Here is a 55,220-nt window from a genome sequence, read left to right on the forward strand (position 1 = left end):
TTTCCCCATGTGAGAGTAGGTCATCGTCAAGATTCAATTCCGAAACCCCTATCTGCGCAAGCAGGTAGGGGTTTTGTCTTTTTAGCGTTTCAAATCAGTGTCCGCCATCGCTATCATTGCGCCCTACCGAGACGCCGAGTTCGCTATGTCACCATTGCTGGATCTACTTAAAGACGGTCATTTTCACTCGGGCGAAGCGCTGGGCGAGGCTCTGGGGGTCAGCCGCAGTGCTGTGTGGAAGCAGCTGCAGCAGCTGCAAGCCGAACTGGGCATCGATGTGCACAAAGTGCGCGGCAAAGGCTATCGCCTTGCCGATCCTGTTTCTGCGCTCTCCAGCGAGACACTTGCGGCAAGCGCTCCAGCGGGCTGGGAGCTGCGTGTCATGCATAGCGTCGACTCCACCAATGCCGAAGCATTGCGTGCCGTCGCTGACGGGAGCCAGATGCCGCTCTTGATCGTTGCAGAGCAGCAGACAGCGGGACGGGGCCGGCGGGGTAGGCCTTGGGTAAGTCCCTATGCGCAAAATCTCTACTACAGCCTGGCGCTGCGTATCGAAGGGGGTATGGCTCGCCTGGAAGGATTGAGCCTAGTGGTAGGGCTTGCCGTGGTCCGAGCGCTGCATGCGCAAGGTGTAGGCGAGGCAAGGCTTAAGTGGCCTAACGATATTCTGGTTGGAGAAAAGAAGCTCGCAGGAATACTGCTGGAGCTGGTTGGCGATCCCAGTGATGTATGTCATGTCGTCATCGGTATTGGTATCAATGTGAATATGAGGCAGAACACGGCGGTGGATCGGCCTTGGACTTCCGTACGCCTGCAGCGGATGAGCCTGGTCGATCGCAATGACTTGGTTGCTGAACTCAACGTGCAGCTTCAGAGTCACCTGGAGCGTCACGCACTGTCCGGGTTCGAGCAGTTGCGGGAGGAGTGGGAGGGGCTGCATGCTTGGCAGGGCAGGGCTGTCGTCCTCAGTGCCGGGTTGAAGGCCATTGAAGGCCGGGTGTTGGGAATAGATGGCCAAGGTGGCCTGCGGCTTTCTGTAGGTGGCATGGAACAGGTGTTCAGTGGCGGAGAACTCAGTCTGCGCCTTGTAGGAGACAGCGGGCCTTCCGCAGTTTCCGATCCGAGGGGGGAGTGACGATGCGTTGGCTTGTACTACTGCTGTTGGTCCTCAACGTGTTCTATGCCGGGTGGCACCACCAGGAGCTTCCCGTGCGGCCCAAAGAGTTGGCGCCCCTGTCTACCTACAAGGGTGAGAGGCACCACATCCAGCTGCTGAACGAAAAGACTGAAACCCAGCGCTGAGCATTCTCATGGGACGCGCTCGGCACGCTTGTCCCGCCAGTGCGGTGAGCGATCCTCCCCGAGTGAGTGGGTGTATGTTCGGCCCCAATGAATTCAATGACTTAAAACATAAAATAATCTGATCTGGGGTATTGCCAGGCCCTGATGGTTTGCATAGAATGGCGCCCGCTTCACAGCGATGGTGCGAAAGCCCAGCGCTGTGAAACAGCTGTCGATGTAGCTAACCTCAAGATTTTAATGAGAAAAAGCTTGACAGTGAGGTGGCATAGCGTAAAATGCCGCCACGTTAAGGAGGGGTTCCCGAGCGGCCAAAGGGATCAGACTGTAAATCTGACGTCTACGACTTCGAAGGTTCGAATCCTTCTCCCTCCACCATTTTTAGCGTGAGCTGCAAGCTCCGCGGGTATAGTTTAGTGGTAGAACCTCAGCCTTCCAAGCTGATGATGCGGGTTCGATTCCCGCTACCCGCTCCAAGTTTGCTGTTTGTGCATGGTTTCAAGCTCTTGTAGCTCAGTTGGTAGAGCACACCCTTGGTAAGGGTGAGGTCAGCGGTTCAAATCCGCTCAAGAGCTCCATTTTTGCAAGGCAGATATGAAAATATCTGCCTTTGTTTTAATGGTAGGTGTGTGTCGCTCCTGTGGGTGTTGCGCATCTCTGCTGTTGGCATCTTGGGTTGTGAGGTCTGTGCCAGGGGTGATTGATGTCTCCTTGCGCAACATGGCAGTCCAATCAGGTGTTGAAATAGCTTTCCCGGGTCGGCATAATGTTCGGCCTGATTTGTTTTAGGTCAGTAGCTCAATTGGCAGAGCGACGGTCTCCAAAACCGTAGGTTGGGGGTTCGATTCCCTCCTGACCTGCCAGATTCACTCGGTGTGTCTGGCTTTCTTTTCACAGGATCCTCCTAGATGACTCCCAAGGCTGAAGCCCCAGAATCTCGTTTCGATCTGCTGAAGTGGCTCGTTGTTATCGCTTTGGTTGTGGTTGGCGTGGTTGGTAATCAGTACTACTCTTCGTCGCCGATCCTGTACCGGGTGCTTGCGCTTCTCGCTATTGCCGCTGTGGCCGCCTATGTGGCGCTGCAGACTGCCAAAGGCAAGTCGTTCTTCATCCTGGCTAAGGAAGCGCGCACCGAAATACGTAAAGTCGTTTGGCCGACTCGCCAAGAGACCACACAGACCACGCTGATCGTAGTCGCGGTCGTTCTGGTCATGGCGTTGCTGTTGTGGGGGCTCGATTCCCTGCTCGGCTGGCTTGTTTCCTTGATTGTTGGCTAAGGGTGTCCCGTGGCTAAGCGTTGGTACGTTGTGCATGCTTACTCGGGTTACGAGAAGCATGTTATGCGCTCTTTGATCGAGCGTGTAAAGCTGGCTGGTATGGAAGACGGTTTTGGCGAAATTCTCGTCCCCACTGAAGAAGTGGTCGAGATGCGAAATGGCCAAAAGCGTAAAAGCGAACGCAAGTTCTTTCCAGGCTATGTGCTGGTTCAGATGGACATGAACGAAGGTACTTGGCACTTGGTCAAGGACACGCCTCGGGTCATGGGTTTCATCGGCGGCACGGCAGACAAGCCTGCTCCGATTACCGACAAGGAAGCTGAAGCTATCCTGCGTCGCGTCGCTGACGGTAGCGACAAGCCCAAGCCAAAGACGCTGTTCGAGCCGGGCGAAGTCGTTCGTGTGACCGATGGTCCTTTCGCGGATTTCAACGGCACCGTCGAAGAAGTCAATTACGAAAAGAGCCGGATCCAGGTCGCGGTGCTCATTTTCGGTCGCTCTACTCCGGTAGAGCTCGAGTTCAGTCAGGTCGAAAAAGTCTGATTGGAAACGGATCCCATACCCCGCAGGCGTAAGCTGCGGGGTTTTGTCGTCACTGGGATAAAACGCAAGCAACTGGGGAGCCGAAAGGCGCTCGTACCCAATAGTGGAGTAGCTCATGGCTAAGAAAATCACGGCTTACATCAAGCTGCAAGTAAAGGCCGGCCAGGCCAACCCTAGCCCGCCCGTCGGCCCGGCTCTGGGCCAGCATGGCGTGAACATCATGGAATTCTGCAAGGCCTTCAACGCCCGTACCCAGGGTCAAGAAGCCGGCTTGCCGACTCCTGTAATCATCACTGTCTACAGTGACCGCAGCTTCACCTTCGAGACCAAAAGCACCCCTGCTTCGGTACTGCTGAAGAAAGCAGCCGGCCTGACCAGCGGCTCGGCTCGTCCGAACACCGTCAAAGTCGGTACCGTGACTCGCGCTCAGCTCGAAGACATCGCAAAAGCCAAGAATGCGGACCTGACTGCCGCTGACATGGAAGCAGCCGTGCGTACCATCGCCGGTTCTGCTCGCTCCATGGGCCTCAACGTGGAGGGTGTGTAATGGCTAAGCTGACCAAGCGCCAAAAAGCTATTGCTTCCAAGATCGAAGCAGGCAAGTTGTACAACTTCGAAGACGCAGCTGCGCTGCTGACCGAACTGTCCACCGTCAAGTTCAGCGAGTCCGTTGACGTGGCCGTGAACCTGGGCGTTGACCCACGTAAATCCGACCAGGTCGTACGTAGCGCTACTGTGCTGCCGCACGGCACTGGCAAGACCGTACGGGTTGCCGTGTTCACCCAGGGTCCAGCTGCCGAAGCGGCTCTGGCTGCCGGCGCAGACCGCGTAGGCATGGACGACCTGGCTGCCGAAATGAAAGGCGGCGATCTGAACTATGACGTCGTCATCGCATCCCCGGATGCCATGCGCGTTGTTGGTCAATTGGGTCAGATCCTCGGTCCACGTGGCCTGATGCCTAACCCGAAAGTCGGTACCGTGACGCCAGACGTCGCCAACGCCGTCAAGAATGCCAAGGCTGGTCAGGTTCGCTACCGCACCGACAAGAACGGCATCATCCACACTTCCGTTGGCAAGGTCGGTTTCGACGCCGTCAAGCTGAAGGAAAACGTTGAAGCCCTGATCGCTGATCTGAAGCGCATCAAGCCGGCTTCCTCGAAAGGCATCTACGTCAAGCGCGTCACCCTGAGCACCACCATGGGCCCAGGTCTGGTCATCGACCAAGGCTCGCTGGACGCGTAAGACTTTGCCGGTGGCACGGGTGACCGTGCCATTGGCTGAAAAATTGGGGTCCCTGCCTGGCGGGGGCTATCCAAGACCGTAGGCGGCGCAAGCCTTAAACCTCAAGCCTACGCAGATGGTGCTCCCGGTTCCTTACCGAATCAGACACCAAAACGACATCCGGCTTCGGCCAGATGAAACGGTAACAAGCAGGAGTTAAACCCGTGGCAATTAATCTCGAAGACAAGAAGGCCATCGTCGCTGAAGTCAACGAGGCTGCCAAAGCTGCTCTGTCCGCTGTCGTGGCTGATGCCCGTGGTGTGACAGTAGGCGCTATGACCGGACTCCGTAAAGAGGCTCGTGAAGCTGGCGTATACGTACGTGTCGTACGTAACACCCTGCTCAAGCGCGCTGTTGCCGACACTGAATACAGTGTCCTCAACGACGTGTTCACCGGCCCGACCCTGATCGCATTCTCTACCGAACACCCGGGTGCTGCTGCCCGCTTGTTCAAGGAATTCGCCAAGGGTCAGGACAAGTTCGAGATCAAGGCAGCTGCGTTCGAGGGCAAGTTCCTCGCAGCTAACCAAATCGACGTACTGGCAACACTGCCGACCCGTAACGAAGCCATTTCGCAGCTGATGAGCGTGATTCAAGGCGCTACCAGCAAGCTGGCTCGTACTCTGGCCGCAGTTCGCGAGCAAAAAGAAGCTGCTGCAGCCTGAGGCTGAGCATTTTCTCTCGCGCTTTTTTGTTTATTTCGATGGCCGTGTAGGCCGTCCCCCAATTCAGGAAATACAGCAATGTCTATCTCCCAAGACGATATCCTCAACGCCGTAGCTGAAATGTCGGTTCTGCAGGTTGTTGAGCTGATCAAAGCTTTCGAAGAAAAATTCGGCGTTTCCGCTGCCGCTGCTTCTGCTGGCCCAGCTGCTGCTGCAGTTGTTGCTGAAGAGCAAACCGAATTCAACGTCATGCTGCTGGAAGCTGGCGAGAAGAAAGTAAACGTGATCAAGGCAGTTCGTGAACTGACCGGTCTGGGCCTGAAAGAAGCCAAGGCTGTAGTTGACGGCGCTCCTGCCATGGTTCTGGAAGCTGTTGCCAAAGACGCAGCCGACAAAGCCAAAGCAACGCTGGAAGAAGCAGGCGCCAAAGTCGAGCTGAAGTAAGCATCGACCTTGCGTCTCCAGCCCGAGCGTCAAGCGAAAGGCTGATGGCTGGTGGCTCATGCCACCGGCCTTTTTCCGTTACTGGCAGTCGATCAGGTCGACGCCGGCAACGCGCTGTAACCACCCAAGGGTGGCGCAAACCACGGGGTTTGCACGATTTTCTGGCTGCTCCCGTCGGGAGAAGCCACAAGCAGGTGACCAAGCTGGGGAACGCTGATGGCTTACTCATATACTGAGAAAAAACGTATCCGCAAGGACTTTAGCAAGTTGCCGGACGTCATGGACGTACCGTACCTCTTGGCTATCCAGCTGGATTCGTATCGCGAATTCTTGCAGGCGGGCGCGACCAAGGACCAGTTCCGTGATGTCGGTCTGCATGCGGCCTTCAAATCCGTTTTCCCGATCATCAGCTACTCCGGCAACGCTGCTCTGGAGTACGTTGGTTATCGTCTGGGCGAACCGGCCTTTGACGTCAAAGAGTGCGTACTGCGTGGCGTGACCTACGCTGTGCCGCTGCGCGTGAAAGTGCGCCTGATCATTTTCGACAAAGAATCGTCGAACAAAGCGATCAAGGACATCAAGGAGCAGGAAGTCTACATGGGGGAAATCCCCCTGATGACCGAGAACGGTACCTTCGTAATCAACGGTACCGAGCGCGTCATCGTTTCCCAGCTGCACCGTTCGCCGGGTGTGTTCTTCGACCACGACCGTGGCAAGACGCACAGCTCGGGCAAGCTGCTCTATTCGGCCCGTATCATTCCTTACCGTGGCTCCTGGCTGGACTTCGAGTTCGATCCGAAAGACTGTGTATTCGTCCGGATCGACCGTCGTCGCAAGCTGCCTGCCTCGGTATTGCTGCGCGCTCTGGGCTACAGCACCGAGCAAGTCCTCGATGCGTTCTACACCACCAACGTATTCCACGTGCAGGGCGAAGTGCTCAGCCTGGAACTGGTGCCCCAGCGCCTGCGTGGTGAAATTGCCGTTCTCGATATCCTCGATGAGAAAGGCAAGGTGATTGTCGAGCAAGGCCGCCGCATCACGGCTCGACACATCAACCAGATCGAAAAAGCCAACATCAAGCAGTTGGAAGTGCCGCTGGACTACGTTCTGGGTCGCACCACGGCCAAGGCCATCGTGCACCCGGCGACTGGCGAAATCCTGTGCGAGTGCAACACCGAACTGACCACCGACCTGCTGCTCAAGATCGCCAAGGCGCAGGTCGTTCGCATCGAGACGTTGTATACCAACGATATCGACTGTGGCCCGTTCATCTCCGACACCTTGAAGATCGACTCCACCGGCAATCAGCTTGAAGCGCTGGTGGAAATCTACCGCATGATGCGTCCAGGCGAGCCTCCAACCAAGGATGCCGCCGAGACCCTGTTCAACAACCTGTTCTTCAGCCCCGAGCGCTACGACCTGTCTGCGGTCGGCCGGATGAAGTTCAACCGTCGTATCGGTCGTACCGAGATCGAAGGTTCGGGTGTTCTGAGCAAGGAAGACATCGTTGCCGTATTGAAGACCCTGGTCGACATCCGCAACGGCAAGGGCATCGTCGACGACATCGACCACCTGGGTAACCGTCGTGTTCGCTGCGTCGGCGAGATGGCCGAGAACCAGTTCCGTGTAGGCCTGGTACGCGTCGAGCGTGCGGTCAAGGAACGCCTGTCGATGGCCGAAAGCGAAGGCTTGATGCCGCAGGACCTGATCAACGCCAAGCCTGTTGCTGCCGCGGTGAAAGAGTTCTTCGGTTCCAGCCAGCTGTCGCAGTTCATGGACCAGAACAACCCGCTGTCCGAGATCACCCATAAGCGTCGTGTCTCCGCACTCGGCCCTGGTGGTTTGACTCGCGAGCGTGCCGGCTTCGAAGTGCGCGACGTTCACCCGACGCACTACGGTCGCGTGTGCCCGATCGAAACGCCGGAAGGTCCGAACATCGGCTTGATCAACTCCCTGGCGGCCTATGCGCGCACCAACCAGTACGGCTTCCTGGAAAGCCCGTACCGTGTGGTGAAGGACGCTCTGGTCACCGACGAGATCGTGTTCCTGTCAGCCATCGAAGAAGCCGATCACGTGATCGCTCAGGCTTCGGCCACGATGAACGACAAGAAGGTTCTGATCGACGAGCTGGTGGCCGTACGTCACTTGAACGAATTCACCGTCAAGGCGCCGGAAGACGTCACCTTGATGGACGTTTCGCCCAAGCAGGTCGTCTCGGTTGCCGCATCGCTGATTCCGTTCCTCGAGCACGATGACGCCAACCGTGCGTTGATGGGCTCGAACATGCAGCGTCAGGCTGTACCGACCCTGCGTGCCGACAAGCCGCTGGTAGGTACCGGCATGGAGCGCAACGTTGCCCGTGACTCCGGCGTCTGCGTCGTGGCTCGTCGTGGTGGCGTGATCGACTCCGTCGATGCCAGCCGTATCGTGGTCCGGGTTGCGGATGACGAAGTCGAGACTGGCGAAGCCGGTGTCGACATCTACAACCTGACCAAGTACACCCGCTCGAACCAGAACACCTGCATCAACCAGCGTCCGCTGGTGAACAAGGGTGACGTGGTTCAGCGCAGCGACATCATGGCCGACGGTCCGTCCACCGACATGGGTGAACTGGCGCTGGGTCAGAACATGCGCATCGCGTTCATGGCGTGGAACGGCTTCAACTTCGAAGACTCCATCTGCCTGTCCGAGCGTGTGGTTCAGGAAGATCGCTTCACCACGATCCACATCCAGGAACTGACCTGTGTGGCCCGTGACACCAAGCTTGGCCCAGAGGAAATCACTGCCGACATCCCGAACGTGGGTGAAGCGGCGCTGAACAAGCTGGACGAAGCCGGTATCGTTTACGTAGGTGCCGAAGTCGGCGCCGGCGACATCCTGGTCGGCAAGGTCACTCCGAAAGGCGAGACCCAACTGACTCCGGAAGAAAAACTGCTGCGTGCGATCTTCGGCGAGAAGGCCAGCGACGTTAAGGACACCTCCCTGCGCGTGCCTACCGGCACCAAGGGTACAGTCATCGACGTACAGGTCTTCACCCGTGACGGCGTCGAGCGTGATGCTCGTGCACTGTCGATCGAGAAGAGCCAGCTGGACGAAATCCGCAAGGACCTGAACGAAGAGTTCCGCATCGTCGAAGGCGCGACCTTCGAACGTCTGCGCTCGGCCCTGATGGGGCAGATGGTCGAAGGCGGCGCTGGCCTGAAGAAAGGCACCGAGGTCACCCACGAGGTCCTCGACGGCCTGGAACACGGTCAGTGGTTCAAGCTGCGCATGGCCGAAGACGCGCTCAACGAGCAGCTCGAGAAGGCTCAGGCCTATATCGTCGATCGCCGCCGTCTGCTGGACGACAAGTTCGAAGACAAGAAGCGCAAGCTGCAGCAAGGCGATGACCTGGCTCCAGGCGTGCTGAAGATCGTCAAGGTCTACCTGGCCATCCGCCGTCGCATCCAGCCGGGTGACAAGATGGCCGGTCGTCACGGTAACAAAGGTGTGGTCTCGGTGATCATGCCTGTCGAGGACATGCCGCACGACGCCAACGGTACGCCGGTGGACGTGGTACTCAACCCTCTGGGTGTACCATCGCGCATGAACGTTGGTCAGATTCTCGAAACCCACCTGGGCCTCGCGGCCAAGGGCCTGGGCGAGAAGATCAACACCATGCTCGAAGAGCAGCGTAAGGTAGCTGATCTGCGCAAGTTCCTGACCGAGATCTACAACGAGATCGGTGGCCGTCAAGAGCAGCTGGAAACCTTCTCCGACCAGGAAATCCTGGACCTGGCGAAGAACCTCAAGGGCGGCGTTCCAATGGCCACCCCGGTGTTCGACGGCGCCAAGGAAAGCGAAATCAAGGCCATGCTGAAACTGGCCGACATGCCGGAAAGCGGCCAGATGCAGCTGTTCGATGGTCGTACCGGCAACAAGTTCGAGCGTCCGGTCACCGTTGGCTACATGTACATGCTGAAGCTGAACCACTTGGTGGACGACAAGATGCACGCGCGTTCCACTGGTTCCTACAGCCTGGTTACCCAGCAGCCGCTGGGTGGCAAGGCGCAGTTCGGTGGTCAGCGTTTCGGGGAGATGGAAGTGTGGGCGCTGGAAGCATACGGCGCGGCATACACCCTGCAAGAAATGCTCACAGTGAAGTCGGACGATGTGAACGGCCGTACCAAGATGTACAAGAACATCGTGGACGGCGATCACCGTATGGAGCCGGGCATGCCCGAGTCCTTCAACGTGCTGATCAAAGAGATTCGTTCTCTGGGTATCGACATCGATCTGGAAACCGAATAACACGTGACGCGAATCGGGAGTGGGCGGCTACCGTCCACTCCCTGCTCCGCCAGGAGGAAAGGCCTTGAAAGACCTACTGAATTTGCTGAAAAACCAGGGTCAAGTCGAAGAGTTCGATGCGATCCGTATCGGCCTCGCGTCGCCTGAAATGATCCGTTCGTGGTCCTTCGGTGAAGTTAAAAAGCCGGAAACCATCAACTACCGTACGTTCAAGCCCGAGCGTGACGGCTTGTTCTGCGCCAAGATCTTTGGCCCGGTCAAGGACTACGAGTGCCTGTGCGGCAAGTACAAGCGCTTGAAGCACCGTGGCGTGATCTGCGAGAAGTGCGGCGTCGAAGTCGCACTGGCCAAGGTTCGCCGCGAGCGCATGGCTCACATCGAACTGGCTTCGCCAGTCGCCCACATCTGGTTCCTGAAGTCGCTGCCGTCCCGTATCGGCCTGCTGATGGACATGACCCTGCGTGATATCGAACGCGTTCTCTACTTCGAGAGCTATGTCGTTATCGACCCGGGCATGACCACCCTTGAAAAGGGCCAGCTGCTGAACGACGAGCAGTACTTCGAAGCACTCGAAGAGTTCGGCGACGATTTCGATGCCCGCATGGGTGCCGAAGCCGTTCGTGAACTGCTGCACGCCATTGACCTGGAACACGAGATTGGCCGCCTGCGCGAAGAGATTCCGCAGACCAACTCGGAAACCAAGATCAAGAAGCTGTCCAAGCGCCTGAAGTTGATGGAGGCCTTCCAGGGCTCCGGCAACCTGCCTGAGTGGATGGTGTTGACCGTTCTGCCGGTTCTGCCGCCAGACCTGCGTCCACTGGTTCCGCTGGATGGCGGTCGCTTTGCGACTTCCGACCTCAACGATCTGTATCGTCGAGTGATCAACCGCAACAACCGTTTGAAGCGCCTGCTGGATCTGTCGGCTCCCGACATCATCGTGCGCAACGAAAAGCGCATGCTGCAGGAAGCTGTGGATGCACTGCTCGACAACGGTCGCCGCGGTCGTGCCATTACCGGTTCGAACAAGCGTCCCCTGAAGTCCCTGGCTGACATGATCAAGGGTAAGCAGGGTCGTTTCCGTCAGAACTTGCTCGGCAAGCGCGTCGACTACTCGGGTCGTTCGGTTATTACCGTGGGCCCGACCCTGCGCCTGCACCAGTGTGGTCTTCCGAAGAAGATGGCTCTGGAACTGTTCAAGCCGTTCATTTTCGGCAAGCTGGAAATGCGTGGTCTGGCGACCACCATCAAGGCCGCCAAGAAGATGGTCGAGCGCGAGCTGCCGGAAGTATGGGACGTTCTTGCCGAAGTGATTCGCGAACACCCCGTGCTGCTCAACCGTGCACCGACCCTTCACCGTCTGGGTATCCAGGCGTTTGAACCGGTACTGATCGAAGGCAAGGCTATCCAGCTGCACCCTCTGGTCTGTGCTGCGTACAACGCCGACTTCGACGGCGACCAGATGGCGGTCCACGTACCGTTGACCCTGGAAGCCCAGCTCGAAGCCCGTGCGCTGATGATGTCGACCAACAACATCCTGTCGCCAGCCAACGGTGAGCCAATCATCGTTCCGTCGCAGGACGTTGTATTGGGTCTGTACTACATGACGCGTGAAGCGATCAACGCCAAAGGCGAAGGTCGTGTGTTCGCGGATCTGCAGGAAGTTGACCGTGTGTTCCGTGCCGGCGAAGCCGCACTGCACGCCAAGGTCAAAGTGCGTATCCACGAAACCGTCAACGACCGTGACGGCGGCAGCGTGAGCAACGTTCGTATTGTCGACACCACTGTCGGCCGTGCCTTGTTGTACCAGGTTGTGCCAAAAGGTCTGTCGTACGATGTCGTCAACCTGCCGATGAAGAAGAAGGCGATCTCCAAGCTGATCAACCAGTGCTACCGCGTGGTTGGTTTGAAAGAGACCGTGATTTTCGCTGACCAGTTGATGTACACCGGTTTTGCCTACTCGACCATTTCCGGCGTTTCCATCGGTGTTAACGACTTCGTTATCCCGGATGAGAAAGCTCGCATCATCGGTACCGCGACCGACGAAGTGAAAGAGATCGAGAGCCAGTATGCTTCCGGCCTGGTAACCCAGGGCGAGAAGTACAACAAGGTGATCGACCTTTGGTCCAAGGCCAACGACGAAGTGTCCAAGGCAATGATGTCGAACCTCTCGAAAGAGAAGGTCATCGATCGTCATGGCAACGAAGTGGACCAGGAATCGTTCAACTCGATGTACATGATGGCTGACTCCGGTGCACGGGGTTCGGCTGCTCAGATTCGCCAGCTGGCCGGTATGCGTGGCCTGATGGCCAAGCCGGACGGCTCGATCATCGAGACGCCGATCACCGCGAACTTCCGTGAAGGCTTGAGCGTACTTCAGTACTTCATCTCGACTCACGGTGCTCGTAAGGGTCTGGCGGATACCGCGTTGAAGACAGCTAACTCCGGTTATCTGACTCGCCGTCTGGTTGACGTTGCACAGGATCTGGTCGTTACCGAAGTCGACTGCGGTACCGAGCACGGTCTGCTGATGACGCCGCACATCGAAGGCGGTGACGTCGTCGAGCCGCTGGGCGAGCGCGTTCTGGGTCGAGTGATCGCCCGCGACGTGTTCAAGCCTGGCACCGACGAGGTGATCGTTCCGGGCGGTACGCTGGTGGACGAAAAGTGGGTTGAATTCATCGAGCTCAACAGCATCGACGAAGTCATCGTGCGTTCGCCGATCAGCTGCGAAACCCGTTACGGTATCTGCGCCAAGTGCTACGGCCGTGATCTGGCTCGCGGTCACCAGGTGAACATCGGTGAAGCGGTCGGCGTTATCGCCGCCCAGTCCATCGGTGAGCCGGGTACCCAGCTGACCATGCGTACGTTCCACATCGGTGGTGCGGCAAGCCGGACCTCGGCTGCCGACAGCGTCCAGGTGAAGAACGGCGGTACTGTCCGCCTGCATAACCTGAAGCACGTCGAGCGTCTGGACGGCAACCTGGTTGCAGTATCGCGTTCGGGTGAGTTGGCGATTGCCGACGAGTTCGGTCGTGAGCGCGAACGTTACAAGCTGCCATACGGTGCAGTGATTTCGGTGAAGGAAGGCGACAAGGTCGACGCTGGCGCTATCGTGGCCAAGTGGGACCCGCACACTCACCCAATCGTCACCGAGATGAAAGGTACCGTGACCTACGTGGGCATGGAAGAAGGCATCACGATCAAGCGTCAAACAGACGAATTGACCGGCCTGACCAACATCGAAGTGCTCGATGCCAAGGACCGTCCAGCTGCGGGCAAGGAAATTCGTCCGGCAGTGAAGATGGTTGGCGTCGATGGCAAGGATCTGCTGTTGCCAGGTACCGACGTACCGGCCCAGTACTTCCTGCCAGCCAATGCCCTAGTCGGCGTGGCGGATGGTGCGCAAGTGGGTGTGGGTGACGTTATCGCCCGTATTCCACAGGAAACTTCGAAGACTCGCGACATCACCGGTGGTCTGCCGCGTGTTGCCGACTTGTTCGAAGCGCGTCGTCCGAAGGAAGCTTCGATCCTGGCGGAAGTCAGCGGCACCATCGCTTTCGGCAAGGAAACCAAAGGCAAGCGCCGCTTGGTTATCACGCCGAACGACGGCACCGATCCGTATGAAGAGCTGATTCCGAAGTGGCGTCACCTGAACGTCTTCGAAGGCGAACAAGTGAACCGCGGCGAAGTTATCTCGGACGGTCCGAGTGACCCGCATGACATCCTGCGCTTGCTGGGTGTGAGTGCGCTGGCCAAGTACATCGTCAACGAGATTCAGGACGTGTACCGTCTGCAGGGCGTGAAGATCAACGACAAGCACATCGAGACGATTCTGCGTCAGATGCTGCGCAAGGTCGAAATCTCCGAGTCCGGCGACAGCAGCTTCATCAAGGGCGACCAGATGGAACTGACCCACGTACTGGGTGAAAACGAGCGTCTGAGTGCGGACGAGAAATTCGTTTCGAAATTCACTCGCGTGCTGCTGGGTATTACCAAGGCGTCGCTGTCCACCGAATCGTTCATCTCGGCGGCTTCCTTCCAGGAAACCACTCGAGTACTGACCGAAGCGGCAGTCACCGGCAAGCGCGATTACCTGCGCGGCCTGAAAGAGAACGTGGTCGTGGGTCGTCTGATCCCGGCTGGTACCGGTCTGGCGTATCACAGCGAGCGCAAGCGTCGCCGTGAACTCGACAAACCGACTCGCGTCAGCGCCAGTGAAGTGGAAGCTGCGTTGACCGAAGCGCTGAACTCAAGCGGTAATTGAGACCAGCGGTAGTGATGACGGGGCCCTGGTAGCCCCTGCCAACTCCGCAACGACACAAAATGTCGCAGCGGAGTTGGCAGGGGAGGCCGGGGCCTTGTCTTGACTGGGGACGAGATCCTCTTTAGACTCTTGTACCCCTAAATTTGGCGGGATTGATTCCTGCCATTTTTGCTTTTCTTGCAAGACAATAGCGTCGCAAGACAACAGTGGAGCTAGTAGATGGCAACTATCAACCAGCTGGTACGTCAGCCGCGCAAGCGTATCGTCGAGAAATCCGACGTACCTGCGCTGCAGAACTGCCCGCAACGTCGTGGTGTGTGCACCCGTGTGTACACCACCACGCCGAAAAAACCTAACTCGGCACTGCGTAAAGTATGCCGTGTGCGCCTGACCAACGGTTTCGAGGTTTCCTCGTACATCGGCGGTGAAGGCCACAACCTGCAAGAGCACAGCGTGGTACTGATCCGCGGCGGTCGTGTAAAAGACTTGCCAGGTGTTCGTTACCACACCGTTCGCGGCTCCCTGGATACCTCCGGCGTCAAAGGTCGTAACCAAGGTCGTTCGAAGTACGGTACCAAGCGTCCGAAGTAATCGGCGTTTGCACACTGCAGTTATCAATTTTTCTGAGTCGATAAGAGTAAGGTCGGGCCTGTCCCGAGCTAACCTGAAGACCGTTTGAGGGCTTATCCATGCCAAGAAGACGCGTAGCAGCCAAGCGCGAAGTGCTTGACGATCCAAAATACGGCAGCCAGATCCTGGCCAAGTTCATGAACCACGTGATGGAAAGCGGCAAGAAAGCCGTTGCCGAGCGTATCGTTTATGGCGCGCTGGACAAGGTTAAAGAACGCAAGAACAGCGACCCCCTGGAAATCTTCGAGAAAGCTCTCGACGCCATCGCTCCGCTGGTCGAAGTGAAGTCGCGCCGTGTAGGCGGTGCTACTTACCAGGTTCCGGTCGAAGTTCGTCCGTCCCGTCGTAACGCCCTGGCAATGCGCTGGCTGGTAGACTTCGCGCGCAAGCGCGGTGAAAAGTCGATGGCTCTGCGCTTGGCCGGCGAACTGCTGGACGCTGCCGAAGGCAAAGGTGCTGCAGTTAAGAAGCGTGAAGACGTTCACCGTATGGCTGAAGCCAACAAAGCGTTCTCGCACTACCGCTTCTAAATTCAGCGTCACTAATTTTGCGAGGGCTTTATGGCTCGTACTACACCGATTAACCGCTACCGTAACATTGGTATCGTTGCTCACGTGGACGCTGGTAAAACCACGACCACCGAGCGCGTCCTTTTTTACACCGGCAAAAGCCACAAAATGGGCGAGGTGCATGACGGCGCCGCGACCACAGACTGGATGGTTCAGGAGCAGGAGCGTGGTATTACCATCACTTCTGCTGCTATCACCGCCTTCTGGAAGGGCTCCGAGAAGCAGTACAAGGACGAGCATCGCTTCAACGTCATCGATACCCCGGGCCACGTAGACTTCACCATTGAAGTTGAGCGTTCCCTGCGCGTACTCGACGGCGCTGTCGTTGTGTTCTGTGGTACCTCGGGTGTAGAGCCTCAGTCGGAAACCGTATGGCGTCAAGCCAACAAGTACGGCGTTCCTCGTCTTGTTTACGTAAACAAGATGGACCGTGCTGGCGCGAACTTCCTGCGCGTGATCGGTCAGATCAAGCAGCGTTTGGGCCACACTCCGGTGCCTATCCAGCTGGCTATCGGTTCCGAAGACAATTTCCAGGGCCAGATCGATCTGTTGGCCATGGAAGCTGTGTACTGGAACGATGCTGACAAAGGCATGGTTCCTGTTCGCAAGCCTATCCCTGCCGAGCTGCAGGAGCTGGCTGACGAATGGCGCAACAACATGGTCGAAGCTGCGGCTGAAGCCAACGAAGAGCTGATGAACAAGTACCTCGAAGGTGAAGAACTCACCAACGACGAAATCAAGGCTGCTCTGCGTCAGCGTACCATCGCTGGCGAGATCGTCTTGGCTGTTTGCGGTTCCTCGTTCAAGAACAAGGGCGTTCCCCTGGTTCTCGATGCTGTGATCGACTACCTGCCGGCTCCGGTCGATATTCCTGCCATCAAGGGTACTGACCCGGATGACGAGACCATCGAGCTGGAGCGTCATGCAGACGACGCAGAACCGTTTTCCGCTCTGGCATTCAAAATTGCCACTGACCCATTCGTGGGTACCCTGACCTTCGTCCGTGTTTACTCGGGCGTGTTGAACTCCGGCGACGGCGTGATCAACTCGGTCAAGGGCAAGAAAGAGCGCGTGGGTCGTATGGTGCAGATGCACGCCAACGCCCGCGAAGAGATCAAGGAAGTACGCGCTGGCGACATCGCGGCCTTGATCGGCATGAAGGACGTCACCACTGGTGAAACCTTGTGCAACGGTGACAAGCCGATCATCCTCGTTCGCATGGACTTCCCGGAGCCGGTTATTTCGGTTGCCGTAGAGCCCAAGACCAAGGATGACCAGGAAAAAATGGGTATCGCTCTGGGCAAGCTTGCTCAGGAAGATCCATCTTTCCGCGTTAAAACCGATGAAGAGACTGGTCAGACGATCATCTCCGGCATGGGCGAGCTGCACCTGGACATCCTGGTTGACCGGATGCGCCGTGAGTTCAACGTCGAAGCCAACATCGGTAAGCCTCAGGTTTCCTATCGTGAGCGCATCACGAAGAACTGTGAAATCGAAGGCAAGTTCGTTCGTCAGTCCGGCGGTCGTGGTCAGTTTGGTCACTGCTGGATCCGTTTTGCCCCTGCTGACGAAGGTCAGGAAGGTCTGCAATTCGTGAACGAAGTCGTCGGTGGTGTGGTTCCCAAGGAATACATCCCGGCGATTCAGAAGGGTATCGAAGAGCAGATGAAGAACGGTGTTGTTGCCGGCTATCCGCTGATCGGCCTGAAAGCGACCGTTTTCGACGGTTCCTACCACGACGTCGACTCCAACGAGATGGCGTTCAAGGTCGCTGCCTCCATGGCAACCAAGCAACTGGCCCAGAAGGGCGGTGGTGAGTTGCTTGAGCCGATCATGGCGGTAGAAGTTGTTACACCTGAAGACTACATGGGTGATGTCATGGGCGACCTTAACCGTCGTCGCGGCATGATCTTGGGTATGGAAGATACGGTTTCCGGCAAAGTGATTCGCGCCGAGGTTCCGTTGGGTGAGATGTTCGGTTATGCGACCGACGTTCGCTCCATGTCCCAGGGTCGCGCAAGCTACTCTATGGAATTCAAAAAATACAACACAGCTCCGGCGCACATCGCTGAAACTGTATCCAAAAAACAAGGCTGATTCAGTCCTTTAGGCAAGGAGTTAATTGTCGTGGCTAAAGAAAAATTTGATCGTTCCCTACCGCACGTCAACGTTGGCACCATTGGTCACGTTGACCACGGTAAAACCACTCTGACTGCTGCTCTGACTCGCGTTTGCTCCGAAGTTTTCGGTTCCGCAATCGTCGACTTCGACAAGATCGACAGCGCTCCAGAAGAAAAAGCTCGTGGTATCACCATCAACACCGCGCACGTTGAATACAACTCGCTGATCCGTCACTACGCTCACGTTGACTGCCCAGGTCACGCTGACTATGTGAAGAACATGATCACCGGTGCTGCCCAGATGGACGGCGCGATTCTGGTTTGCTCGGCCGCTGATGGTCCGATGCCACAAACCCGTGAGCACATCCTGCTGTCCCGCCAGGTTGGCGTTCCGTACATCGTGGTTTACCTGAACAAGGCCGACCTGGTAGACGACGCCGAGCTGCTGGAACTGGTAGAGATGGAAGTTCGTGACCTGCTGTCGACCTACGACTTCCCAGGCGACGACACTCCGATCATCATCGGTTCGGCTCGTATGGCGCTGGAAGGCAAAGACGACAACGAAATGGGCACCAGCTCCGTTCGTAAACTGGTTGAGACTCTGGACAGCTACATCCCAGATCCAGTCCGTGTCATCGACAAGCCATTCCTGATGCCAATCGAAGACGTGTTCTCGATCTCCGGTCGCGGTACCGTTGTTACCGGTCGTATCGAGCGCGGCATCGTCAAGGTTCAGGATTCGCTGGAAATCGTAGGTCTGCGTGACACCACCGTCACCACCTGCACCGGCGTTGAAATGTTCCGCAAGCTGCTGGACGAAGGTCGTGCTGGCGAGAACTGCGGCGTGCTGCTGCGCGGCACCAAGCGTGACGACGTCGAGCGTGGCCAGGTTCTGGTCAAGCCGGGTTCGGTCAAGCCGCACACCAAGTTCGAAGCTGAAGTCTACGTGCTGAGCAAGGAAGAAGGCGGTCGTCACACTCCGTTCTTCAAAGGCTACCGTCCACAGTTCTACTTCCGGACCACTGACGTGACCGGTAACTGCGAACTGCCGGAAGGCGTTGAAATGGTAATGCCAGGCGACAACATCAAAATGGTTGTCACCCTGATCAAGACCATCGCAATGGAAGACGGCCTGCGTTTCGCTATCCGTGAAGGCGGTCGTACCGTCGGCGCTGGCGTCGTAGCCAAAATCATCGAGTAATTGTTGATCGTTTGAAAAGGCCCCCGCTTAGCGGGGGCTTTTTTATTGGGTTGACACTCGATGGGCGCGTCTATAGAATTGCGCCTCCTTTTAACGGGTGCATTGCGCCCGGTGGGAACAGCAGCCGGAGTCTGAAATCCAATGCAAAATCAGCAAATCCGTATCAGGTTGAAGGCTTTTGACCATCGCCTGATCGACCAATCCACCCAGGAAATCGTGGAAACCGCGAAACGTACTGGTGCTCAGGTGCGTGGTCCAATTCCACTTCCTACCCGTAAAGAGCGGTTCACCGTTCTGGTTTCCCCGCACGTCAACAAAGACGCGCGCGACCAGTACGAGATCCGTACTCATAAGCGTGTTCTGGACATCGTCCAGCCAACGGACAAAACCGTTGACGCGCTGATGAAGCTTGATCTTGCGGCAGGTGTGGAAGTGCAGATCAGCCTCGGCTAAGACTTGGGTCTTAGTCGTGTAACGCTCTGAAATGGGCGGCCATAGCGGGTGAAAGCCCCGTACACTCATGAGGTTTACAACATGACTATTGGTGTAGTCGGTCGTAAATGCGGTATGACCCGTATTTTCACCGAAGAAGGTGTCTCCATTCCGGTCACGGTCATTGAGATCGAGCCGAATCGCGTCACCCAGTTTAAAACTGAAGAAACTGATGGCTATCGTGCAGTGCAAGTCACTGTCGGCGAGCGTCGTGCTTCGCGTGTGACTGCTGCTCAAGCAGGTCACTTCGCCAAGGCGAACGTTGCTGCCGGTCGTGGCGTCTGGGAATTCCGCCTTGCAGAAGGCGAATACCAGGCTGGCGACTTGATCAACGCTGAACTCTTCGCAGCGGGCCAACTGGTAGATGTTACCGGTCAGTCCAAAGGTAAAGGCTTTGCCGGTACCATCAAGCGTTGGAACTTCCGCGGTCAAGACAACACACACGGTAACTCCGTTTCCCACCGCGTCCCTGGCTCCATCGGCCAGTGCCAGACTCCTGGCCGTGTATTCAAGGGCAAAAAAATGTCCGGTCATATGGGCGCTGAGCGCGTGACCGTGCAGTCCCTGGAAGTTGTGCGCGTCGACGCTGAACGCAATCTGCTGCTCGTCAAGGGTGCTGTTCCTGGCGCAACCGGCGGCAACCTGGTTGTGCGTCCGGCAGCCAAGGCTCGCGGTTAAGGGGAAGCGAAAATGCAATTAAATGTAAATGACGCTCAGGCGATCGAAGTTTCCGAACTGACCTTCGGCGGCGAGTTCAACGAGACGCTGGTGCACCAGGCAGTCGTGGCCTACATGGCTGGCGGTCGTCAGGGCAGCAAGCAGCAAAAGACCCGTTCCGACGTTCGTGGTGGCGGTAAGCGCCCTTGGCGTCAGAAAGGTACTGGCCGTGCTCGTGCCGGTACTATCCGTAGCCCTATCTGGCGTGGCGGTGGTACCACTTTCGCAGCTCGTCCTCAGGATCACACCCAGAAGCTGAACAAGAAGATGTATCGCGCAGCACTGCGCTCCATCCTTGCTGAGCTGGTGCGTACCGACCGTCTGGTCGTGGTTCAGGACTTCGCTGTCGAAGCACCGAAAACCAAAGACCTGCTGGGCAAGCTGAATGGCATGGGCCTTACCGACGTTCTGATCGTATCGGACTCCGTCGACGAGAACCTGTACCTGGCTGCTCGTAACCTGCCGCACGTCGATGTACGTGACGTCCAAGGTTCCGACCCAGTTAGTCTGATCGCATACGACAAGGTGTTGATCACCGTGTCGGCCGTGAAGAAATTCGAGGAGCTGCTGGGATGAACCAGGAACGCGTATTTAAAGTTCTGCTTGGCCCGCACGTTTCCGAGAAGGCTACGGTTCTGGCAGACAAGAAAGGTCAGTTCGTTTTCAAGGTTGCTACCGACGCAACCAAGCTGGAAATCAAGAAGGCCGTCGAAAGCCTGTTCAGCGTGAAAGTAGAGCGTGTTACTACCCTGAACGTACTGGGTAAAAGCAAGCGCACTGCTCGCGGTCTGGGCAAGCGTAATGACTGGAAGAAGGCAGTTATCTCCCTTCAGCCAGGCCAAGATCTCGATTTCAGCAGCAGTGCTGAGTAAGGAAGGGGTGCATCATGGCAATCGTTAAATGCAAACCGACTTCCCCTGGCCGCCGTTTCGTGGTCAAGGTGGTCAACCAGGAGCTGCATAAAGGCGCTCCTCACGCACCGCTGCTCGAGAAAAAATCGAAGACTGGTGGTCGTAACAACAATGGCCGCATTACCACCCGTCACATCGGTGGTGGTCACAAGCAGCATTACCGCATGATCGACTTCCGTCGCAACGACAAGGATGGCATCACTGCCACCGTCGAGCGCATTGAATACGATCCTAACCGTACTGCTCACATTGCTCTGGTTCTGTACGCAGACGGCGAGCGTCGCTACATCCTCGCACCGAAAGGCGTGAGCGCTGGCGACCAGCTGATTGCAGGTGCTCTGGCACCGATCAAGCCAGGCAACTCGCTGCAGCTGCGCAACATCCCGGTCGGTAGCACCATCCACGGCATCGAATTGAAGCCTGGCAAAGGTGCTCAGATCGCTCGCTCCGCTGGTGCTTCGGCTCAGCTGATCGCTCGTGAAGGTGTCTACGTGACCCTGCGCCTGCGTTCGGGCGAAATGCGCAAAGTGCTGTCCGAGTGCCGCGCAACGCTGGGCGAAGTCTCGAACTCCGAGCACAGCCTGCGTTCGCTGGGTAAAGCCGGTGCCAAACGCTGGCGTGGCGTTCGCCCAACCGTTCGTGGTGTTGCCATGAACCCGGTTGACCACCCACATGGTGGTGGTGAAGGTCGTACCTCCGGTGGTCGTCATCCGGTATCGCCATGGGGCTTCCCGACTAAGGGCGCGAAGACTCGTGGTAATAAGCGTACCGACAAAATGATCGTCCGTCGTCGCAAGTAAATAGAGGGATACGACAGTGCCACGTTCTCTGAAAAAAGGTCCTTTTATTGATCTTCACCTACTGAAGAAGATCGAAGTGGCGGCGGAAAAGAACGATCGCAAACCAGTTAAGACCTGGTCGCGTCGTTCGATGATCCTGCCACAAATGGTCGGTCTGACCATCGCAGTACACAACGGTCGCCAACACGTCCCCGTTCTCGTGAACGAAGACATGGTCGGCCACAAACTGGGCGAGTTCGCCGGTACCCGCACATATCGTGGGCACGTGGCTGACAAGAAAGCCAAGCGTTAAGGGGTAAGGAAATGGAAGTAGCCGCTAAGTTGTCGGGCGCTCGAATCTCCGCCCAGAAAGCCCGCTTGGTCGCCGACCAGATCCGCGGGAAGAAGGTGGGCGAAGCGCTCAACCTGCTGGCTTTTAGCAGTAAAAAAGCCGCGGAAATCATGAAGAAAGTGCTGGAGTCGGCCGTAGCCAACGCCGAGCACAACGAAGGCGCAGACGTTGATGACCTGAAGGTCAGCACCGTTTTCGTCAACGAAGGGCGTTCGCTGAAGCGCATCATGCCTCGTGCCAAAGGCCGGGCTGATCGCATCGTCAAGCGGTCTTGCCATATCACTGTCAAGGTTGCTGACAAGTAACGGAGTCGATCAGATGGGTCAGAAAGTACATCCCATTGGCATTCGCCTGGGAATCGTCAAGGAGCACACCTCCGTCTGGTACGCAGACGGTCGGACTTATGCGGACTACTTGTTCGCAGATCTGAAGGTGCGTGAGTATCTCCAAGACAAACTAAAAAGCGCGTCCGTAAGCCGTATCGATATCCATCGTCCGGCCCAAACTGCACGTATCACCATCCACACCGCTCGTCCTGGTATCGTTATCGGGAAGAAAGGTGAAGATGTTGAGAAACTGCGCCAGGACCTGACCAAGCAAATGGGTGTGCCTGTGCACATCAATATCGAAGAGATCCGCAAGCCGGAGCTCGACGGTATGCTGGTTGCGCAGAGCGTAGCTCAGCAGCTGGAGCGTCGTGTGATGTTCCGTCGCGCCATGAAGCGCGCCGTACAGAACGCCATGCGCATTGGTGCCAAAGGCATCAAGATCCAAGTGAGCGGTCGTCTCGGCGGTGCTGAAATCGCACGTACTGAATGGTATCGCGAAGGTCGTGTGCCCTTGCACACCCTGCGTGCCGACATCGACTATGCCAACTACGAAGCTCACACCACTTACGGTGTGATCGGTGTGAAGGTTTGGATTTTCAAAGGCGAAGTAATTGGTGGTCGCCAAGAAGAACTGAAACCACAAGCACCTGCGCCTCGTAAAAAAGCTGCTAAGTAAGGGGTACGCCAAATGTTGCAACCTAAGCGTACGAAGTTCCGCAAGCAGATGACTGGCCACAACCGTGGTCTGGCTCAGCGCGGTAGCAAAGTCAGCTTCGGCGAGTATGCGCTGAAGTCTGTAGCTCGTGGTCGTCTCACCGCTCGTCAGATCGAGTCAGCGCGTCGTGCCCTGACCCGTCACGTTAAACGTGGCGGCAAGATCTGGATCCGTGTATTCCCGGACAAGCCTATCTCCAAAAAGCCCCTCGAAGTTCGTATGGGTAAAGGTAAGGGTAACGTGGAATATTGGGTTGCCCAGATTCAGCCAGGCAAAGTCCTGTATGAAATCGAGGGTGTTTCCGAAGAGCTGGCGCGTGAGGCTTTCGCCTTGGCGGCTGCAAAGCTGCCTCTCGCCACCTCCTTTGTTAAGCGGACGGTGATGTGATGAAAGCGAATGAACTTCGTGAAAAATCAGCACAGCAACTGAACGAGCAACTGCTCGGCTTGCTGCGCGACCAGTTCAATCTGCGCATGCAGAAAGCAACTGGCCAGTTGGGGCAGTCTCACCTGCTCTCGCAAGTGAAGCGCGACATCGCTCGCGTGAAAACTGTGCTCAACCAGCAGGCAGGTAAGTGATCATGGCTGAAGCCGAAAAAACCGTCCGTACGCTGACTGGCCGTGTGGTCAGCGACAAGATGGACAAAACCATCACCGTATTGATCGAGCGTCGCGTAAAGCACCCGATCTACGGTAAATACGTTAAGCGTTCGACTAAGCTGCACGCTCACGACGAAACCAATCAGTGCAAGATCGGCGACAAGGTCACTATTCGTGAAACCCGTCCGCTGGCCAAGACCAAGTCCTGGGCACTGGTTGACGTTCTCGAACGCGCTGTTGAAGTCTAAGGGCTAGGGGTCGGAGAAATTCTATGATTCAGACTCAATCCATGCTCGATGTGGCCGATAACAGCGGCGCTCGTCGCGTCATGTGCATCAAGGTACTGGGCGGCTCGCACCGCCGGTACGCTGGCATCGGCGACATCATCAAGGTGACCGTGAAGGAAGCAATTCCTCGTGGCAAGGTGAAGAAAGGTCAAGTGATGACTGCTGTTGTAGTCCGCACTCGTCACGGCGTTCGTCGTGCTGACGGCTCCATCATCCGCTTCGATGGCAACGCTGCTGTTCTGTTGAACAACAAGCAAGAGCCAATCGGCACCCGTATCTTTGGGCCAGTGACCCGTGAGCTTCGTTCCGAGAAGTTCATGAAGATCGTCTCGCTCGCCCCAGAAGTGCTGTAAGGAGATCCGACATGCAAAAGATTCGTCGTGACGACGAGATCATCGTGATCGCCGGCAAAGACAAAGGCAAGCGCGGTAAGGTGCTCAAGGTTCTCGCTGACGACCGTCTGGTCGTTGGTGGGGTCAACCTGGTGAAGCGTCATACCAAGCCTAACCCGATGTCGGGCGTACAAGGCGGTATCGTCGAGAAAGAAGCGCCTCTGCACGCTTCCAACGTCGCCATCTTCAATGGCGAAACCAACAAGGCTGACCGCGTTGGTTTCAAAGTAGAAGAAGGCAAAAAAATTCGTGTCTTCAAGTCGACCCAAAAAGCGGTTGATGCTTGAACACTGCTAGGTAGAAGACCATGGCACGACTGAAAGAGATTTACCGGAAGGAAATCGCTCCCAAGCTTAAGGAAGAACTCAAGCTTGCGAACGTGATGGAAGTTCCGCGCGTTACCAAGATCACCCTGAACATGGGTCTGGGCGAAGCGATCGGCGACAAGAAAGTCATCGAGCACGCTGTAGCCGACATCGAGAAGATCTGCGGCCAGAAAGCCGTTGTGACCTTCGCACGCAAATCCATCGCGGGCTTCAAAGTCCGTGAGGGTTGGCCGATCGGTGTCAAGGTGACCTTGCGTCGCGACAAGATGTACGAATTCTTGGACCGCCTGCTGGCGATCTCCCTGCCTCGGGTACGCGACTTCCGCGGCCTGAATGCCAAGTCCTTCGACGGTCGTGGCAACTACAGCATGGGCGTGAAAGAGCAGATCATTTTCCCGGAAATCGATTACGACAAGATCGATGCTCTGCGCGGTCTGGACATTACCCTGACCACCACTGCTCGTTCGGATGAAGAAGGTCGCGCCTTGCTGCGTGCCTTCAACTTCCCGTTCCGCAACTGATTGGAGTAGGAAAATGGCCAAGAAGAGCATGAAGAACCGTGAGCTGAAGCGTCAGCTGACGGTAGCTAAATACGCCAAGAAGCGTGCTGAGCTCAAAGCAATCATCGTCAATCTGAACGCAAGTGAAGAAGAGCGCTGGAATGCTTCCGTAGCCCTGCAGAAGCAGCCACGTGATGCGAGCGCTGCTCGCATGCGTAACCGCTGCCGCCTGACTGGTCGTCCACATGGCGTGTACCGCAAGTTCGGCCTCGGCCGTAACATGCTGCGCCAGGCCGCCATGCGCGGTGACGTACCAGGTCTGGTCAAGGCCAGCTGGTAAGTCGGACCGACGAGATGCCTGCGCTCGATTGAGCAATCAACCGACCGCCGGTGTCACGGCGACTGAATCAAGCCCCTCATGGGGCTTGATTCATTTCTGCCGTACGTCTAGAATTGCCGGCTCGCCTGAGCCCGGGTTTTTGGACCGGATCAAACGCTCGGCGACGTTGTAGCCGCAAGGCTAATTATTTTTGTATCAGGAGCGTCTAGCCCATGAGTATGCAGGACCCGTTAGCGGACATGCTAACTCGAATCCGTAATGCCCAGATGGCTGAAAAGCCCGTCGTAAGCATGCCATCTTCCACGTTGAAGGTAGCTGTGGCCAAAGTTCTGAAGGACGAAGGTTACATCGCGGGTTTTCAGGTAAGCAGCGAAGCAAAACCGTCGCTTTCCATCGAGCTGAAATACTTCGAAGGCCGTCCGGTCATCGAGGAAGTCAAGCGCGTAAGTCGTCCAGGCCTGCGTCAGTACAAATCCGTTGATGACCTGCCAAAAGTTCGTGGCGGTCTCGGCGTATCCATCGTCTCCACCAATAAAGGTGTGATGACGGATCGTGCTGCGCGCGCTGCCGGTGTCGGCGGCGAAGTACTCTGCACAGTGTTCTAAGGGGGGATAAGCATGTCTCGCGTCGCTAAGAACCCCGTTAAGCTGCCAGCTGGTGTCGAAGTAAAATTCGCCGGCCAACAGCTTTCGGTGAAGGGTGCCAAGGGCACTCTGGAACTGAACGTTCACTCGTCGGTTGAAGTCGTTGAAGAGGCTGGCGAACTGCGTTTCGCTGCCAAGAACGGCGATCAGCAGACCCGTGCAATGGCCGGTACCACTCGCGCTTTGGTCAACAACATGGTCCAGGGCGTAAGCCAAGGCTTCGAGCGCAAGCTCCAGCTGGTCGGTGTTGGCTATAAAGCACAAGCAAAAGGCACAGTGCTGAACCTGTCGCTGGGCTTCTCTCATCCGGTGGATTACGAGTTGCCGCAAGGCATCACCGCTGAGACTCCTAGCCAGACCGATATCCTGATCAAGGGCATCGACAAGCAGCTGGTGGGTCAAGTGGCCGCTGAAATCCGCGATTTCCGTCCGCCAGAGCCTTACAAAGGCAAAGGTGTACGTTACGCAGACGAAGTCGTCCGCCGTAAAGAAGCCAAGAAGAAGTAGGGCATAGCAAATGACCGACAAAAAAGTTACTCGACTGCGTCGCGCTCGCAAGGCACGCCTGAAAATGCACGAACTCGAAGTCGTGCGTCTCTGCGTGTTCCGCTCTTCGCAGCACATCTATGCCCAGGTCATCTCGGCCGACGGCAGCAAGGTCTTGGCAAGTGCCTCGACTTTGGACAAAGAATTGCGTGATGGTGCCACTGGCAACATTGACGCGGCCACTAAGGTTGGCCAGCTGGTCGCTTCGCGTGCTAAGGCCGCTGGCGTCTCGCAGGTGGCTTTCGACCGCTCTGGCTTCAAGTACCACGGTCGCGTCAAAGCGCTGGCCGATGGCGCTCGTGAAGCTGGGCTGGAGTTCTAAGTTATGTCAAATAACGACCAAAAGCGCGACGAAGGCTACATCGAGAAGCTGGTTCAAGTTAACCGCGTTGCCAAGACCGTCAAAGGCGGCCGTATCTTCACCTTCACCGCGTTGACCGTGGTAGGTGATGGCAAGGGCCGTGTTGGCTTCGGCCGTGGCAAGTCTCGTGAAGTGCCTGCTGCCATCCAGAAAGCTATGGAAGCAGCTCGTCGCAACATGATTCAAGTGGACCTGAACGGGACCACCTTGCAGTACGCCATGAAGTCCGCTCACGGCGCTTCGAAGGTGTACATGCAGCCTGCTTCGGAAGGTACCGGTATCATCGCTGGCGGCGCAATGCGTGCCGTTCTCGAAGTGGCTGGTGTTCAGAACGTTCTGGCCAAGTGCTACGGCTCGACCAACCCCGTCAACGTGGTTCACGCTACGTTCAAGGGTCTGAAAGCCATGCAGTCCCCGTCGTCCATCGCCGCCAAGCGCGGTCTGAACGTTGAGGAGATCATCTGATCATGGCTACTGTAAAAGTTACGCTGATCAAAAGCATGACCGGCCGTATCCCTAACCACAAATTGTGCGTTAAGGGTCTGGGTCTGCGTCGCATCGGTCACACTGTAGAAGTCCAGGATACTCCCGAGAATCGCGGGATGATCAACAAGGCCTACTACATGCTTCGCGTAGAGGGTTAATCGATGAAACTCAATGATCTGAGTCCAGCTCCCGGTTCGCGTCGCGAAAAGCATCGCCCGGGTCGTGGTATCGGTAGTGGTTTGGGCAAGACCGGTGGCCGTGGCCACAAAGGTCAGACCTCCCGCTCCGGTGGCACCATCGCTCCAGGCTTCGAAGGCGGTCAACAGCCGCTGCACCGTCGCTTGCCGAAGTTCGGTTTCGTTTCCCTGAAAGCCATGGACCGCGCAGAAGTGCGTCTGTCCGAGCTGGCCCGAGTGGAAGGCGACATCGTCTCCGTGCAGTCCCTGAAGGATGCCAACGTGATCAACCAGAACGTACAGCGTGTGAAAATCATGCTGTCGGGCGAAGTGACTCGCGCTGTGACCATCAAGGGAATCGCCGCCACCAAAGGTGCGCGTGCGGCTATCGAAGCAGCTGGCGGCAAGTTCGAGGAATAAATGGCTAAGCAAGGTGCTCTCTCAGCGCTAGGCAAGGGCGGTATGTCTGAACTCTGGGCTCGTCTGCGTTTTCTGTTCCTGGCGATCATCGTCTACAGAATTGGCGCACACATCCCGGTTCCAGGTATCAACCCGGACCGACTCGCAGACCTGTTTCGACAGAATGAGGGGACCATTCTTAGCTTGTTCAACATGTTTTCCGGTGGCGCGCTGGAACGGATGAGCATCTTTGCACTGGGGATCATGCCGTACATTTCGGCATCGATCATCATGCAGCTGATGACCGCCGTGAGCCCGCAACTGGAGCAGTTGAAGAAGGAAGGGGAAGCTGGCCGTCGCAAGATCAGCCAGTACACCCGCTATGGCACCGTCATCCTGGCCTTGGTGCAGGCGATCGGCATGTCGATCGGCTTGGCCAATCAGGGTGTGGCGTTCACTGCAAGCTTCAGCTTCTACTTCGTGGCGGTCTCCACTTTCGTGGCGGGCGCGATGTTCATGATGTGGCTGGGTGAGCAGATCACTGAGCGTGGTGTGGGTAACGGTATCTCGATGTTGATCTTCGCGGGTATCGTTGCTGGTCTTCCGAGAGCGATCGGGCAGTCTTTCGAGTCTGCGCGTCAGGGCGATATCAACATCTTCGCGCTGGTTGCGATCGGTCTGCTGGCAGTGGCGATTATCGGTTTCGTGGTGTTCATCGAGCGTGGTCAGCGGCGAATAGCCGTTCACTATGCCAAGCGTCAGCAAGGCCGCAAGGTTTTCGCTGCGCAGACGAGCCACTTGCCGCTGAAAGTGAACATGGCCGGTGTGATTCCTGCCATTTTCGCGAGCAGCATCTTGCTGTTCCCGGCTTCGCTGGGCTCCTGGTTCGGTCAGTCCGAAGGTATGGGCTGGTTGCAGGACGTCTCGCAGTCGATCGCTCCTGGTCAGCCGTTGAACATTCTGCTGTTTAGTGCAGGGATCATTTTCTTCTGCTTCTTCTATACGGCGTTGATGTTCAATCCGAAAGACGTGGCGGAAAACCTGAAGAAGTCCGGTGCCTTTATTCCGGGTATTCGTCCAGGCGAGCAGTCGGCGCGCTACATTGATGGCGTTCTGACCCGTTTGACCATGTTCGGTGCCCTGTACATGATGTGCGTCTGCTTGCTTCCACAGTTCCTGGTGGTGGCTGCAAACGTTCCGTTCTACCTTGGCGGGACCTCGTTGCTGATTGTGGTAGTGGTTGTGATGGACTTTATGTCCCAAGTACAATCGCACCTCGTTTCGCACCAGTACGAATCCCTGATGAAGAAAGCCAACCTGAAAGGCTACGGTGGCAGCGGTCTGCTGCGCTGACAGTCCCTTAAGGTTCGAGGAGTTGGCAATGAAAGTTCGTGCATCGGTGAAAAAGCTGTGCCGTAACTGCAAAATCATTCGTCGCGAAGGCGTCGTTCGAGTCATTTGCAGCGCAGAGCCGCGTCACAAACAGCGCCAAGGCTGACTGTGATGTGCTACAAGCCCGGCAGCTAGTGCGCTGCCGGGTTGATTATTTGTTATTACAGCGATATTATCTCGCGCCCTATTTCTTGGCTTCCGGGGCGTAGGTAGCTGTCAATTGGAGTCCCACTGAATGGCCCGTATTGCAGGCGTTAACATTCCAGATAACAAGCACACTGTTATCTCGCTGACCTACATCTATGGTGTTGGTCGCACTACTGCACAGAAAATCTGTGCAGACACTGGGGTCAACCCAGCCGCACGGATCAAGGATCTGAGCGACGAGCAGATTGAACAGCTGCGTGGCGAAGTGGCGAAGTTCACCACCGAAGGTGATCTGCGCCGCGAAATCAACATGAAAATCAAGCGCTTGATGGATCTGGGCTGCTATCGCGGTCTTCGTCATCGTCGTGGTCTGCCAGTACGCGGTCAGCGTACCAAGACCAACGCGCGTACCCGTAAAGGTCCGCGTAAGCCGATCCGCAAGTAATCGCACCAGCGAATCGACAGGAATCTAGTCATGGCAAAACCTGCTGCTCGTCCTCGTAAAAAAGTCAAAAAGACAGTGGTTGATGGCATCGCCCACATCCACGCGTCTTTCAACAACACCATCGTGACCATTACCGATCGTCAAGGTAACGCCCTGTCCTGGGCCACCTCCGGCGGTTCGGGTTTCCGCGGTTCACGCAAGTCCACCCCGTTCGCTGCCCAGGTGGCTGCAGAGCGTGCTGGTCAAGCTGCGCTGGAATATGGCCTGAAGAACCTCGACGTCAACGTCAAGGGTCCAGGTCCAGGTCGTGAGTCCGCTGTCCGTGCATTGAACGGCTGTGGCTATAAGATCGCCAGCATCACCGACGTGACGCCAATCCCGCATAACGGGTGCCGTCCGCCGAAGAAGCGCCGCGTGTAATTCAGGAGACGATAGATAATGGCTCGTTACATTGGTCCAAAATGCAAACTGGCTCGTCGTGAAGGCACTGACCTGTTCCTGAAAAGCGGCGTTCGCGCCCTGGAATCGAAGTGCAATATCGAAGCAGCCCCAGGTATCCACGGTCAGCGCCGTGGCCGCCAGTCCGACTACGGCACCCAGCTGCGTGAAAAGCAGAAAGTCCGTCGTATCTATGGCGTTCTCGAGCGTCAGTTCAGCGGTTACTACAAGGAAGCTGCCGGCAAGAAAGGCGCAACCGGCGAGAACCTGCTGCAACTGCTCGAATGCCGTCTGGACAACGTCGTATACCGTATGGGCTTCGGCTCGACTCGTGCCGAATCCCGTCAGTTGGTATCGCACAAGTCGGTCAGCGTAAACGGCAAGACCGTTAACGTTCCGTCCTACCAGGTTCGTGCTGGTGACGTGGTCGCGATTCGCGAGAAAGCTAAAAACCAGCTTCGCATTGTCCAAGCTCTCGATCTGTGTGCCCAACGTGGCCGCGTAGAATGGGTAGAAGTAGACACTGAGAAGAAGTCGGGCGTTTTCAAGAACGTTCCTGCTCGCAGTGATCTGTCCGCCGACATCAACGAAAGCCTGATTGTCGAGCTCTACTCCAAGTAAGGGCTAGAAAATAGGTGCATCCATGCAGATTTCGGTAAATGAGTTCCTGACGCCCCGCCATATTGATGTGCAGGTCGTCAGTCCAACCCGCGCCAAAATCACCCTCGAGCCTCTCGAGCGTGGTTTCGGCCATACCCTGGGCAACGCGCTGCGACGCATCCTGTTGTCCTCAATGCCCGGCTGCGCAGTAGTCGAGGCCGAGATTGACGGTGTACTCCATGAGTACAGCGCCATCGAAGGTGTACAGGAAGACGTCATTGAAATCCTGTTGAACCTGAAAGGCCTGGCTATCAAGCTGCACGGTCGTGACGAAGTTACGCTGACCTTGTCGAAAAAGGGTTCGGGGGTGGTTACCGCTGCCGATATTCAGCTGGATCATGATGTCGAGATCGTTAATCCCGATCACGTAATCGCTAACCTGGCGTCTAACGGCGCCCTGAACATGAAGCTCGTCGTAGCTCGTGGTCGTGGTTATGAACCGGCCGACTCGCGTCAAAGCGATGAAGACGAAAGCCGCAGCATTGGTCGCTTGCAGCTCGACTCTTCGTTCAGCCCGGTACGCCGTATCGCATACGTGGTGGAAAACGCCCGTGTCGAGCAGCGCACTAACCTGGACAAGCTGGTTATTGATCTGGAAACCAACGGTACCCTGGATCCTGAAGAGGCCATCCGTCGCGCTGCAACCATTCTGCAACAGCAGTTGGCTGCGTTCGTCGATCTCAAAGGTGACAGTGAGCCTGTGGTAATCGAGCAGGAAGACGAGATCGATCCGATCCTGCTTCGCCCGGTTGACGATCTGGAACTGACTGTACGTTCGGCTAACTGCCTTAAGGCGGAAAACATTTACTACATCGGCGACCTGATTCAGCGTACCGAAGTAGAACTGTTGAAGACTCCGAACCTGGGCAAGAAATCCTTGACCGAAATCAAGGACGTTCTGGCCTCCCGCGGTCTGTCCCTCGGCATGCGCCTCGACAACTGGCCGCCTGCAAGTCTTAAGAAGGACGACAAGGCGACTGCCTGATCGTCGTAATCACCGAACGTTGTGTTTGGTAAGGAATGAACCATGCGTCATCGTAAAAGTGGACGTCACCTGAGCCGTACCAGCTCGCACCGCAAGGCCATGTTTCAGAACATGGCGGTGTCGCTGTTCGAGCACGAGCTGATCAAGACTACCCTGCCAAAAGCCAAGGAACTGCGCCGCGTTGCCGAGCCGCTGATCACCCTGGCCAAGGTAGACAGCGTTGCAAACCGCCGTCTTGCTTTCGACCGTACTCGTTCGAAAGAAATGGTTGGTAAGCTGTTCAACGATCTGGGCAAGCGCTATGCCACCCGTCAGGGCGGTTACCTGCGTATCCTCAAGTGCGGCTTCCGTACTGGCGATAACGCACCTATGGCGTACGTCGAGCTGGTTGATCGTCCTGTTGGTGGCTCGGTTGAAGCTGCTGAATAAGACGAACAGTCTGTTCTTGAAAAACCGGGCTTAGGTCCGGTTTTTTTATGCCTGCTGATTAGTCAAAATCTATCAGGCAAAGAAGATTTGCCCATTAGTCGAATGAGGGTGTTTTTTGGATACTTGCTTCAAGCCGCTGAAGTCGGCGCCTACACAGCAAGCCTTACCAAGGAACATCGTCCATGAGCCAGAGCAAGATCCTCACCACCGCTAGCGGCGCGCCGGTCGCCGACAATCAGAATTCCCGTTCTGCGGGGCCGCGTGGTCCCTTGCTGCTGGACGATTTCCATCTGATCGAGAAGCTTGCGCATTTCAACCGCGAGAATATTCCCGAGCGTCGTGTTCATGCAAAGGGCTCAGGCGCATACGGCACCTTTACGGTAACCCGTGACATCTCGGAATACTCCAGTGCCAAGCTGTTCAGTACCGTAGGCAAGCAGACCGAAACCTTCCTGCGATTTTCCACTGTGGGTGGCGAGCGCGGCTCAGCCGATACCGAGCGCGATCCGCGGGGTTTCGCCCTCAAGTTCTACACCGAGGAAGGCAACTGGGACATCGTTGGCAACAACACGCCTGTGTTCTTCATTCGCGACCCGATGAAGTTTCCCGATTTCATCCACACCCAGAAGCGTTTGCCTCAAAGCAACCTCAAGAGCGCGCAGATGATGTGGGACTTCTGGTCCCATTCGCCCGAAGCGTTGCACCAGGTGACCATTCTGTTCTCGGACCGCGGCATTCCGGACGGCTATCGTCACATGCACGGCTTCGGTAGCCACACCTATAGCTTGATCAATGCCAAGGGTGAGCGTCACTGGGTCAAGTGGCACTACAAGACGGCTCAGGGCATCAAGAACCTTGCTCCAGCCGACGCGGCGCGTATCGCCGGCACCGACCCGGATTACGCACAGCGCGATCTGTTCGATGCAATCGAGCGTGGGGATTTCCCCAAGTGGCGTGTATGCATGCAGATCATGAGTGAGGATCAGGCGAACCGTCACCACGAAAACCCGTTCGACGTGACCAAGACCTGGTCGCAGAAGGAGTTTCCGTTGATCGAAGTAGGTATGTTGGAGCTGAATCGTAATCCGCTGAACTATTTTGCCGAAGTAGAGCAAGCGACGTTTGGCCCGAGCAATATGGTGCCCGGCGTAGGACTGTCGCCCGACCGCATGCTGCAAGGCCGTGTGTTCGCCTATGCCGATGCTCACCGCTATCGCGTTGGGACCAATCATCAGCAGTTGCCGGTGAACGCACCCCGCAGCCCGGTTCACTCGTACCAGCGCGACGGTTCGATGGCCTTTGGCAGCAATGGCGGTGCCGCGCCTAATTACGAGCCCAACAGCTACGCCGATGCGCCCAAGCAGGCGCCTCAGTATCGCGAGCCGGCCTTGGCCGTGCACGGTGATGCTGATCGCTTCGATCATCGCGTGGACGCGGATTACTACAGCCAGGCTGGCGCTCTTTTTCGTTTGATGAATGCCGAGCAGCAGACTTTGCTCATCGACAACATTGCTGGCGCGATGATGGGTGTCAGCGCGGATGTGGTGGAGCGCCAGTTGCAGAACTTCTACCGTGCGGACGAAGCCTACGGTAGTGGGATCGCCAAGGCATTGGGCATGCAACTGGGCTGAACCTAAGTGATAAGAAGAACCGCCCTCATCTGGGCGGTTTTTCGCTTTATTTCGTCACATTTTCTCTGCTTTTTAGCGTATTTCTGCACTGTGGGCCGTGACGTATCCGCGACCTTGGTTCAAACTATGCCTTTCTGCTAGGAGATATACGGCGATGCAAGGCCACCCGGACGTAATCGATTACCTCAATACTTTGCTTACAGGCGAGCTGGCTGCCCGTGATCAGTATTTCATCCACTCGCGGATGTACGAGGACTGGGGCTTCGCCAAGCTCTTCGAGCGCATCAATCATGAGATGGAAGAAGAAGCAGGTCATGCCGACGCCTTGATGCGTCGCATCCTGATGCTTGAAGGCACGCCGCGCATGCGTCCGGACGACCTTGAAGTCGGTACGGATGTCCCGAGCATGATCGCTGCCGATCTGCGTCTGGAATACAAGGTGCGTGCGGCCTTGTGCAAGGGTATCGAGTTGTGCGAACGACACAGCGACTTCGTGACTCGCGACATACTGCGGGTGCAGTTGGCGGATACCGAGGAAGATCATACGTACTGGCTGGAGAAGCAGCAGGGTTTGATCAAGTCCATTGGCTTGGAGAATTACCTGCAGTCGCAGTTCTGATCTCATCGTAGCAGTGGTTCAAGGCCAGGCAGGATGCACGGTGATTCCGCAGGGTTATGGTGCTGGCCAATGACGCGGCTTGCGCCGCTGCTACAGGGATGGCGTTTTGTCTGAAACTAAAAAGCCCCGCTTGTGCGGGGCTTTTTAGTTTCAGGCTTTGTCGCGTTCGAGCAACGGTTTGAGGTAGTGACCGGTGTAGGACTGCTTCATGTCCGCAACCTGCTCCGGGGTGCCGACGGCGATGATCTGGCCGCCTTTGGAGCCGCCCTCCGGGCCCAGGTCGACCAGCCAGTCTGCAGTCTTGATGACATCGAGGTTGTGCTCGATCACTACCACGGTGTTGCCGTGGTCGCGCAGGCGATGCAGCACGTCAAGCAGCTGCTGGATATCGGCGAAGTGCAGGCCAGTGGTGGGTTCGTCAAGGATGTAGAGGGTCTTGCCGGTGTCGCGCTTGGACAGCTCGCGGGACAGTTTGACCCGCTGTGCTTCACCGCCGGACAAGGTGGTCGCCGACTGCCCCAGCTTGATGTAGGACAGGCCGACATCCATGAGGGTCTGCAGCTTGCGCGCCAGTGCCGGTACCGCATCGAAGAACTCGCGCGCCTCCTCGATGGTCATCTCGAGGGTCTCGTGGATGTTCTTGCCCTTGTACTTGATCTCCAGGGTTTCGCGGTTGTAGCGCTTGCTCTTGCAGACATCGCAGGGCACATAGATGTCGGGCAGGAAGTGCATCTCAACCTTGATCAAGCCGTCACCCTGGCAGGCCTCGCAGCGACCGCCCTTGACGTTGAACGAGAAGCGGCCCGGGCCATAACCGCGTGAGCGCGATTCCGGCACCCCAGCGAACAGTTCGCGGATTGGAGTGAACAATCCGGTGTAGGTGGCAGGGTTCGAGCGCGGCGTGCGTCCGATCGGGCTCTGGTCGATGTCGACCACTTTGTCCAGGTGCTGCAAGCCATTGATGCTGTCATGCGCCGAAGCTTCCAGCGTGGTTGCCCCGTTGAGAGCGGTGGCGCTGAGGGGGAACAGGGTGTTGTTGATCAGGGTCGACTTGCCCGAGCCGGAAACGCCGGTGACGCAAGTCAGCAAGCCGATCGGGATCTCCAGATCGACATTGCGCAGATTGTTGCCGCGGGCGCCCTTGAGCGTCAGGGCCAGCTTTTTGTTGCGCGGCGTACGCTTGGCTGGCACGGCGATCTTCACGCGGCCGGACAGGTACTTGCCGGTCAGCGAGTCGGGATGGTCCATGACCTCCTGCGCGGTGCCCTGGGCGACGATATGGCCGCCATGCACGCCGGCGCCGGGGCCGATGTCCACCACGTAGTCGGCGAGGCGAATGGCATCTTCGTCATGCTCGACGACGATGACGGTATTGCCGATGTCGCGCAGGTGCTTGAGGGTCCCCAGCAACCGATCGTTGTCCCGCTGATGCAGGCCGATGGAGGGCTCGTCGAGAATGTACATTACGCCGACCAGGCCCGCACCGATCTGGCTGGCCAGACGGATGCGCTGGGCTTCGCCGCCGGACAGCGTGTCGGCACTGCGGTCCAGGGTCAGGTAGTCCAGGCCGACGTTGACCAGAAACTGCAGGCGCTCGCGGATTTCCTTGAGGATCTTGTCGGCAATTTCGCCCTTGCGTCCGGTCAGGGCGAGCGTGCCGAAGTACTCGGTGGCGTCGCCGATCGGCAGGCCGGTGACGGCGGGCAGGGTTTTCTCGCCTACCCATACATGCCGAGCCTCGCGGCGCAGACGCGTGCCGCGGCAGTCCGGGCAGGGCTGGGTGCTGAGGAACTTGGCGAGTTCTTCACGGACGCTGGCCGACTCGGTTTCGCGGTAGCGGCGTTCGAGGTTGGGCACGATGCCTTCGAACGGGTGCGAACGTTTGACGATATCGCCCCGGTCATTCAGGTAACGGAAGTCGACGTTGTGGGTGCCGCTGCCGGTGAGGATGACTTTCTGCTGGTCGGCCGGCAGCTCGTTGAACGGCACGTCGAGGCTGAACTGATAATGGCTGGCGAGCGAGCCGAGCATCTGGAAATAGTAGACGTTGCGCCGGTCCCAGCCGCGGATCGCGCCCTCGGCCAGGGTCAATTCGCCATTCACCAAGCGCTTGTTGTCGAAAAACTGTTTCACGCCCAGGCCATCGCAGGTCGGGCAGGCGCCGGCCGGGTTGTTGAAGGAGAACAGCTTGGGTTCCAGTTCGCTGATCGCGTGGCCGCAGATCGGGCAGGCAAAGCGTGCGGAGAAGATGATCTCTTCGAACGGCTCGTCGTCCATCGACGCCACCAAGGCGATGCCATCGGCCAGCTTCAACGCCGTCTCGAACGATTCGGCCAGACGCTGTTGCAGGTCGGCACGGACCTTGAAGCGGTCCACCACCACTTCGATGGTGTGCTTCTTCTGCTTGTCGAGCTTGGGCAGCTCGTCCATTTCATAGAGCTTGCCGTTGATGCGCGCACGGACGAAACCCTGGGCGCGCAGCTCTTCGAAAATGGCCAGGTGCTCGCCTTTGCGTTCGCGGATGACCGGGGCCAGCAGCATGAGGCGGGCGCCTTCGGGCTGCGCCAGGACGAGGTCGACCATCTGGCTGACGGTCTGGGCCTCCAGCGGGATGTCGTGATCCGGGCAGCGCGGCGTGCCCACGCGGGCGTACAGCAGGCGCAGGTAGTCGTAGATCTCGGTAATGGTGCCGACGGTGGAGCGCGGGTTGTGCGATGTCGACTTCTGCTCGATGGAAATGGCCGGCGACAGACCTTCGATGGTGTCGACGTCGGGCTTTTCCATCATCGACAGGAATTGCCGGGCATAGGCCGACAGCGATTCGACGTAGCGGCGTTGGCCTTCGGCGTAGAGGGTGTCGAAAGCCAGGGAGGATTTGCCTGAACCCGACAGCCCGGTGATCACGATCAGTTTGTCACGGGGCAGGGTCAGGTCGATGTTTTTCAAATTGTGGGTTCGAGCCCCACGTACCAGAATCTTGTCCAAGGCGGCCTCGCGCGGCGGGCGTAAACAGGTGAGTATACGGGGCTTGTCAATGGCACGGCACGGTGAGTGCGCGCAAAGATGAAGAAGGCGCGTCATAGCGTCGCCGTCTGTGCCGTTACTGGGTGGGACTGGTAGAATCGTCACCGGTTCACACGAGGTTTATCCATGCACGATCCCCACAGCGAACGCATGAGCAGCGGTGAAACCCGCGCAGCCAGCGGGTTGGCCCTGGTGTTCGCTTTCCGCATGCTGGGCATGTTCATGGTCCTGCCAGTGCTGGCGACCTATGGCATGGACCTGGCGGGCGCCACTCCGGCCCTGATCGGTCTGGCGATCGGCGCCTATGGCCTGACCCAGGCATTCCTGCAGATCCCTTTCGGGGTCATCTCCGACCGGATCGGCCGTCGTCCGGTGATCTACGGCGGCCTGGTGATCTTCGCCATTGGCAGCGTGGTCGCGGCCCAGTCCGATTCCATCTGGGGTGTGATCGCTGGACGCGTTCTGCAGGGCGCCGGGGCGATATCGGCAGCGGTCATGGCCCTGCTATCGGACCTGACCCGCGAACAGAACCGCACCAAGGCGATGGCCATGATCGGCATGAGCATTGGCGTGTCGTTCGCGGTGGCGATGGTGGTTGGGCCACTGCTGACTCGCGCCTTCGGCCTGCATGGCCTGTTCCTGGCGACCGGCGGGCTGGCGTTGGTTGGCATCGCGCTGGTGGCGTTCGTGGTGCCCAAGGCGACGGCACATACCCTTCATCGTGAGTCGGGCGTGACCCGCAGCGAGATGCTGGCCACCCTCAAGCACCCCGATCTGCTGCGCCTGGACCTCGGCATCTTCGTGCTTCACTCGATCCTGATGGCAAGCTTCGTCGCCTTGCCACTGGCATTGGTGGAGCGCGCCGGGTTGCCCAAGGAGCAGCATTGGTGGGTGTACCTGACCGCCCTGGTCGTATCTTTTTTCGCAATGATTCCGTTCATCATCTACGGCGAAAAGAAGCGCAAGATGAAGCGTGTTCTGCTGGGCGCGGTGGCGACCCTGATGCTGGTGGAGGTGTTCTTCTGGGCGTTCGGCGACAGCCTGAGGGCGCTGGTCATTGGCACGGTGGTGTTCTTCACGGCGTTCAACCTGCTGGAGGCGTCGCTGCCTTCGTTGATCAGCAAGGTTTCGCCAGCCGGCGGCAAGGGCACGGCCATGGGGGTGTATTCCACCAGCCAGTTCCTGGGGTCGGCCATGGGTGGCATCCTTGGCGGTTGGTTGTTTCAGCAGGGTGGCCTGGGTGTGGTCTTCATCGGATGCGCGGCGCTGTGCGCCCTGTGGCTGGCCATAGCTGTTACTATGCGCGAACCACCCTACGTGACCAGTCTGCGCTTGCCGCTTTCGCCCCAAGCGATGCGCGAGACGGGATTGGCCGAGCGGTTGAAAGCCGTGCCCGGTGTAACAGATGCGGTGGTGGTGGCAGAAGAGGCCGCCATCTATATCAAATTGGACAAAGAAATTTTGGATCGCACCGCCCTCGAGCGCCTGGTCAATCCAGCGCCGACAGCGTGCGAAGCCTAGGAGAACGTTATGGCCCGTGGGGTTAACAAAGTCATTCTGGTGGGTACTTGCGGTCAGGATCCTGAGGTCCGTTTCCTGCCCAACGGCAATGCGGTCACCAACCTGAGCCTGGCCACCAGCGAGCAGTGGACCGACAAGCAGAGCGGCCAGAAGGTCGAGCGTACCGAGTGGCACCGTGTGTCGATGTTCGGCAAGGTTGCGGAGATCGCCGGTGAGTACCTGCGCAAGGGCTCGCAGGTGTACATCGAAGGCAAGCTGCAGACCCGCGAGTGGGAAAAGGACGGTATCAAGCGCTACACCACCGAGATCATCGTCGACATGCAGGGCACCATGCAGCTGTTGGGCGGCCGTCCGCAGAACAACGACCAGCAGGGCGGCGGTGGCAACAACTACCAGCAGTCGGCACCGGCTCCGCGTCAGCAGGCGCCGCGCCCGCAGCAGTCCGCGCCGCAGCAGCGTTCGGCTCCGCCTGCGCAGCAGCAGCCAGCGCAGCAGCCGGCTCCGGATTTTGACAGCTTTGATGATGATATTCCGTTCTAGAGTCTACCTCAGGCTTTTTTGTAAAGTCTTACGCCAAAACCCCCGCCATGCGGGGGTTTTTCGTTTCTACTGGTGTAAAGTTTTTCTTGATTTTAAATGTCTGTTCTGAAACCATGTAAAAACGTAAAGTATTGGTGTGGGCATGGATATCTCATTGCGAAGATTTAGGGGGGCTGATGGCGAGCGTTTCTCGGTGTTGGTTGATAGCCAAGGGATGCCACTTTTTTATCCAACCTTGTTCTCCACCTGGAATCTTCGTGCCCGCTCTCTGGCAGCAAACACCATCACGAATGCGCTTAACGCAATTAAGGCCTTATTCGCTTGGGAGGCCCATGTCGGCCTGAGGGTGGAGTCGATCTTTTCGCGTAGCGAGCTGCTTGATCAAAACCAGATCAGAGACCTCTGTGATTTCCTTCAGCGCTCGTTACTCAGCGACAAAGAAAAGAAGGTCATCCCAATCAAGCGACAGCCGAAGGTCGTGGGGACAAGCAATTACTATTTCCGGCTATCAATTGTTGCCGATTATCTCGATTTCATCGCGCATAGGCTGGCTCCGAGTCTTGATGGCGCTCGGATCGAAAAGATGGTCGAGGCAATTAAGGCTCACCGACCTAGCAAGCCTTATAGGTCGTCTGCAAACCGAGATGATATCCATCTGACAGAAGAAGTCATTCAGGTGGTCGAAGACGCTCTCAAGCCAAACTCCCCAAACAATCCGGCCAGGGATTATGGCGTTCAACTGCGAAACGCCCTGATGTTCTTCGTCCTCAAGCTGACTGGGGTTAGGCGGGGGGAGCTCCTCAATTTGAGGATTTCAGACTTCGACTTTGGTGCAAATACCATGGCCGTGGTTCGACGCCCAGATTCGAACCTCGATGTCAGGAAGCATCAGCCTACAGCCAAAACGTTACCTAGGCGTTTGCGTATTCACCCAGAGCTTATCAAGAAGGTTTACGAGTACGTTTCAACGCATCGGGGCAAAGTTCCTGGAGCTCGGAGACATGATTTTCTGTTCGTCACCCATAAGGCGGGCCCGACGCAGGGCGCCCCGCTCTCAATAGGCGCGTTCAGCAAGTGGATGGGCAGCATCGGAGATCTCGTCGACGGGGCCGGGTTTCACGCTCATGCACTGCGACACAATTGGAACTACGAATTTTCTCGTATGGCCGATTCGAAAGGCATCAGTTCTGAGGACGAGGAAAAAGCGCGCTCGTACTGGATGGGGTGGAGTGAGACGTCAGGGACTGCAGGCTTGTACAACGCTCGGCACACGAAAGAAAAAGCGCAAGAGGCTGGGCTTGAGCTTCAAGAGCGTTATGTGAACCGTAAAAACGAGGTGGGTAGTGATGAATGATGTCCTTTCTTTAATGACTGATTCCCCTGCGGCTCCCCTCGGTCATCAGGGAGAGGTATTTCTCTCGCGTGAAAGCTACACCGTGGAGCTCTACGGTGACCGTTGGCGGCTGAGCAAGGACATCGACTTAGCCATAGGAAATTTCTGTGATGAGTTTCCTGGTGAAACTGATGTTTTTCGGCATGTGTTGTCGTTCTATGCAAAACATAGCTCACCCTCCCATGTGAAAAACCTCATGGAGCGTGTTGCTCATTATGTAAAAGGCCTCAATGGGGCTCAGATATTTTCGGTTGAGTCGATTATTTCCTACAGAGCGAGCCTGGACAAAACACACGAGTGGTATCTTTCCACCTCTCGAGTATTTTTCAAGCAGTGGGCTCGCTTAGGCTACACGGGAATTCCGGAAGAGACCCTGACTCTACTTGATAACCTCGTTATCAAGGGGAATCAAAAAGGCCGGGCTGTGCAGTCTATGTGTCCAGATGATGGGCCGCTCACTGACATTGAAATGCAGGGAATTGTTGAGGCCACCATCCACGCTTTTGCTCAGAGGCGCTTGAGTCTTTCGGATACCTGCTTAGTGATGACGTTGGCGATGACTGGAAGGCGGCCAGGGCAGATATCGGCGCTGAAGATCAAAGACTTGATTCGGCGAGACAATAAATATTGGATCAATTTTCCACGTGCCAAGCAACGGGGCATGAAGTGGCGCTCGACCTTCAAGAAATTCGCAATCGTCGAAGATCTCTGGTTGTTGTTGAATCAGCAGGCTGATCAGGTGGAGAGGTTATTCTGCAAAAAAATGCAGATCGAATCGATGTCATCAGAAATCAGGGCTGAGCTACCACTTTTCCCAAAGATCAAAGGTCAACTTTCTTTGCTTGATGTCGGAGAATTGCTGAGCTCGGACAGGCTACACATCCCATCCTATGAGGTCTACACCAGCGTCAGAGATGCTGGAGTAAAAATCCATGTGGTCAGCGAGCGCACGGGGGAGGCGGTATACCTGAACCCCAACCGTTTCCGATACACCCTTGGGACAAACTTGGCTCGTGAAGGCCAAGGCGAGTACGTGATCGCGGAAGCGCTTGATCACTCCGACACCCAAAACGCAGGGGTGTACGTGCGAAACATTCCTGAGATCGCCGAGCGAATCAACAAGGCCCTTGCGAAGCAGATGGCACCCATCGCCCAAGCGTTCAGAGGTGTCTTGATTTCCTCTGAACGCGACGCACGCCGAGGGGGAGATCCGTCCAGTCGGATATCAAGCGGTGGGGCCAGCGTTGGTAGTTGTGGCAGCTATGGCTTCTGCGGTGCCTTGGCACCTATTGCCTGCTACACCTGTGCCTACTTCCAGCCGTGGCGTGATGGGCCGCATGAGGAGGTCTTGGACGGCTTAATTGAACAGCGTGACCGGGTGGCAGCGCTGACAGGCGACCTAAAGGTCGCTTCGACCAACGACCGGTTGATTCTTGCGGTGAGTGACGTGATTCATCGTTGCCAGGTGGCGAAGGGTGAGGTGGTACATGGCTGAAATTGTATTCTTCGCGCCTAAGGCCGAGAAGGAAGCAAAGCAAAATCTTGCGGATTTCATCGAGTTGTGTCGCGACCGGCTGACGGTATTTGGAAAGGATTTAGATTGGAGCTCTAATGCGTGGCGAGGAGCGGTAAATTTCACGGTCAGGGGTGCGCCTGCTCGCGGATACCGTCCGGATCAAATTCTCAATGTAGAGATTCTGCCATTTGCTAAGGCGTATGTTCGTTACCAGCAAGGTATCAAGCCGTCACAATTGTTCAATGAGATGAAAGCCTTGCGCTGCATTGAGCCAGCCCTGCTGTCCGTAAAGGGTGTTGCTGACATTACGTTGGTGGACAATACCGTGATGGATGTTGCCGGCGGTTTCGCGAGGCAATACAACGCCTCCAGCTACCAAGCTGGTAAGGCGCTGGAGAAACTGGTGAAGTTTCTCAACGAAAGTAAGATCATCCCACATCGGGTGGAATGGAGAAATTCAATCTCCAAGCCGAGCGAAATCGACCGTATTGATCCACAGACAAAGGCAAAACGGGCGTCGAAGCTTCCCACTGATTTCCAACTCGAGTGCATGGCTGAGATGTTCGCCAATAATTCTCAGCACCCACGTGATCGTTTCACAACCTCTATATTTGCCTTGCTCATGTCCGCCCCATCAAGGATCAGTGAGGTTCAGGAGCTTCCGCTGAATGTTTTCCATCGGGAGAGGGACAATAAAGGCGTCGAGCATCTTGGGTTGCGATTCTTTGCAAACAAAGGGTATGGCTGGGATATCAAATTCGTCCCTGAGTACATTGCAGATATTACTGAAGAAGCCGTAAGGCGATTGACAGAAATGTCTGCAGAAGGGCGAGCGCTAGCGCGGTGGTACGAGACTAACCCTTCAGAGTTCTATCGGCACGACGAGTGCCCTAACGTCCATGAAGATGCGCCGTTGACTGATCGCGAGGTCTGCCTCGCGCTTGGAATGAACGTCGATACTGACAGATCTAACATTGACGCTTATTTCAAAAAATATGGGCCGTACCAGCAGATCAAAAAAAAACGCGAACCCCTGACGCTCGCGTTTCTCAATTCATACTGCCATTCAGTCTTGCCCAAGGGCTTTCCATGGATAGATGTCGAGCGAAAGCTCAAGTATTCAGAGGCTTTATGTTGCTACCGGGCTCACGAATTTAGGCTCGACTTGACAACCAGCCGGGTCAAACTGTGGGTGCCAGGAAAGAGCTTGTTTTCGACCGATTTGAATTTTATCCCAGGGCAAGAGCGAAGTATTTGGAATCGCAATGGGTATAAAAATCCTGATGGTTCGGAGATAACTTTGACTTCCCACGCCATGCGGCACCTGCTGAACACTGCTGCTCAGCGAGGCGAGTTAGGCCAGTTGGACATCGCACGGTGGTCTGGTCGAGCGAACCTGCACCAGAATGCCGTCTACAACCACATGACGGAAGACGAGTACATCAAGATCAGCGAGAACGCCTTGCCAGAAGGCGCGCTGGAAAAGATTCATGCCAATGTCCCGGTGACCTTCGCAGATTTAGACGCCGTAGGTGACGCCATTGCCCACGTTACGATTTACGGTTTTTGCGTCCACGACTACTCGATGACTCCATGCCAAAAACACATGGACTGCCTTAATTGCACTGAGCATGCGTGCGTCAAAGGTGATGCCGAAAAGCTTGAGCGTCTTCGACTGCAGCGCCGCCTTACTCAAGCCCAGATGGATAAGGCCAAAGCGGCGGACGCATCTGGCTACTTTGGTGCTGATCGGTGGAGCCAGCACCAACTCAAAACTCTAGCGCGTCTTGATCAGCTCATAGAGATCATGGAGAACCCGGACATCCGGGACGGAAGCGTCATCATGCTTAACAACGATCAGGAATATAGTCCGTTGAAACGCGAGATTACCGCTCGCCAAAACATCAAGCAGTTGGCTGAACCAGTTGCCGAGCTGCCTCTGTTGGATTTCGTGATGGATATGTTCTGACATGGCTACGCATCTGACAGATAGGCACATACGGATACTCATCGACCTGATCGACGCTTGGTCGGGAAAGCTCACATGGGATGCACTGTGCGAAAAGGGGGCTGAGGTGCTTGGCTTCCGACCGACCCGCCAAACGCTCAATAGCCATAAGGCAGTCAAGGCCGCCTTTGACGCAAAGAAAAAACATCAGAAAACAAGCCTAATGCCCAGCAAGCGCCCAGGGAGCCTTGCTATTGCCGAGCAACGAATTCGAAAGCTTGAAAGCGAGATTGCCCGGTTGACCTATGAAAATGAGCGCTTTATCGAGCAGTTCATTCGGTGGCAGTACAACGCTCAAAAGCGTGGCATATCAAGGGCATTGCTGGACGATCACCTCCCTGTTATTGACCGAGACTCGGCGGAGAAAAAAACCTGATGGCCAATGGTCGTAACCGTCCGGGCAACACACCTTCCTGACACCGTCGCTTGAGGCGATGGTGTCCACCCAAATATAGGTGGACACCATTTTTAGCCTTTTTAAGCGGACGCCCATGCCACAAGAACGCCGTTCCTATTCCAAGTCCTTCAAGGCCCAGGTCATTGCTGAGTGCGCCCAACCTGACACTTCAATTGCCAATGTCGCCTTGACCCACAACCTCAATGCAAACCTCGTCCATAAATGGATTCGGGTGCATGCACAGAAAAACCTGACACTTCAAACCGCCTTCATCCCGGTCAAGACATCGCCGCCGGTGCCGATGCATCAGGCCCTTCCTGCCACGATCCGAATCGAAGTGCCGCATTCAAAAGGCGTAGTCGCGGTGAGTTGGCCGGCAGAAAATGCAGCGGCGTGTTCTGCTTTCCTGCGAGACCTGCTGCGATGATCCGCATCGACTCCATCTGGCTTGCCACCGAGCCCATGGACATGCGCGCAGGCACTGAAACTGCGCTGGCGCGGGTCGTGGCGGTGTTCGGTGCGGCGAAGCCGCACTGTGCTTATCTGTTTGCCAACCGTCGTGCCAATCGCATGAAAGTGCTGGTGCATGATGGCTTGGGGATTTGGCTTGCTGCCCGGCGCTTGAATCAAGGACGTTTTTTTTGGCCGGGCGTGCGGCACGGCTCTGAAGTCGAGTTGGATGCAGAGCAACTTCAAGCCTTGGTGCTCGGCTTGCCTTGGCAACGCGTCGGTTCCGGAGCAGCCATCACGGTGCTCTAATTCGCCTGCCATGGCCTGCTTGCCAGCGCAATTGGCCCATCAGTCTATCGCCGCCACTAGCCCTCTCTGGCAAAATCGGCGGCATGACTTCGCATCCGAATCTCGATCAATTAAACCCTGAAGAACTGCGTGCCTTGGCGGCGCAGTTGATCCAGCGCGTCGAGACGATGGACAAGCAAATCACTCATCACAAATCGGTCAACGAGAAGCTGGCCCACGAGATCGCGCTGCTCAAACGCTTCAAGTTTGCCAAGCGCAGCGAGCAGTTGAGCCCGGATCAAGCCAGCTTGCTCGACGACTTGATCGATACGGATATCGCCGCTATCGAAGCCGAGTTTGAGGCGCTGCAACCGGCACCTGTCGAAGCCAAAGTGCGCCAGCAACCCAAGCGCGCACCGCTGCCACCGCAGTTTCCTCGCACACTGATCCATCACGAACCGGACAACAGCCACTGCCAGTGCGGCTGCGCACTCAAGCGCATCGGCGAAGACGCCAGCGAAAAGCTCGACTACACGCCCGGCGTGTTCACAGTCGAACGCCACATCCGTGGAAAGTGGGCCTGCGAACAGTGCGAAACACTGATCCAGGCGCCGGTACCGGCGCACGTCATCGACAAAGGCGTCCCGACCGCAGGCCTGCTGGCCCACATCATGGTGGCCAAGTTTGCCGACCATCTGCCGCTGTATCGCCAAGAGAAAATCTTCGGCCGCGCCGGGCTGCCCATCGCCCGTTCGACCTTGGCGCAGTGGGTGGGCAACTGCGGCGTGCAATTACAGCCGCTGGTTGATGCGCTGCGCGAAGCCGTGCTGACGCACGACGTCGTTCACGCCGACGAGACGCCGGTACAAATGCTGACGCCTGGTGCGAAAAAAACTCATCGCGCTTACGTCTGGGCCTATGCCACCAGTCAGTTCTCCAACCTGGCGGCGGTCGTTTACGACTTCAGCCCGAGCCGCGCTGGCGAACATGCCCGAGCCTTCTTGGGCAGTTGGAACGGCAAGCTGGTCTGCGATGACTTTGCCGGCTACAAGGCAGGCTTTGAACTGGGCGTTACGGAGATCGGCTGCATGGCCCATGCCCGCCGGAAGTTCTTCGACTTGCACGTGACCAACAAGAGCCAGGTCGCCGAAAAAGCGCTGAACTACATCGCGGCCTTGTACGAAGCTGAACGAGAAGTCCGAGAGCTGGAGCCGGGTGATCGGCAGCGAATACGGCAGGAAAAAGCAGCGCCAATCGCCGACGCACTTCATACCTGGATGATCGCCCAAAGACAGCTTGTGCCTGAGGGTTCGGCCATCGCCAAGGCGCTGGATTACAGTCTCAAACGCTGGATAGCGCTGACGCGCTATCTCGATGACGGTGCCGTGCCCATCGATAATAACTGGTGCGAGAATCAAATCCGGCCGTGGGCTCTTGGGCGTTCGAACCGGCTGTTCGCGGGATCGTTACGCAGCGGTAAACGTGCAGCGGCGATCATGAGTTTGATCCAATCGGCGCGACTCAACGGCCATGATCCGTATGCTTATTTGAAGGACGTCCTCACGCGCCTGCCGACGCAGCGGGCAAGTGAGATTGCGGAGCTACTACCGCATAGGTGGCGACCGGTTTAGTTGCGCAAGACGGGATGCCCGGACGCACCTCCAACTGGTGCCATTACCGGTCTACTTAGCCTTTATGCTGGTTATCCATGCATTCCTCCCTACAGCTTTGCCCGGTTCAGCCGATAGTTTTCGTACCAAGAGAAGCGCGGCAATTCGATCCTGTAACAAAGGAGAGTAAGCGGCTTTTGAGGAAGATCTCTTGGAATGCTTTCATTACCTCATAACCATAAATGAGAGATGGGCACTTTTTAACGCCTAAGAAAGCACTCACAGACCTTGAGTGATCGAGAACCCGATGAATTTATTAGCGCCTGCCCTGTTCGTTACCAACCGTGTTCGATTCCCCATGAAATTCGCAATTTTGGGATTTATTGTCCTGATTCCTCTGCTCCTGCTAGGCACCCGGGTGATGCTTTCACTGAACACGAGCATCACGGGCATCAAGCATGAACAGGTGGGTCAACAATACTTGTTGGACGTCACCCCTATCCTGCGTCTAACCATGATTCAGAGGGCGCTGACACACGGCATGCTCAGCGGTGACACCAACGCAGTAGCCAATGCAGCACGCAATGCTGAAAAGCTTAACGATGCCTATGCGACTCTTGCTGCGCAGGACGCAAAATTTAGCACCCAACTGGCAACGACAGACCGAGTTCAGACGTTGCGTACCGCTAGTGTGCAGCTGGTTGAACGCGCCAAAGCAGGCGAAGCACCTTTGGTGATCTTTTCCGCGTGGAACGACCAGTTAACCGACCTAATGAATTTCGTTTACTACATTACGGCCACTTCCGGCATGATTTTGGACGAAGAAGCAGGTTCGTTGTACCTCATCGATCTAAGCTCTATACGTCTGCCTCGGCAAATAAATCTGGTCGGACAGATTCGCGGTCTGGCCAGCGGTTTTAGCGCTGACCGTCCTCTGGACGACACCACTCGTATTTTTGCCCAGACTTTGTTGAAACAGGAGCTGCTAATGCGTCAAGAGTTGCAGCAGAGCCTTTCCCTGCTTCGCCGAGAAGAGCCGAAATTATATGGTGTAGTTCAGCCGTCTGTAACAACAGCCATTACCGACCTGGAAAATCTGCGTAAAGACCTGGTGGACTACCTTGATCCGAGCAAGCGCTCAAACGTGAATGCCAACACCTTGGGCGAGCGTGGAAACGCCGTCGTTGCTCAGTTTTACAAAGCTCAGGATCAGATGCAGGAATCGCTGCGAATTCGAATTGATGAGCGTCTGAATACACTGAGTAATGAGCGTACTTTCGGCACTGAGCTATTTATCGCCATTGCGATACTGCTGCTCTATGCGTTCGTCGGCATCTACAAGGCTCTGCGGATTGGGGTTGATGAGCTCCTAGCTGTGACGGCACGTATTGCTCAAGGCGATCTGAGCGCGCGCGTCCGAATCAACAGCCACGATGAAATCGGTGATGTAGGCGAGGGACTTAACCGCATGGTAACGGCCTTCTCTGGCTCACTGAGCCAGGTGGAGCGTAGCTCGCATTCAGTCTCAGATGCGGCAAAGCGACTAGAGATCTCCATAGGCCAAGCCAAAGCCTCAATGAACTCACAACAGGCTGAAACCGAGCAGGTTGCTACTGCCATCAACGAAATGACCGCGAGCGTTGCCGACGTGGCCCAGAATACCGAGGGCGCGGCACGTGCCGCTGAATCTGCAAGCAGTGCGTCTAACGACGGCTTGAAAGTTATGATTGAAACAAGTGCCGCTATTGAGGCGTTGGCCAACGAAGTGGAGCTCAGTGCAAGCAAAGTCGAAGCGTTAGCGACACACAGCAAAGAAATCGGTGGTGTCATCGAGGTCATCAGTACCATCGCGGATCAGACTAACCTGCTGGCCCTTAACGCGGCCATCGAGGCGGCGCGAGCTGGCGAGCAAGGCCGTGGTTTCGCGGTCGTGGCTGACGAAGTGCGGACTCTGGCCTCGCGCACACAAAACTCCACAGAAGAAATTCGACGGATCATCCAACAGTTGCAAGGCGCTACTGATGCCGCTGTTCAACAGATGAAAGCTGGGCAAACCCGAGCTAGGGAATGCATTCAGGCAGCGAGCCAAGCGTCTGGCAGCCTGAACCAGATCAATGAAGCAGTAGACGGAATTGTGGGCATGAACACTCAGATTGCAAGTGCGGCGGTGCAGCAACATTCGGTCTCAGAGGATATCAATCGCAACGTCATCGGCATTCGAAACAGCAGCTTAATCGTCATGAAAGGCGTAGAGGACAACGCCGTAACGGCTGACGAGCTTTCATTGCTCGCTAATGAACTTCGCAGCGTAGTCGGCAAGTTTAAGTTATCCAGCAACGCTTGAAAGGAATCTCAAGCGTTTCAATTGTTGATAGCACGAGAAAGTGCTTTGATCGGGTCTGACTGGGGTGATGATGCCCGGCAGTCCCTGATCGACATTGAGGGCTGAGCTTCATCGTTGCGCAATCTCGTAAAACAATAGAGCCAGCTACGCTAGATGACTTGCCCGGACGGTTACATTTCGTACGTCTTCCCTTCGAATTCATTCCCGACCTTGAACGTGACCCTCAGCCTTGGCGTAAACGCTTTCGCAGCTTTCATCTTCGCTGCAGGAACGACAGTCGGCTTCGTGAACACAACCTCTGGCATGGGCTCCTACGCGGGAGGAGCAGAAAACTGCTCTTCGGGCTGAGCTGTACCGAACAGGGCACGGCGCATTTCTTCTTCAGTTAATTCAGGGGACATAGAACATCTCAGAGGCGGTATTTAGCTCGCAAATTCTACAGGGCTTCTGATCACCGTTACCTGCTACGTTGGGGGCTAGTATCGTTGGCGTTTAGCCGTCGCCCGTCAGACAATAACGCCTTGGCATCAATGGATTGCTTCCCAGATGGAGGTCACGCGCGAACAAGTCGCAAAGTATTGAGACTGTCTCAGAACGAGCAAGGGCGTGACTTCGTCGTCGGTGACATTCACTTCAAGACTATTGACCTGCACAAGGGGCTGAAGGCGCTTGGCTTCGACAGCACGGTGGATCGTGTGATCGCCGTAGGAGATCTGATCGACCGAGGGCCAGGCGCCTTAGATGGTCTCAAGCTGCTGGGCGAGCCATGGTTCTTTACGGTCAGGGGCAATCACGAGCAGATGCTGATCGATGCATAAGCACCATAACTCGAGCTTGCCAGCATGTATTCACCGCTAGCGGCATTAGGTAGGTATTCTGCAACAGACCATCGAAAAGGTACGGAATGAATGCGCTACGACCTCATCACAATGGACGTTTTCATCGCTGTGGCCGAAGAGCGCAACCTTACCCGCGCCGCTGAACGATTACACTTGGCTGTATCGGCTGTAAGCAAACGTATAGCCGAATTAGAAGAACAGGTTGGCTCGGCCTTGCTGCTGCGTTATGCACGAGGGGTAGATCTGACACCTGCTGGTCAGTCGGTTCTGCACTACGCGCGTGAGCTGCGTTCGGTGCTCGGCCACATGGACGAAGAGTTGGCCAGTTACTCTGCCGGCGTGAAGGGTCATATTCGGATTCACGCCATCACATCTGCGCTGGCGCAATTTCTCCCCACCGACTTGGAGCGCTTTCTAGCCAGCTACCCCCTCATTAATTTCGACATAGAAGAACGTGTGGGCTCGGCTGTAGTGAAGGCCGTGGTAGAAGGCCGGGCTGATCTCGGTATATTCGCGGAGCACACCCCTGCCGCAGGTCTCGAGGTTCTCCCTTACCGCCAGGATCAACTCGTTGTGGTAACGCCGAGTGATCATGCCGTGACTGAAAAGGGAAAGATCTCATTTCAGGATGCCTTGGAGCATGAATTCGTTGGCCCTCACCTCGACAGCTCTCTCTACACACTGTTCGCCCAGCAACAGCCGGACTCAGGGAGAGAAATGCGTGTACGCGTTCGCGTCAGCAGCTTCGAATGTATGTGTCGACTGGTGAGCGCCAAGGTGGGGATCGCGATATTGCCTAAAGCAGCTATCCAGCAATATCTGCGCCCTTTAAAACTCAAGATGACGCTCCTTGACGAATCATGGGCGAGGCGCAGTCTGGTAATTGGAATGAGGAGCTCAGAGCTGCTGTCGCCAACGGTGAGGACGCTCGTGGAACATTTGGGAAAGAATCACTAATGGCATCAATGGTGTCTTCCTAACGGAGCGTTCTCCTCTCACGAACGCTGGCTTGGCGAATGACCAATTTTCGTTTACCTTCTGTGCCCATAGGATCGGGTCATTAGGGCATCAGATTGCCCGTACAAGCACGAGACAATCATGACCCTTACCGCCAAGTCTTACTTTAGTCTTCTCGATATAGCTGAAGAGCGTTACTCCTACGTTGACCTTCGCAAGCTTCTGACCCAGTCAGAGTTAGAGAGCCTTCCCTACTCGATTCGTTTGTTGCTGGAAAACGTAGCACGCTGCTCGCCTGAAGCTCTCGAATCGGTACTAGCTTGTGCTGTTGGTAAAGGGCCGGCCTGTGAAGCTCCGTTCTTCCCCAATCGTCTTATGTTCCATGACACCACATGCCTGCCTGCGCTTGCAGACTTTGCGGGGATGCGAGACCGGGTAGCGGAGCTAGGTGGTGATCCTGAGCGAGTGAATCCGGTCATTCCCGCTGTGCTAGCCATTGATCACTCGGTGATCGTCGAGCGCTATGCCGATCCAGATGCAGTAGAAGCAAATCTGGACATCGACTTCCGCCGCAACGGCGAGCGCTATCAGTTCATCAAATGGGCCCAGAAGAGCCTGGAAAACTTCAAGGTCATTCCTCCAGGCACTGGCATCATCCATCAGATGAACATGGAGGCGATGGCCCAAGTCGTCTGGGAGAGTGTAGGCCCGGAAGGCGAACGTCTGTTGCACCCGGACGATATGGTCGCTACCGATAGCCACACCCCCATGATCAACGCTATCGGTGTCCTTGGCTGGGGCGTTGGAGGGCTTGAAGGTCAGGCCGCCATGTTGGGAGAGCCGGTACCCATCAGTTTTCCGGAAGTGGTTGGCATCCGCTTTACCAATGCGCTGCGCCCTGGCGTAACAGGGACAGATCTCTCCCTCTACGTTGCCGAGATTCTTCGCAAGCGCAAAGTGGTCGGTAAGTTTGTAGAGTTCTGCGGCCCTGGCTTAGACAATCTCACTTGGGCTACCCGAGGCACAGTAGCCAATATGGCGCCTGAGTACGGCGCCACCGTAGTGTTTTTCCCGTTCGACAACGAGACGTCCCGCTATCTGAAGCTTTCCGGTCGCTCACCAGCCCTGCGCGCTAAAGCTGAGCGTTATATGGAAACCCAGCAGCTATGGCGCCATTCGCACGCACCAGAGCCTATATTTGCAGATGTAATCGACTTGGATCTCGCAAGCCTTGAACCAAGCGTTGCTGGCCCGCACCAGCCTCATCAGCGTCAGCCTTTAGCTCAGGCAGGTTCGTCATTTGACGAGCACGTTATCGGCGCTCAGTTGATCGCAACTACCGCACCTGAACAATTTGATGAGCCAAGTTTTGGAGAGCCTATTGGCCACGGCGCGGTGGTCATCGCGGCTATCACCAGCTGCACAAATACGGCCAACCCGGCACAGATGATTCAGGCTGGCCTACTGGCACGCAAGGCACGGAATATGGGACTTACCCGCAAACCGTGGGTGAAGACCTCCCTTTCGCCAGGCTCCCAAGTAGTAGCCGACTACCTGCGTGAAGCCAAACTGCTAGAGGACTACGCCGCCCTGGGCTTCGATCTTGCAGGCTTCGGATGCATGACATGCATTGGTAACTCGGGCAGCTTGGAATATCACGTCGAAGCCTTTGCTGAACAGGGACTCAAGGGCGTAGCCGTGCTGTCGGGCAACCGGAATTTTGAAGGACGGGTGAACCCCAAGGTGCCTGCAGGTTACCTTGCCTCCCCTGCATTGGTGGTCGCGTACGCCATAGCGGGCGATATCCATGTTGATCTGGTCAATCAGCCATTGGGCCAAGACAGCAATGGACGGGACGTATATCTCAGCGAGCTCATGCCAAGCGATGAAGAAGTTGCCGAACTCGCTAGCCGCGTAGTAAAGCCAGAATTCTTTGCGGAGCGTCTGCGAACCGTATGGGACGGAACTCACCATTGGCAGGCGCTCAGTGCAGCAGGAAGCACCCAGTTTCCATGGGATCCGGCCTCGACCTATCTTCGCCGGCCACGCTACTTAGAAAGTATTGAAGCTGAGCCACCAAAAACCTTGGCAATCGACAATGCCAGGATTCTCATGGTTTTGGGCGACAACGTCACCACCGACCACATCTCGCCCGCTGGTTCTATACCTAGAGATAGTCTAGCCGGAAAGTGGCTTATTGAGCATGGCGAAGATCCAGTCGACCTCAACCAATACTCAACGCGACGTAGTAATCATGAGGTCATGCTGCGGGGTGCATTCACCAACCGCTCGGTGCGCAATTTGCTACTCGGTGAGCAGCCTGGCTTAGGAGCCTGGGCATGGACAGCAGATGGTCAACAGGTGCTGCCAGTTTATGAGGCTTCTGCGAGTTACTTGGCACAGGGGACACCGCTGGTTGTGTTCGGCGGAATTAACTACGGCGCTGGCTCCAGCCGCGACTGGGCAGCGAAAGCGCAGGCATTGCTCGGAGTGCGTGCCGTCGTAGCACGTAGCTTCGAACGAATTCACCGCAGTAATCTGATCGGAATGGGTATTTTGCCGCTGACCTTTGTCGAGGGTACTAGCACTCAGAATCTGTCGCTCGAAGGGCATGAACAGCTGACATTCAAAGGGCTCGAGCAACTGGCTGTTGGCGTGAACATCGTCACCTTGCGTATCGAGCGAGCTGGTAAGCAGGAGCAACATGTTGATCTGCAGCTCAAGCTCGACTCCCGCCAGGAGCTCATCTACCTGTCTCAAGGCGGAATACTGCCATACGTGGTGCGCAAGATGCTTCGCCGCGCAGACAGCCCTGCCCACGCCTGATGGCATTGACCATGGAGAATGCTATGTACGCCTATGTCGGTAGCCGCACCACTCGCGAGCGCAACGCGCGTGGAGAAGGTATAAGTGTCTACGCCGTGAATCAGGACGAAGGAACCTTGGAGCTGGTTCAAGTAGTACGTGACTTGGTCAATCCATCATTCCTCGCACTCAATCGCAGCGCAGACACGCTCTACACAGTTCACGGCGATCAGAGCGATGTGAGCGCATTCCGCGTCGACAAACGCACCGGGCAGCTGACCTTCTTGAATACGCAGAGTACGCAAGGTAAGAACCCGGTACACCTGGCGCTGGATCCATCAGAGCGGTATCTGGTCGTTACCAATCACATAGGCGCTAGCCTTGCCGTCTTTCCAGTTCAGGATGACGGCAGCCTTGCTCCATTGAGCCAGTTGCTAGAGGTGGTGGGCGAGCCAGGGCCACACAGGATCGAACAGCCCCATGCCAAGCCCCATTACAGCCTATTTGATAGCCATGGTCGGTACGTGATCGTACCGGACAAAGGCTTGGACAAAGTTTTCTCTTTCCGCTTCTCCGCTGGACGCCTGAGCGCCGCCACGATGCCGGCAGTTGCTACTCGTGAAACAGCCGGGCCTCGTCACGTGGCCTTTCACCCCGGAGGGGATTTTTACTACGTGGTCAACGAGCTTGACTCGACTGTCACCACCTACGATTACGACGCCGAGGGCGGCACACTTAGCCCAAAACAAATTCTGTCTACGCTGCCACAAAGCTATACCGGCAATAGCAGAGCAGCAGGAATTCAAGTAGATCGTGATGGACGGTTTGTCTACGCATCAAATCGTGGA

The 55,220-nt window shown here is 56.5% G+C and carries 59 protein-coding genes, 4 tRNA genes and 2 pseudogenes (1 of these 65 running past the window's edge); 63 read left to right on the top strand and 2 right to left on the bottom strand.

Annotated features, from left to right (window positions below):
- Positions 1-145 precede the first annotated feature (145 nt).
- From birA to bfr, 48 genes are all read left to right on the top strand, one after another.
- The gene (gene birA, locus IFT76_RS10555) at positions 146-1,135 is read left to right on the top strand and encodes a bifunctional biotin--[acetyl-CoA-carboxylase] ligase/biotin operon repressor BirA (RefSeq protein ID WP_192058313.1); all 990 of its coding nucleotides are present in this window, start codon (positions 146-148) and stop codon (positions 1,133-1,135) included.
- Positions 1,136-1,137: 2 nt separating this feature from the next.
- Complete coding sequence (locus tag IFT76_RS10560) at positions 1,138-1,302, top strand: hypothetical protein (protein WP_163007395.1); 165 nt, start codon at positions 1,138-1,140, stop codon at positions 1,300-1,302.
- Positions 1,303-1,592: 290 nt separating this feature from the next.
- Positions 1,593-1,677, top strand: a tRNA-Tyr gene (locus tag IFT76_RS10565).
- Between the two features lie 24 nt (positions 1,678-1,701).
- Positions 1,702-1,775, top strand: a tRNA-Gly gene (locus IFT76_RS10570).
- A gap of 26 nt (positions 1,776-1,801) precedes the next feature.
- A tRNA-Thr gene (locus IFT76_RS10575) sits at positions 1,802-1,877 on the top strand.
- Positions 1,878-2,086: 209 nt separating this feature from the next.
- Positions 2,087-2,162 (top strand) — tRNA-Trp (locus IFT76_RS10580).
- 45 nt (positions 2,163-2,207) lie between these two features.
- Positions 2,208-2,576, top strand: a complete 369-nt coding sequence (gene secE / locus IFT76_RS10585) for a preprotein translocase subunit SecE (protein WP_192058315.1) — start codon at positions 2,208-2,210, stop codon at positions 2,574-2,576.
- Between the two features lie 9 nt (positions 2,577-2,585).
- The gene (nusG, locus tag IFT76_RS10590) at positions 2,586-3,119 is read left to right on the top strand and encodes a transcription termination/antitermination protein NusG (RefSeq protein ID WP_010443972.1); all 534 of its coding nucleotides are present in this window, start codon (positions 2,586-2,588) and stop codon (positions 3,117-3,119) included.
- A gap of 115 nt (positions 3,120-3,234) precedes the next feature.
- On the top strand, positions 3,235-3,666 hold the full coding sequence (gene rplK / locus IFT76_RS10595) for a 50S ribosomal protein L11 (RefSeq protein WP_043192510.1): 432 nt from the start codon (positions 3,235-3,237) through the stop codon (positions 3,664-3,666).
- Positions 3,666-4,361, top strand: a complete 696-nt coding sequence (gene rplA / locus IFT76_RS10600) for a 50S ribosomal protein L1 (RefSeq protein ID WP_043192511.1) — start codon at positions 3,666-3,668, stop codon at positions 4,359-4,361. Before rplK ends, rplA begins: the two co-directional genes overlap by 1 nt.
- A gap of 203 nt (positions 4,362-4,564) precedes the next feature.
- Positions 4,565-5,065: a 50S ribosomal protein L10 gene (gene rplJ / locus IFT76_RS10605; RefSeq protein ID WP_122475664.1), complete on the top strand. Its 501-nt coding sequence runs from the start codon at positions 4,565-4,567 to the stop codon at positions 5,063-5,065.
- 78 nt (positions 5,066-5,143) lie between these two features.
- Positions 5,144-5,509 carry a 50S ribosomal protein L7/L12 gene (gene rplL / locus IFT76_RS10610; protein WP_122475662.1) on the top strand — a complete coding sequence of 122 codons (366 nt, stop codon included), beginning with the start codon at positions 5,144-5,146 and terminating at the stop codon, positions 5,507-5,509.
- Positions 5,510-5,725: 216 nt separating this feature from the next.
- On the top strand, positions 5,726-9,799 hold the full coding sequence (rpoB, locus tag IFT76_RS10615; protein ID WP_185795442.1) for a DNA-directed RNA polymerase subunit beta: 4,074 nt from the start codon (positions 5,726-5,728) through the stop codon (positions 9,797-9,799).
- Positions 9,800-9,863: 64 nt separating this feature from the next.
- Positions 9,864-14,063 (top strand): DNA-directed RNA polymerase subunit beta', encoded by a 4,200-nt coding sequence (rpoC, locus tag IFT76_RS10620; RefSeq protein ID WP_122475658.1) that lies wholly within the window; start codon positions 9,864-9,866, stop codon positions 14,061-14,063.
- Between the two features lie 219 nt (positions 14,064-14,282).
- Positions 14,283-14,654 carry a 30S ribosomal protein S12 gene (gene rpsL / locus IFT76_RS10625; RefSeq protein ID WP_003186084.1) on the top strand — a complete coding sequence of 124 codons (372 nt, stop codon included), beginning with the start codon at positions 14,283-14,285 and terminating at the stop codon, positions 14,652-14,654.
- 98 nt (positions 14,655-14,752) lie between these two features.
- The gene (rpsG, locus tag IFT76_RS10630) at positions 14,753-15,223 is read left to right on the top strand and encodes a 30S ribosomal protein S7 (RefSeq protein WP_010490886.1); all 471 of its coding nucleotides are present in this window, start codon (positions 14,753-14,755) and stop codon (positions 15,221-15,223) included.
- Between the two features lie 30 nt (positions 15,224-15,253).
- Positions 15,254-17,359, top strand: coding sequence for an elongation factor G (gene fusA, locus IFT76_RS10635; RefSeq protein ID WP_122475656.1), 2,106 nt, complete (start codon positions 15,254-15,256; stop codon positions 17,357-17,359).
- Positions 17,360-17,389: 30 nt separating this feature from the next.
- Entirely contained in the window at positions 17,390-18,583 is a 1,194-nt protein-coding gene (gene tuf / locus IFT76_RS10640; protein ID WP_122475655.1) for an elongation factor Tu, read from the top strand.
- 141 nt (positions 18,584-18,724) lie between these two features.
- The gene (gene rpsJ, locus IFT76_RS10645; protein WP_003186070.1) at positions 18,725-19,036 is read left to right on the top strand and encodes a 30S ribosomal protein S10; all 312 of its coding nucleotides are present in this window, start codon (positions 18,725-18,727) and stop codon (positions 19,034-19,036) included.
- An 81-nt stretch (positions 19,037-19,117) separates the two neighbouring features.
- Positions 19,118-19,753, top strand: a complete 636-nt coding sequence (gene rplC, locus IFT76_RS10650) for a 50S ribosomal protein L3 (protein ID WP_043192521.1) — start codon at positions 19,118-19,120, stop codon at positions 19,751-19,753.
- Positions 19,754-19,765: 12 nt separating this feature from the next.
- Complete coding sequence (rplD, locus tag IFT76_RS10655; protein ID WP_043192522.1) at positions 19,766-20,368, top strand: 50S ribosomal protein L4; 603 nt, start codon at positions 19,766-19,768, stop codon at positions 20,366-20,368.
- On the top strand, positions 20,365-20,664 hold the full coding sequence (rplW, locus tag IFT76_RS10660; RefSeq protein WP_002555488.1) for a 50S ribosomal protein L23: 300 nt from the start codon (positions 20,365-20,367) through the stop codon (positions 20,662-20,664). Before rplD ends, rplW begins: the two co-directional genes overlap by 4 nt.
- A gap of 14 nt (positions 20,665-20,678) precedes the next feature.
- Positions 20,679-21,503 carry a 50S ribosomal protein L2 gene (gene rplB / locus IFT76_RS10665; protein ID WP_122475653.1) on the top strand — a complete coding sequence of 275 codons (825 nt, stop codon included), beginning with the start codon at positions 20,679-20,681 and terminating at the stop codon, positions 21,501-21,503.
- A 16-nt stretch (positions 21,504-21,519) separates the two neighbouring features.
- Complete coding sequence (rpsS, locus tag IFT76_RS10670) at positions 21,520-21,795, top strand: 30S ribosomal protein S19 (protein ID WP_002555486.1); 276 nt, start codon at positions 21,520-21,522, stop codon at positions 21,793-21,795.
- A gap of 11 nt (positions 21,796-21,806) precedes the next feature.
- On the top strand, positions 21,807-22,139 hold the full coding sequence (rplV, locus tag IFT76_RS10675; RefSeq protein ID WP_003103908.1) for a 50S ribosomal protein L22: 333 nt from the start codon (positions 21,807-21,809) through the stop codon (positions 22,137-22,139).
- A 13-nt stretch (positions 22,140-22,152) separates the two neighbouring features.
- Positions 22,153-22,839 carry a 30S ribosomal protein S3 gene (rpsC, locus tag IFT76_RS10680; RefSeq protein ID WP_003176422.1) on the top strand — a complete coding sequence of 229 codons (687 nt, stop codon included), beginning with the start codon at positions 22,153-22,155 and terminating at the stop codon, positions 22,837-22,839.
- A 12-nt stretch (positions 22,840-22,851) separates the two neighbouring features.
- Positions 22,852-23,265 carry a 50S ribosomal protein L16 gene (gene rplP / locus IFT76_RS10685; RefSeq protein ID WP_122475651.1) on the top strand — a complete coding sequence of 138 codons (414 nt, stop codon included), beginning with the start codon at positions 22,852-22,854 and terminating at the stop codon, positions 23,263-23,265.
- Positions 23,265-23,456, top strand: a complete 192-nt coding sequence (gene rpmC, locus IFT76_RS10690) for a 50S ribosomal protein L29 (protein ID WP_002555481.1) — start codon at positions 23,265-23,267, stop codon at positions 23,454-23,456. The genes rplP and rpmC overlap by 1 nt, the downstream gene beginning before the upstream one ends.
- 2 nt (positions 23,457-23,458) lie before the next feature.
- Complete coding sequence (rpsQ, locus tag IFT76_RS10695; RefSeq protein WP_043192528.1) at positions 23,459-23,725, top strand: 30S ribosomal protein S17; 267 nt, start codon at positions 23,459-23,461, stop codon at positions 23,723-23,725.
- Between the two features lie 23 nt (positions 23,726-23,748).
- Positions 23,749-24,117 (top strand): 50S ribosomal protein L14, encoded by a 369-nt coding sequence (rplN, locus tag IFT76_RS10700; RefSeq protein ID WP_003243907.1) that lies wholly within the window; start codon positions 23,749-23,751, stop codon positions 24,115-24,117.
- An 11-nt stretch (positions 24,118-24,128) separates the two neighbouring features.
- A complete protein-coding gene (rplX, locus tag IFT76_RS10705) occupies positions 24,129-24,443 on the top strand; it encodes a 50S ribosomal protein L24 (protein ID WP_049860773.1) in 315 nt (104 codons plus the stop codon).
- A 20-nt stretch (positions 24,444-24,463) separates the two neighbouring features.
- Entirely contained in the window at positions 24,464-25,003 is a 540-nt protein-coding gene (gene rplE / locus IFT76_RS10710) for a 50S ribosomal protein L5 (protein ID WP_122475649.1), read from the top strand.
- 13 nt (positions 25,004-25,016) lie between these two features.
- Complete coding sequence (gene rpsN, locus IFT76_RS10715; protein WP_122475647.1) at positions 25,017-25,322, top strand: 30S ribosomal protein S14; 306 nt, start codon at positions 25,017-25,019, stop codon at positions 25,320-25,322.
- 212 nt (positions 25,323-25,534) lie between these two features.
- Positions 25,535-25,927 (top strand): 30S ribosomal protein S8, encoded by a 393-nt coding sequence (gene rpsH / locus IFT76_RS10720; RefSeq protein ID WP_122475645.1) that lies wholly within the window; start codon positions 25,535-25,537, stop codon positions 25,925-25,927.
- A gap of 12 nt (positions 25,928-25,939) precedes the next feature.
- Entirely contained in the window at positions 25,940-26,473 is a 534-nt protein-coding gene (gene rplF, locus IFT76_RS10725) for a 50S ribosomal protein L6 (RefSeq protein WP_122475643.1), read from the top strand.
- 10 nt (positions 26,474-26,483) lie between these two features.
- A complete protein-coding gene (gene rplR / locus IFT76_RS10730) occupies positions 26,484-26,834 on the top strand; it encodes a 50S ribosomal protein L18 (protein ID WP_043192536.1) in 351 nt (116 codons plus the stop codon).
- A 3-nt stretch (positions 26,835-26,837) separates the two neighbouring features.
- Entirely contained in the window at positions 26,838-27,338 is a 501-nt protein-coding gene (rpsE, locus tag IFT76_RS10735; RefSeq protein WP_043192537.1) for a 30S ribosomal protein S5, read from the top strand.
- Positions 27,339-27,340: 2 nt separating this feature from the next.
- Complete coding sequence (gene rpmD / locus IFT76_RS10740; protein WP_003176408.1) at positions 27,341-27,517, top strand: 50S ribosomal protein L30; 177 nt, start codon at positions 27,341-27,343, stop codon at positions 27,515-27,517.
- Between the two features lie 3 nt (positions 27,518-27,520).
- Positions 27,521-27,955 carry a 50S ribosomal protein L15 gene (gene rplO / locus IFT76_RS10745; RefSeq protein ID WP_122475641.1) on the top strand — a complete coding sequence of 145 codons (435 nt, stop codon included), beginning with the start codon at positions 27,521-27,523 and terminating at the stop codon, positions 27,953-27,955.
- Positions 27,956-29,287 (top strand): preprotein translocase subunit SecY, encoded by a 1,332-nt coding sequence (secY, locus tag IFT76_RS10750; RefSeq protein ID WP_043192540.1) that lies wholly within the window; start codon positions 27,956-27,958, stop codon positions 29,285-29,287.
- Positions 29,288-29,315: 28 nt separating this feature from the next.
- Entirely contained in the window at positions 29,316-29,432 is a 117-nt protein-coding gene (gene rpmJ, locus IFT76_RS10755) for a 50S ribosomal protein L36 (protein ID WP_002555468.1), read from the top strand.
- Between the two features lie 129 nt (positions 29,433-29,561).
- A complete protein-coding gene (gene rpsM / locus IFT76_RS10760) occupies positions 29,562-29,918 on the top strand; it encodes a 30S ribosomal protein S13 (RefSeq protein ID WP_043192541.1) in 357 nt (118 codons plus the stop codon).
- Positions 29,919-29,948: 30 nt separating this feature from the next.
- Positions 29,949-30,338 carry a 30S ribosomal protein S11 gene (gene rpsK, locus IFT76_RS10765; protein WP_002555466.1) on the top strand — a complete coding sequence of 130 codons (390 nt, stop codon included), beginning with the start codon at positions 29,949-29,951 and terminating at the stop codon, positions 30,336-30,338.
- A gap of 18 nt (positions 30,339-30,356) precedes the next feature.
- Positions 30,357-30,977 (top strand): 30S ribosomal protein S4, encoded by a 621-nt coding sequence (gene rpsD, locus IFT76_RS10770; protein ID WP_043192542.1) that lies wholly within the window; start codon positions 30,357-30,359, stop codon positions 30,975-30,977.
- A gap of 22 nt (positions 30,978-30,999) precedes the next feature.
- Entirely contained in the window at positions 31,000-32,001 is a 1,002-nt protein-coding gene (locus IFT76_RS10775) for a DNA-directed RNA polymerase subunit alpha (RefSeq protein WP_007924176.1), read from the top strand.
- Between the two features lie 42 nt (positions 32,002-32,043).
- A complete protein-coding gene (gene rplQ / locus IFT76_RS10780; RefSeq protein WP_122475639.1) occupies positions 32,044-32,430 on the top strand; it encodes a 50S ribosomal protein L17 in 387 nt (128 codons plus the stop codon).
- A gap of 182 nt (positions 32,431-32,612) precedes the next feature.
- Positions 32,613-34,061 (top strand): catalase, encoded by a 1,449-nt coding sequence (locus IFT76_RS10785; RefSeq protein WP_192058316.1) that lies wholly within the window; start codon positions 32,613-32,615, stop codon positions 34,059-34,061.
- 154 nt (positions 34,062-34,215) lie between these two features.
- Positions 34,216-34,680 (top strand): bacterioferritin, encoded by a 465-nt coding sequence (gene bfr, locus IFT76_RS10790; RefSeq protein ID WP_122475635.1) that lies wholly within the window; start codon positions 34,216-34,218, stop codon positions 34,678-34,680.
- Positions 34,681-34,830: 150 nt separating this feature from the next.
- On the opposite strand, the gene uvrA is transcribed toward bfr, so the two are convergent.
- Positions 34,831-37,665 (bottom strand): excinuclease ABC subunit UvrA, encoded by a 2,835-nt coding sequence (uvrA, locus tag IFT76_RS10795; protein WP_122475633.1) that lies wholly within the window; start codon positions 37,663-37,665, stop codon positions 34,831-34,833.
- A 165-nt stretch (positions 37,666-37,830) separates the two neighbouring features.
- On the opposite strand from uvrA, the gene IFT76_RS10800 reads away from it, so the two are divergent.
- The 11 genes and pseudogenes from IFT76_RS10800 (at position 37,831) to IFT76_RS21010 (ending at position 49,771) form a co-directional block, all read left to right on the top strand.
- Complete coding sequence (locus IFT76_RS10800; RefSeq protein ID WP_192054910.1) at positions 37,831-39,225, top strand: MFS transporter; 1,395 nt, start codon at positions 37,831-37,833, stop codon at positions 39,223-39,225.
- Between the two features lie 9 nt (positions 39,226-39,234).
- Positions 39,235-39,765, top strand: coding sequence for a single-stranded DNA-binding protein (locus IFT76_RS10805; RefSeq protein WP_122475629.1), 531 nt, complete (start codon positions 39,235-39,237; stop codon positions 39,763-39,765).
- Between the two features lie 142 nt (positions 39,766-39,907).
- Positions 39,908-41,119: a site-specific integrase gene (locus IFT76_RS10810; RefSeq protein ID WP_192058319.1), complete on the top strand. Its 1,212-nt coding sequence runs from the start codon at positions 39,908-39,910 to the stop codon at positions 41,117-41,119.
- A complete protein-coding gene (locus IFT76_RS10815; RefSeq protein WP_192058320.1) occupies positions 41,112-42,653 on the top strand; it encodes a site-specific integrase in 1,542 nt (513 codons plus the stop codon). The genes IFT76_RS10810 and IFT76_RS10815 overlap by 8 nt, the downstream gene beginning before the upstream one ends.
- On the top strand, positions 42,646-44,643 hold the full coding sequence (locus IFT76_RS10820; RefSeq protein ID WP_192058322.1) for an integrase: 1,998 nt from the start codon (positions 42,646-42,648) through the stop codon (positions 44,641-44,643). Before IFT76_RS10815 ends, IFT76_RS10820 begins: the two co-directional genes overlap by 8 nt.
- Before the next feature lies 1 nt (position 44,644).
- The gene (locus tag IFT76_RS10825) at positions 44,645-45,058 is read left to right on the top strand and encodes a hypothetical protein (protein ID WP_192058324.1); all 414 of its coding nucleotides are present in this window, start codon (positions 44,645-44,647) and stop codon (positions 45,056-45,058) included.
- Between the two features lie 115 nt (positions 45,059-45,173).
- A complete protein-coding gene (gene tnpA / locus IFT76_RS10830) occupies positions 45,174-45,506 on the top strand; it encodes an IS66-like element accessory protein TnpA (RefSeq protein WP_084919541.1) in 333 nt (110 codons plus the stop codon).
- Positions 45,503-45,838: an IS66 family insertion sequence element accessory protein TnpB gene (gene tnpB / locus IFT76_RS20820; RefSeq protein ID WP_004409766.1), complete on the top strand. Its 336-nt coding sequence runs from the start codon at positions 45,503-45,505 to the stop codon at positions 45,836-45,838. Before tnpA ends, tnpB begins: the two co-directional genes overlap by 4 nt.
- Positions 45,839-45,921: 83 nt before the next feature.
- The gene (locus IFT76_RS10840; RefSeq protein WP_192058326.1) at positions 45,922-47,448 is read left to right on the top strand and encodes an IS66-like element ISPsy43 family transposase; all 1,527 of its coding nucleotides are present in this window, start codon (positions 45,922-45,924) and stop codon (positions 47,446-47,448) included.
- A 1,192-nt stretch (positions 47,449-48,640) separates the two neighbouring features.
- A pseudogene (locus IFT76_RS21005) lies at positions 48,641-48,895 on the top strand (HAMP domain-containing protein); the annotation flags it as partial.
- A gap of 159 nt (positions 48,896-49,054) precedes the next feature.
- Positions 49,055-49,771 carry a methyl-accepting chemotaxis protein gene (locus IFT76_RS21010; protein ID WP_373271051.1) on the top strand — a complete coding sequence of 239 codons (717 nt, stop codon included), beginning with the start codon at positions 49,055-49,057 and terminating at the stop codon, positions 49,769-49,771.
- Between the two features lie 173 nt (positions 49,772-49,944).
- Here the strand turns inward: IFT76_RS21010 and IFT76_RS20825 are convergent.
- Positions 49,945-50,172: pseudogene (locus tag IFT76_RS20825) on the bottom strand (hypothetical protein); the annotation flags it as partial.
- Between the two features lie 177 nt (positions 50,173-50,349).
- Between IFT76_RS20825 and IFT76_RS10850 the strand changes: the two are divergent.
- The 4 genes from IFT76_RS10850 to IFT76_RS10865 all read left to right on the top strand — a co-directional run.
- Positions 50,350-50,589, top strand: a complete 240-nt coding sequence (locus tag IFT76_RS10850) for a metallophosphoesterase (protein ID WP_244647939.1) — start codon at positions 50,350-50,352, stop codon at positions 50,587-50,589.
- Positions 50,590-50,679: 90 nt separating this feature from the next.
- Complete coding sequence (locus IFT76_RS10855; RefSeq protein ID WP_192058328.1) at positions 50,680-51,567, top strand: LysR family transcriptional regulator; 888 nt, start codon at positions 50,680-50,682, stop codon at positions 51,565-51,567.
- A gap of 141 nt (positions 51,568-51,708) precedes the next feature.
- Positions 51,709-54,393: an aconitate hydratase AcnA gene (gene acnA, locus IFT76_RS10860; protein WP_192058330.1), complete on the top strand. Its 2,685-nt coding sequence runs from the start codon at positions 51,709-51,711 to the stop codon at positions 54,391-54,393.
- 23 nt (positions 54,394-54,416) lie between these two features.
- Positions 54,417-55,220 carry the 5' portion of a lactonase family protein gene (locus IFT76_RS10865; protein ID WP_192058331.1) on the top strand. Its footprint extends 261 nt past the window's final position, so the window shows 804 of its 1,065 coding nt (coding positions 1-804); the start codon lies at positions 54,417-54,419; its stop codon lies beyond the right edge, outside the window.

This window comes from Pseudomonas sp. CFBP 13727, assembly GCF_014841915.1.
GTDB lineage: Bacteria > Pseudomonadota > Gammaproteobacteria > Pseudomonadales > Pseudomonadaceae > Aquipseudomonas > Aquipseudomonas baltica.

What these genes read in the sequence shown, in the direction of transcription:
- rplA (WP_043192511.1), top strand. Translation starts at nt 3,666, where the DNA reads ATGGCTAAGCTGACCAAGCGCCAAAAAGCTATTGCTTCCAAGATCGAA.
- rplQ (WP_122475639.1), top strand. Translation starts at nt 32,044, where the DNA reads ATGCGTCATCGTAAAAGTGGACGTCACCTGAGCCGTACCAGCTCGCAC.
- fusA (WP_122475656.1), top strand. Translation starts at nt 15,254, where the DNA reads ATGGCTCGTACTACACCGATTAACCGCTACCGTAACATTGGTATCGTT.
- rplK (WP_043192510.1), top strand. Translation starts at nt 3,235, where the DNA reads ATGGCTAAGAAAATCACGGCTTACATCAAGCTGCAAGTAAAGGCCGGC.
- IFT76_RS10800 (WP_192054910.1), top strand. Translation starts at nt 37,831, where the DNA reads ATGCACGATCCCCACAGCGAACGCATGAGCAGCGGTGAAACCCGCGCA.
- IFT76_RS10810 (WP_192058319.1), top strand. Translation starts at nt 39,908, where the DNA reads ATGGATATCTCATTGCGAAGATTTAGGGGGGCTGATGGCGAGCGTTTC.
- rplO (WP_122475641.1), top strand. Translation starts at nt 27,521, where the DNA reads ATGAAACTCAATGATCTGAGTCCAGCTCCCGGTTCGCGTCGCGAAAAG.
- IFT76_RS10840 (WP_192058326.1), top strand. Translation starts at nt 45,922, where the DNA reads ATGACTTCGCATCCGAATCTCGATCAATTAAACCCTGAAGAACTGCGT.
- rplP (WP_122475651.1), top strand. Translation starts at nt 22,852, where the DNA reads ATGTTGCAACCTAAGCGTACGAAGTTCCGCAAGCAGATGACTGGCCAC.
- acnA (WP_192058330.1), top strand. Translation starts at nt 51,709, where the DNA reads ATGACCCTTACCGCCAAGTCTTACTTTAGTCTTCTCGATATAGCTGAA.
- rplL (WP_122475662.1), top strand. Translation starts at nt 5,144, where the DNA reads ATGTCTATCTCCCAAGACGATATCCTCAACGCCGTAGCTGAAATGTCG.
- rpsL (WP_003186084.1), top strand. Translation starts at nt 14,283, where the DNA reads ATGGCAACTATCAACCAGCTGGTACGTCAGCCGCGCAAGCGTATCGTC.
- rplV (WP_003103908.1), top strand. Translation starts at nt 21,807, where the DNA reads ATGGAAGTAGCCGCTAAGTTGTCGGGCGCTCGAATCTCCGCCCAGAAA.
- rplR (WP_043192536.1), top strand. Translation starts at nt 26,484, where the DNA reads ATGACCGACAAAAAAGTTACTCGACTGCGTCGCGCTCGCAAGGCACGC.
- rpmD (WP_003176408.1), top strand. Translation starts at nt 27,341, where the DNA reads ATGGCTACTGTAAAAGTTACGCTGATCAAAAGCATGACCGGCCGTATC.
- tnpB (WP_004409766.1), top strand. Translation starts at nt 45,503, where the DNA reads ATGATCCGCATCGACTCCATCTGGCTTGCCACCGAGCCCATGGACATG.
- rplB (WP_122475653.1), top strand. Translation starts at nt 20,679, where the DNA reads ATGGCAATCGTTAAATGCAAACCGACTTCCCCTGGCCGCCGTTTCGTG.
- rpmC (WP_002555481.1), top strand. Translation starts at nt 23,265, where the DNA reads ATGAAAGCGAATGAACTTCGTGAAAAATCAGCACAGCAACTGAACGAG.
- secE (WP_192058315.1), top strand. Translation starts at nt 2,208, where the DNA reads ATGACTCCCAAGGCTGAAGCCCCAGAATCTCGTTTCGATCTGCTGAAG.
- rplF (WP_122475643.1), top strand. Translation starts at nt 25,940, where the DNA reads ATGTCTCGCGTCGCTAAGAACCCCGTTAAGCTGCCAGCTGGTGTCGAA.
- rpsK (WP_002555466.1), top strand. Translation starts at nt 29,949, where the DNA reads ATGGCAAAACCTGCTGCTCGTCCTCGTAAAAAAGTCAAAAAGACAGTG.
- rpsD (WP_043192542.1), top strand. Translation starts at nt 30,357, where the DNA reads ATGGCTCGTTACATTGGTCCAAAATGCAAACTGGCTCGTCGTGAAGGC.
- rpmJ (WP_002555468.1), top strand. Translation starts at nt 29,316, where the DNA reads ATGAAAGTTCGTGCATCGGTGAAAAAGCTGTGCCGTAACTGCAAAATC.
- birA (WP_192058313.1), top strand. Translation starts at nt 146, where the DNA reads ATGTCACCATTGCTGGATCTACTTAAAGACGGTCATTTTCACTCGGGC.
- secY (WP_043192540.1), top strand. Translation starts at nt 27,956, where the DNA reads ATGGCTAAGCAAGGTGCTCTCTCAGCGCTAGGCAAGGGCGGTATGTCT.
- IFT76_RS10815 (WP_192058320.1), top strand. Translation starts at nt 41,112, where the DNA reads ATGAATGATGTCCTTTCTTTAATGACTGATTCCCCTGCGGCTCCCCTC.
- IFT76_RS10820 (WP_192058322.1), top strand. Translation starts at nt 42,646, where the DNA reads ATGGCTGAAATTGTATTCTTCGCGCCTAAGGCCGAGAAGGAAGCAAAG.
- rplC (WP_043192521.1), top strand. Translation starts at nt 19,118, where the DNA reads ATGACTATTGGTGTAGTCGGTCGTAAATGCGGTATGACCCGTATTTTC.
- IFT76_RS10560 (WP_163007395.1), top strand. Translation starts at nt 1,138, where the DNA reads ATGCGTTGGCTTGTACTACTGCTGTTGGTCCTCAACGTGTTCTATGCC.
- rpoB (WP_185795442.1), top strand. Translation starts at nt 5,726, where the DNA reads ATGGCTTACTCATATACTGAGAAAAAACGTATCCGCAAGGACTTTAGC.
- rpsQ (WP_043192528.1), top strand. Translation starts at nt 23,459, where the DNA reads ATGGCTGAAGCCGAAAAAACCGTCCGTACGCTGACTGGCCGTGTGGTC.
- IFT76_RS10825 (WP_192058324.1), top strand. Translation starts at nt 44,645, where the DNA reads ATGGCTACGCATCTGACAGATAGGCACATACGGATACTCATCGACCTG.
- IFT76_RS21010 (WP_373271051.1), top strand. Translation starts at nt 49,055, where the DNA reads ATGACCGCGAGCGTTGCCGACGTGGCCCAGAATACCGAGGGCGCGGCA.
- rpsM (WP_043192541.1), top strand. Translation starts at nt 29,562, where the DNA reads ATGGCCCGTATTGCAGGCGTTAACATTCCAGATAACAAGCACACTGTT.
- rplW (WP_002555488.1), top strand. Translation starts at nt 20,365, where the DNA reads ATGAACCAGGAACGCGTATTTAAAGTTCTGCTTGGCCCGCACGTTTCC.
- rpsE (WP_043192537.1), top strand. Translation starts at nt 26,838, where the DNA reads ATGTCAAATAACGACCAAAAGCGCGACGAAGGCTACATCGAGAAGCTG.
- IFT76_RS10785 (WP_192058316.1), top strand. Translation starts at nt 32,613, where the DNA reads ATGAGCCAGAGCAAGATCCTCACCACCGCTAGCGGCGCGCCGGTCGCC.
- rplD (WP_043192522.1), top strand. Translation starts at nt 19,766, where the DNA reads ATGCAATTAAATGTAAATGACGCTCAGGCGATCGAAGTTTCCGAACTG.
- rplX (WP_049860773.1), top strand. Translation starts at nt 24,129, where the DNA reads ATGCAAAAGATTCGTCGTGACGACGAGATCATCGTGATCGCCGGCAAA.
- bfr (WP_122475635.1), top strand. Translation starts at nt 34,216, where the DNA reads ATGCAAGGCCACCCGGACGTAATCGATTACCTCAATACTTTGCTTACA.
- IFT76_RS10855 (WP_192058328.1), top strand. Translation starts at nt 50,680, where the DNA reads ATGCGCTACGACCTCATCACAATGGACGTTTTCATCGCTGTGGCCGAA.
- IFT76_RS10775 (WP_007924176.1), top strand. Translation starts at nt 31,000, where the DNA reads ATGCAGATTTCGGTAAATGAGTTCCTGACGCCCCGCCATATTGATGTG.
- tnpA (WP_084919541.1), top strand. Translation starts at nt 45,174, where the DNA reads ATGCCACAAGAACGCCGTTCCTATTCCAAGTCCTTCAAGGCCCAGGTC.
- rpsH (WP_122475645.1), top strand. Translation starts at nt 25,535, where the DNA reads ATGAGTATGCAGGACCCGTTAGCGGACATGCTAACTCGAATCCGTAAT.
- rpsC (WP_003176422.1), top strand. Translation starts at nt 22,153, where the DNA reads ATGGGTCAGAAAGTACATCCCATTGGCATTCGCCTGGGAATCGTCAAG.
- rpsN (WP_122475647.1), top strand. Translation starts at nt 25,017, where the DNA reads ATGGCCAAGAAGAGCATGAAGAACCGTGAGCTGAAGCGTCAGCTGACG.
- rplN (WP_003243907.1), top strand. Translation starts at nt 23,749, where the DNA reads ATGATTCAGACTCAATCCATGCTCGATGTGGCCGATAACAGCGGCGCT.
- IFT76_RS10805 (WP_122475629.1), top strand. Translation starts at nt 39,235, where the DNA reads ATGGCCCGTGGGGTTAACAAAGTCATTCTGGTGGGTACTTGCGGTCAG.
- rpsG (WP_010490886.1), top strand. Translation starts at nt 14,753, where the DNA reads ATGCCAAGAAGACGCGTAGCAGCCAAGCGCGAAGTGCTTGACGATCCA.
- rpsJ (WP_003186070.1), top strand. Translation starts at nt 18,725, where the DNA reads ATGCAAAATCAGCAAATCCGTATCAGGTTGAAGGCTTTTGACCATCGC.
- rplE (WP_122475649.1), top strand. Translation starts at nt 24,464, where the DNA reads ATGGCACGACTGAAAGAGATTTACCGGAAGGAAATCGCTCCCAAGCTT.